Consider the following 57671-nt stretch of genomic DNA (forward strand, 5'->3'; position numbering starts at 1 on the left):
CAATAAACTAGCAATGGACTTTGGGATTTTTGTCATTTTATATTAGATTTGATATAGTTAATAGTATCAAGCTAAGGAGGGATCTCTTTGAGTATTGATCTAAGGAAGCAAGCGGAAGACCATTTAATTGATTTGAAGAAGAAAGCTACGATTTCATTAACTAAGCGGGGGCTTGATGGGCAGGTTGCCCGGGTAGCAGCCGTGTTCGATATTTCCGGCTCAATGACGAATTTGTACAGAAGCGGCATTATTCAAAAAACAGCGGAGCGCGCGCTTGCGCTGGCGATGAATTTTGATGATAACGGAGCGGCGGATGTATTCGCATTCGGACTGAGCAACCATGAAATTGGGGAAATCTATCAAGCGAATTTTTATCAATTTGTAGAGCGGGAAATTACGAGCAAGCACAAGCTTGAGATGGGCACGCAATATGCGGGCGTCATGAGGCAGATCGCGGACTTTTATTATCCAGGGGCGCTGAAGCTTACCCGCAAGGGTGGTTTTCTAGGCTTGGGCAGCCGTACGGAATATGAAATAGATGCATCCAAAGTTAAAAATGATCCTCCCGTGTATGTCCTTTTTTTCACAGACGGGGACAATTCTGACAAAGAGGAGACGCGCGAGCTGATTCGCGGCTTGTCACGCCTAGGCATATTCTTCCAATTTGTCGGCATTGGCAATGAGCGCTTCTATTTTCTGGACGAGCTGGACAATTTGGATGGCCGTTATATCGACAATGCGAATTTCCTCAAGGTGAAAAACCTCGATAAAATTTCCGACGACGATTTGTATGACAGCCTGCTCGTCGAATTCCCGACATGGCTTAAGGAAGCAAAAGCTAAACAGTTATTTTGAATAAATGACAGATTAATCCAGAACGTTCTTTCCTTCATAAAATCTTTATACGATTCTCTAAAATTCTCTGAAACTTGTTGGGCGCTGCATTCGTAGAAAAGGTAGAATGAAAACGAACACCACGGATGACGAAGCTGCTTCGTCTGATGTGGGAAGGAGGTGACCTCGAACATGAGTATTAATCTGGTTAAGGGACAGAAGATCGATTTGACCAAAGGAGCCTCCGGTCTTACCAAGCTTATGGTTGGTCTTGGCTGGGACCCTGCGGTAGAAGAGAAAAAAAGCTTTTTCGGATTAGGCAGGAAGCAGGCGGCTAACATTGACTGTGACGCTTCAGCACTGATGCTGAATGCAAGCGGAAAGCTGGCAAGCCGTGAAAGCCTCATTTGCTTCTATAATAAGCAAAGTGTCTGCAACTCGGTTATTCACTCGGGTGATAATATTACGGGTGAAGGCGATGGTGATGACGAGCAAATCGGCATCGACTTGGCGAAAGTGCCAGCTGATGTGGAGAAAATTTTAGTCGTTGTCAACATTTATGAAGCAGAAGCAAGAAAGCAGGATTTCGGCATGATTCGCTCGGCTTATATCCGGGTCTTAAATGCAAATAATATGCAAGAGCTGGTAAAGTTTAATTTGACGGATAATTACTCCGGCATGACCGCTCTTATTGCAGGCGAGCTTTACCGTCACAATGGCGAATGGAAATTCAACGCTATCGGTGAAGGGGCACATGCGCCACATATTGATATTTTGGCGGCGCGATACAAATAATACCCATCCCATATAAATGAAAAGAGGTCTTTGACAATGGCAATTAACTTATCCAAAGGTCAAAAAGTAGACTTGACGAAATCAAATCCAGGACTTTCCAAAATTTTGGTAGGTCTGGGCTGGGACACTAATAAATATGACGGCGGCGGCCAGTTTGACCTCGACGTATCGGTATTCCTCTTGGCAGCTTCGGGTAAAGTAGAAGGCGAGAAAAACTTCGTATTCTACAACAATACATCCAACGAGAATGGTTCAGTCGTACATACAGGCGACAATCGTACCGGCGAAGGCGACGGAGACGATGAGCAAATCAAGGTAGAACTGGCTGCAATACCAGCAAACGTAGAGAAAATTGCTTTCGCAATTACAATCTACGATGCGGAAGCTCGCAACCAGAATTTTGGACAAGTTTCCAATGCATACATCCGCATTGTGAACGAAGCAAGCAGCGAAGAGCTGATTAAATTCGATCTTGGCGAAGATTTCTCGATCGAAACCGGTGTTGTTGTAGGCGAACTGTATCGTCACAGCGGCGAATGGAAGTTCAGCGCAATCGGAAGCGGCTATAAAGACGGCTTGGGCGGTCTGGCTCGCGACTACGGCTTGAACTAACATTTAAAATAAAAGCAGGGGCAGGCTCTCTTTTCCTAGCGCGATATGGCGGGGAAGGGGGCAAGCCCCTTTACAGCTTTTTTCTAACGTTCCAACCTCTATCACATTACTCTTCAAGAAAGCGGGGAAATCATATGTCTATTAACTTGTCAAAAGGCCAACGTATTGATCTCACAAAAACAAATCCAGGATTAACCAAAGTAGTTGTCGGTCTGGGCTGGGATACGAATAAATATGCAGGCGGCAGCGAGTTTGACCTTGACGCTTCTGCGTTTTTGCTCCATTCTGATGGAAAGGCAAAGGGAGCCGAGGATTTTATTTTCTACAACAATAGAGAAACATACGGCGGGGCTGTGCTGCATACAGGCGATAATCGTACGGGCGAAGGCGAAGGCGACGATGAGCAAATCATTATCGACTTCAGTAAAGTTCCGGCACATATTGGGCGTATCGGCATAACGGTAACGATTCATGATGCTCCTGTACGCCAACAAAACTTCGGTCAAGTGAGTAGCGCTTTCGTACGAGTAGTTAATGAGGCGAACAACAATGAAGTGCTTCGTTTTGACCTTGGCGAAGAGTTTTCGACAGAAACAGCTGTTGTATTCTGTGAATTTTACCGCCATGAGAACGATTGGAAATTCCAAGCAATTGGCAGCGGCTTTGCTGGCGGTTTAGCTGATCTTTGCCGTAATTACGGCCTAGAGGTATGACGGTAGCGCTCGTAAAGGGGCAGAAAGCTGATGTAACCAAGTCTAATCCGGGTTTAACCCGGATTACGGTTGCCCTGGGATGGTCAGCCCCTTCCTCCTTTGAAATTGATACTTCCGCGTTTTTGCTAGCTGCAGGCGGGAAGGTGCGAAGCGACAATGATTTGCTTTTTTACGGCAATCCATCGAATGCTTTTTTATCATATGTCGAATCGCCGGGCGGCAACGATCGCAAGCAGTTCAAGATTGATCTTTCCCGTACAGACACTGCGATTGAGAAAATCGCAATAACGCTTACGATTTACGATGGCGACAAACGGAATCAGCAGTTTAGCGGAGTAGCCGGCCTATACATACGTTTCCTGAATGAAAGCACGGGTCAGGAGATTATTCGTTATGACCTGCGTGATCCGTTTACGGTGGAAAATGCAATTGTCATCGGTGAGCTATACAGGTACAATCAGGAGTGGAAATTTAATGCGATAGGGGCCGGTTATTCCGGCGGACTGAAAGACCTATGCGGAAGCTATGGCATTGAGGTAAAGGATGAGCCCAAAGCTCCTGCAGCGCCAACTCCTCCTCCTGCGCCGCCAGTACCGCCTGCATCGCAGACGTCTTCTGCACCGCGGAATCCACTGATCCCGCCAGCACCTCCTAAACCACAGGAGACGCAAGGCTCGCGCATCGTCATTCCACCAAGACCTGGCTCTACACCTACACCACCATCTGCACCTGTAAATTCGCAGCAGTCGACTTCAGAAGCGCCGAAGATCAATTTTTCCAAAATTGAGCTGAAAAAGAAAGGCGACGTCATTAATTTGACGAAGCAAAACGGCGGTTTGGGCGAAATTTTGGTTAACCTTAATTGGAACCAAAAAGCAGGCGGCGGATTGTTCAAACGTACGGGTATTGATCTTGACCTTGCTTGCCTTTATGAGTTGAAGGATGGCAGCAAAGGCGTAATTCAGGCGCTTGGCAACAGCTTCGGTTCCTTGAACAGGGCGCCGTACGTCATGCTTGATGGTGATGATCGGACAGGCTCCGTAACGACGGGCGAAAATATCCGGATAAACGGAGAGAAAATTAAAGAAATCAAGCGACTGCTCATTTTTACCTTTATTTACAAAGGGGTAACGCGCTGGTCTGAGGCTGACGGGGTCGTTACGCTAAGCCAGAAGGGCGGCCCGGATATTGTCGTAAAGCTGGATGAATACGATAATGGACAGGCCATGTGTGCAATTGCAATGATTACGAATGTGAACAATGAAACGTTCAGCATTGAACGAATTGTTCGGTACTTTGAAGGACATCGGAAGCTTGATAGCGCATTCGATTGGGGTCTCAGCTGGGTTGCAGGAAGCAAATAAAATGGAGGTTAGAATGAAGTGGACTGGCTAACGAATTTTTTCACAAGCATTGTGGAGAACTACGGGCATTTCTTTGATTGGAATGCAGTAGTAACTACTCTCTCCGACCCTGTCAGCTGGGGAATTATTGGAACACTGATTATATTGGAAGGACTTTTGTCCGCCGATAATGCGCTTGTGCTCGCGGTTATGGTTAAGCATTTACCGAAGGAGCAGCAGAAGAGAGCTTTGTTTTATGGTATTTTGGGCGCTTATATTTTCAGGTTTCTGGCGATTGGTTTTGGTACCTATTTGGTTACGTTCACAGCCGTCAAATTCCTAGGTGCAGCTTATCTCTTGTACATCGCTTATAAAGGCTTGTTCAAGGGCGGCGGCGAAGACAGTGTTGAAAACAAAGGGCAATCTTTCTGGAGAACGGTTATCGCTGTAGAATTAATGGATATTGCATTCAGTATCGATAGCGTTATCGCGGCATTTGGCGTCAGCAAGGAAGTATGGGTATTGTTCCTTGGCGGTATTCTTGGCGTTCTGATGATGCGCGGCGTGGCCCAAGTATTCCTCAAGCTGATTGAGAAAATTCCTGAGCTGGAAAAAACGGCATTTTTCCTCATTGCGCTGATTGCAGTTAAAATGATTTTGGGGGCCTTCCATATCGAAATCCCTCACCTTTATTTCTTCGCTCTGATTGGTCTTCTATTCGGCGGTACAATCGTATTTAGCCTGATGAGACAAAAGAAGGGTACTTCAAACAGCAACTAGACCATGTTTATATAGCGGTTTATGCGGGTAATGATCCCTTAATCCCTCCTGGTTAAAGGGGGGATTATTTTTTTATGAATAGATCGCGTATTTGGCGATCGGGGCCGAGTAATTGGAACAGTGTCGATTACTGGAATGAATCAGGAGGAAACCGGAATGCGATACTTTGATTATTTTACCTGGGAGGAAGAAGAAGCGGTTTTCTTCTCGGCACCTACCCCATTTGATCATACGACGGAGCGGGAGCTACTCGCTTATGCCGTCGGAGCTGCTTTATATTGTCCGGCTACCCGCCAAACGATTTCCGAAGACATTTTAAACCGCAAGCATGAAGGTTTGACGACGATGGTCATTGATCTGGAGGATGCGGTTGGCGACCAATTGGTGGAAATGGCGGAGGACTCTTTGCTGCAGCAAATTTTCCGGTTATCCTCTTTTTTGAAAATTGGATCGTTATCACGTGAGCATCTTCCTCTCCTATTCATTCGCATTCGCAGCGCGCAGCAGCTCGCCCGCATGATCGAACGGCTGGAAGAAAAGATAAGCCTCATTACCGGCTTTATTTTTCCTAAATTTACAGCAGCAAATGGCGAGGCTTATTTTAGCCAGATTGCGGCTTTTAACTGTCAGCAGAGCGAGGGGTCACCCGTGCTTTATGGGCTTCCTATATTAGAGACTCCTGCTATTATTTATCGCGAGTCTCGCATGGAGGAATTGCTGGCGATTAAGCAGCTTCTGGATCGTTATAAGCGTTATGTACTCAACGTCCGTATTGGAGCGACAGACTTCTCCAGCTTGTTTGGGCTGCGTCGCAGCAAAACGATGACGATATACGATATTTTGCCTGTTCGCGATTGTATGGCGGATATTATAAATGTATTTGGCCGAGTAGACTCCTCTTATGTCATCTCGGGACCGGTATGGGAATATTTTTCAAGCAGCAAGCAGGCTCCTGTTCCCTCGTTGTTTCCTTTGCAGCCGGAGCAGTCGTCAGGTAGAGGCGAGCGCTGGCCACTCCGGCAGTCAGCGGCACCCGAAACGGATGGTTTACTGCGTGAGGTCATGATGGACAAGGAAAACGGCATTATTGGCAAAACCATTATTCACCCGTCGCATATTCGTCCGGTGCAATCCCTCTATGCCGTTACTTATGAGGAATACATGGATGCTCAAAGCATTATAGCTAGCCAAAATGGCTATATTGGTGTACTTAAGAGCGATTATGCCAATAAGATGAATGAAGTAAAACCCCATATGAATTGGGCTAATCGAGTTATTGCAAGATCAAAAATATACGGGGTGCTGCATGAAGAACAACATTTTATCGCCTTACTCGCAAGCCAAGAGCAAGCATACGTATAACATTTTAGATAATCTTAAGGTTACGGTTACGGTGACAGCAAACCCATTCGGGTTATCGCCGGATACGCTGTTTGCTATGGCAGCGCGGATGAACAAGAAGCGGGCCTTTCTGTTTGTCAGCAAAGTGCTGGGCAAGCATCTGCCTGTTAATCCTTATACTTCGCTGCTAAGCGGTTCGGCTTTGTCTCTGCTGCTTTATAAACGGTACGCTCAGGACGAGCAGCAGCATAGGCTGGCTAATGAACTGCTTGCTGCTGCCATCGAAGGCTTGACTAAACCGGAGCGTTCTGAGCAGGTTTATCATCAAGTGATTGACGCAAAGCTTAAGCTGCCTGAACAGGCGTTGTTCATCGGTTTTGCTGAAACAGCAACTGCGCTTGGTCACAGCATGTTTCGCGTGTTCAGTGCGAATTGCACGTATCTTCACACGACCAGAGAGCAGATTCCGGCGATGGAATCGCTCATTAGCTTTGAAGAGGAGCATTCCCACGCAGTGGCCCATCGCTGCTACGCCTTGGATGCTGCTTTTTTTAACGGTAAAGAGCCAATCGTTCTCGTCGATGATGAGCTCACGACTGGTAAAACAGCCTTGAATATAATACGGGATATCCAAAGGCAATTTCCCCGTCAACAATATATAGTAGCTTCGCTGCTCGATTGGAGAACAGAAGCGGATGAGCAGCGTTTTGTAGAAGCCGCGCTGGAGCTTGGCGTATCCATTGAGGTTTTGTCGCTAATGAAGGGTGCTATCGAAGCGAAAGGAAGCTCGCCGGAGCAGGTAGCGGCCAGTGCACAGACGAGGGCTGAGGCGTCAGCAAGCGGTCGCCTGAATAAAATGTATTTGGACGAGCTGTTCGAGCTTGCATCCTACAGCTCGGTTGATTCAGCGGGAGTGGTGAATGCTTCGCCTTATGTGGCAGGAACGGGACGCTTCGGCGTTCATTCCAGCGATAATGGAACGCTTGATGCAAGCATTGCAGCGACTGGAGCTCAGCTGAGAAGTATGCGGGTGGGAGAACGCACATTATGTCTGGGCACGGGCGAGTTTATGTATATTCCGATGCGAATAGCAGCGGAGCTGGGGCAAGGTGTATTTTACCATTCAACGACGAGAAGCCCTGTGCATCCGATTAACAAGCCAGATTATGCGATTAAGTCGGGACAAGCGTTTCCATCACCGGAAGATGAGCAGGTGCGCAACTTTTTTTATAATGTCGGTGTCTCGCAATACGACGATTGTTTTATTTTTGCAGAGCGCGATTGGCCAGAGGAACGTTTTGCCCCCTTGCTGTCGGCGCTGCAAACATGTGGATTTAAGCAGATTAACGTCATTATTTGCGGTCCATCAAAGGGCAGTCATAAGGAGGAAATGGCATGAGCAGAAGCTTGCTTGAACAACGGTTGCAAAAACCAATCGGAGCTCCGAAGCCGCTTGGCAGTTATAAGCCTTCCGACGTCGTTTTTCTATTGAAGGATTTGAGCGATGTGCAGTTGGAGCGGGGGACGGAGGATCGCGAGGAAGCGATTCAATCCGGCGTGCATTATTCAGAAATGCTGCCTGTCGAATATCAGCCAACACCAGAATACATTAAGTTGTTTCACCAGACCTTGACGGAGTCTGCGCAGCGGGTTGCACTTGCTGCGGGCATCGTAGCCGAGCAGGTAATCAAACGCAGCGGCAAGCATACGGTACTTGTTTCTTTAGCGCGAGCGGGCACGCCTATTGGCATTCTTATGAAGCGCTACATAGAAGAGACGTTTGGGCTCGATGTGCCCCATTACAGCATCTCTATTATCCGCGGCAAGGGCATTGATGAAAATGCGCTGCTCTACATTTTGCAGCAGCATGGCCCCGAAGCGAAGCTTCAATTCGTCGATGGTTGGACGGGCAAAGGGGCGATTACCCAGGTTCTGCTTGAAGCCTGTCGAACCTTTAAGCAGAAGTATGGAATCGAGCTGGATGCGGAGCTGGCGGTACTGGCCGATCCTGCATGCAGTACAAGTATATTCGGTACACGCGAGGATTTCCTCATTCCGAGTGCCTGCCTTAATTCTACCGTGTCCGGTCTGATGAGCCGCACGGTGTTGAGGGCCGATATTATTGGCCCGGATGATTTTCACGGAGCGAAGTTTTATAAGGAATGGGTGAAGGAAGACCTATCGAATCATTTTATTGATACGATATCCGCTTATTTTAGCAAAATAGCGCAGCAGGCGAAGCAGGAAGCTGTAAAGCTGATGGATGAGAAGGCATTAGCCACTTGGCAGGGACTGAAGGATATTAAGGCCATTCAGAAGCTTTACGGCATCGAGGATATTAACTTAGTGAAGCCGGGCGTAGGGGAGACGACACGGGTGCTGCTGCGGCGCGTGCCTTGGAAAATTCTCGTTGACCGTCTGGATAATCCGGGGCTCCAGCATATTTTACTTCTCGCAAGCGATCGCGGCGTTCCGGTGGAAGTGTTTCCCGAGCTGACTTATTCCTGCTGCGGCATTATTAAACCGAAAAATAAGAAGGCGGAGAGTGCAGCTTCCGCCGAGGAGGAAGCTGTATGATTTTCGCCAGTGATCTTGATCAGACGCTCATTTATTCCACGAGATCAATGGGGCTGGTAAATGCGGAGGGCTCGGGTGTTGTAATGCCTGCAGAAACGAAGGATGGTCAAGTGCTGTCGTATTTTTTGACGGATATGCTTCCGCTGCTGCAAGCTATTGCGCAGGAGGTTCATTTTATACCGGTGACGACCCGGACGATAGAGCAGTACAAGCGAATTGAGCTGTTTCGAGACCATATAGCGCCAACGTATGCGATCACTAGCAATGGCGGCAATATTTTAGTAAATGGGGTGCAGGACGAAGCATGGAGCTTGCATATTCAGAAGCTCATTGCGGCTAGCGCAGCTCCGGCGGCGGAAATAAAAGCGATTTTTGATGAGGTGGCCACCAGCGATTGGATTCATGGGGCGCGTTATTGCGACGAGCTTTTTTACGCCTACGTTATTGATCGTGAGCGGATGCCGACAGAGCAGGTGAGTCGTGCTGTGGAACGAATTACAGCGCTGGGCTGGAAAGTGTCCGTTCAAGGACGCAAAATTTATCTCGTGCCGAACGAGGTGAGCAAAAGCGCGGCGCTCTTGCATTTGAAGCAGCAGCTTGGAGCGACGGTCGTTGCGGCCTCCGGCGATTCCTTGCTCGACCAGTGTCTGCTTGATGCGGCAAGTCATGCCATTGCGCCAAGACATGGCGAGCTATATCGTCAGGAGCAGCGTGAGCCAGGAAATAGGGCTTACACCTTTACAACGAATTCGGGCATTATGGCTTCGCAGCAAATTTTGGACTTTGTATCGACCGTCATGGCTGAGCTTAAGACAGCAGCGGCATTCGAAAGGAAGGCAAACGTATGAGCAACGTAACAAAAGTATGGTTCAACCGCTGGTTTTCGGTCGCTTATCATTATATGAATGCGATTCGCAACAATAGCGATGGTGCAGCCTTTGAGCTGTATGGCACACATGCCGATCCGAAGCATATGTCGCTGCAAGCTTGCGATGTGGCGGAGATTGAGCCGTCTGTCCAAGGCGAGGCTTACGTTGATTTTTGCATTGAATTCTGTTTGAGGCACAAAATAGATGTGTTCGTCCCAAGGCTGAATATGCTGGATATTGTGAAGAGCATCAAGCGTTTTGATGAAATAGGCGTGAAAGTCGTCGTTTGTCAAGATGAGGAGCTGCTTGGCAAGCTGATGGTCAAGGATCTGTTTTATGAATCGGTGAGCGAAAGCGGCATTATGGTCATTCCCGATTATCATGTCGTTTCAACGGCAGAGCTGTTTAAGGCTGCCTATGACGAATTGGCTTCAAAAGGGCATCGCGTTTGCTTTAAGCCAACGGATGGCGAAGGCGGACAAGGCTTTCGCATCATTGACAATGAGCGCGACAAGCTGGCGGATTTGTTCGGCTCGGTTTCACGCGCGCTGTCGTTTGAAGAGGTGTACCGTACTTTGTCGACTGTCCCGCAGTTTGGCGATTTAATGGTCATGGAGCTGCTTGACGGGTTTGAATATAGCATTGATTGTTTGGCTGCGCCTAACGGAGAACTGCTTGCCGCAGTTCCGCGCCGCAAAGCCGGAGGTCGTCTGCGCCTATTGGACAATGTGCCGGAATTGCTGGAAATTGCCCAGAGGGTTTCAGAAACGTACAAAATCCCTTACAATTATAATATACAAATGAAATACAAAAATGGAGTGCCCAAGCTTCTGGAGATTAATCCGCGGATGTCTGGCGGTCTCCATGTCTCCTGTCTGAGCGGCATCAACTTTCCTTATCTGGCAGTCAAGCTAGCGCTAGGTGGAACGGTAGGCAAGCTGACGCCTGAATATGGCGTGCTTGCCAGTCATGTTGAGCAGCCCATGCGAATGAGAGCATTCGAATAGAAGCGAGCGGCACGGCAGGTTGGAGGGTGAGAGAGTGATTCAGAAACGCTCGATTATCGGAGCGGCAATCGGACTTGTCATTGCCGCTGCAACAAGCTGGCTGCTGCCAGAATTTATAACGGTGCTTATCCCTGTTGCTGCTACGCTTGCGGGTGTAGTGCTGGATGAGAAGAGGCTGCTGCGCAAGACGAATATTATCGACGCGATTCCATCACCAGCCCGTGCTCCTTCAGAGCCCAGGCAGCTGCCAGAAGCTGAGCAGGCCTCTTCATCTGATGGGGGCGGCGGGGCATTTGCACCAGCACAAGCGATTAGTCCTATCTTTGAGCCGGTGCTTGAGTATTTAGAGGTGCTGGAGGATATGGTCATTTCCGAAGGGCAGAAAAATACGCTGGACAATGAAATTGTCGAGAAGGCCTGCTCGCTTTTTCTCCGTCTGCATCGTGTATTGCCGCTACTGTCTGAGCTAAACAATGATGAAATTAATCATACGGTCAGACGGCTTGTGCTCAAGGAGCTTAACAGCGTCATTAATCCCTTCTTGAGACTTAGTGGCGACTCCAAGACGAAAAACCGCCGAATTTTGCTTAATGGTTTGCGGGATATTAATACAAAAATTTCGGAAATTGTTGCAACGATTGAACATAAGGATTTGATGGAGCTGCAAACCAAGGCGGAGGTTATTCACAAACGCTATAACTACTCGGAGTTTTAAAGGCATGTCAGCTTGAAAATCCGTGGGGGAGGGTACAAAAGTGTCCATACAAACGATTCAATTGAAAAAAGAAGACGAGCAGAAGGCCGTCCAGGAAGCGGCCGTTATTATTCAGAAGGTAGCTCAGGCCGATACGCTGTCGCTCGATGGCTTGATGGACGAGATGGGCAAGCTAGGGGCTAAGACGCAGGAGCGCGCAGGAGCGACGCTGAAGCAGCTGGAGCGTCCGGTTGCTGCCCTGATGTCGGGTGGGTCAAGCCAAGTATCAAATCTGATTTTGTCGCTGCGTAATGAATGTGAATCTTTGCAGCAAAGTAAAAATGTCGGCTTCATTGGCAAGCTGATCCGCAAGTCGCCTGTGAAAAATTACGTTTATAAATATCAGTCGGTAAGGACGAATATTGATGCCATTGTGCAAGGGCTGCGCGACGGCAAGGATGGCCTTGAAGAGAGCATCGTGAATATGCGTACGCTCAAGCGCAGCTCGCTTGAGGAAATTTATTCGCTGCAAGAGAAGATTGCGATGGGCAACAAGCTCAAGGAGCTATTTGAAACGGAAATTGCCAAGCCGGAAAATGAGCAGCGCAAAACGTATCTGGAGCGTGGGCTGCGTAAGGTCGTTACCCGCATTCAGTCGATGACTGAGGATATATTGCTGTTTAATCAGGCAGTTGCCGCGACGGACATTGTTAATGACAACAGCGACAAGCTGATTGATGCAGTCAACAACAGCATTTATAAAGCGTCGAATCTAATTACGGTGTCGGCGATGATTACGCTTGCTATCGAGGATCAGTTAAAAATCGCCAATGCAGTAGAAAGTGTAAACAGCACGATTGAAGACCAGTTCAAGCGCAATGCTGAGCTGCTCAAAACGTCAACAGAAAAGTCAGCGGAGCTGCTCAAAAAGCCAGCGATGTCGCTTGAGGCTGTCAATACGGCGATTGCCGATCTGATTACAGCGCTCGATACATCGGAGAAATCAAACCGTGACATTATCGCGACCTGCAAAACGCATACGGAGAAGCTGGCGCAAATTAATCAGAATATGTCGAAGCGTCTAGGTCTTGCGACTGGTGGACAACCGCAAGCGTCTATCTCAAGCGGAGCTGCTGGCGGTAATGAAATGGACAGGCTGCTCAGCTAAATAGCGCATAAATTAAAGAAGGCTCGTTCTATTTTAGCAACAAGACACATAGATGGCCCCGCTCATTCATAGGCTTAACAAAAGCGATGTAATGAGAGGATGGTTGTCTTTGATTGCAGTAGGCACGCTCGGCTTATTGATTATAACGTTGATGATCGTTGCCAGCAGCGAACGGGTGGAGGCTATTGTAGAGCGGCATAATCAATTATAAGCGTGGGCAGGGCCGTATTTTCTGTAATTTAAGAAGATGCGGCCATTGTTCTATATTTCTCGGAATGAAACACAACGCGCCCGCCAATGGACGGCTGCCGTCATTTAGCCTTGAAATATAAGAATGTATAAGCTGCGAGAATAGCGTCGAAATTTATATAATATTAGCGTAATGGCGGATCATTTGGTAAAATTGACTTATCGGAAGATTTTGGGCCTGCTGCTCGTAAGGAGGGAACGATAATGTTGGATTTTTCATTTGAGATGCTGGATGAATACACAATAAACGTAGAATACGTTTTTGGCAGCGAGAAATTTATATTTAATTTATTTTATTCAAATGATAATTGGACCATTCATCCCTTTGATGGCATCCTATTAAAAAATCGTGATTTATGTCGCAGCGTCATGAGTGATTTGTTTCAAAACAAATCGTTCCAAATTATGCTGGCGAAAGAAAATATTATTTTATCAGCGATTCGATCCTCGGTAAATTTGAATCCTTATGAGGATGAGGAGCCTATGCCGGAGCCAGAGAGGCTGCGGGGCGAGCGTTATGGCGGTGATGGAGGCGGCCGCGCCGAGCGGAGCGAGCTGGATGATTTCATCAATAGCCACACATTGGATGAAATTTTGGAGCTGGAGCGCAGCTTGATTGAGGAGCGGACAACCCTTTTTAAATCGGTGCTGCAGAAAATGTTTATGGATGGCCTTGGGCCAGGCGACAGTGAATTTAATCAAATTCAGGAGCTTGTGAAGGCGTATAAGAGGGCGAGCGAGGACATCGCCAAAATTCGGTAATGCCAATGTTAAAGTCTATTATCCTATTTAAGTTTGGAGAGAAACTATGGATGCTTCCCAGTTAGCGGTTCGGATCAAAGAGAAGGACCCGTTGGTTTTCGCGGAAATTACAAAGGTCTACTATGATAGGCTGTTTTCAACTGCTTATAGGATGCTTGGCAGCCGTCAGGAAAGCGAGGATGTCCTGCAAGAGACGTTTATTCGCCTGCTGACGAATATCGATAAGTTTGACCCTTCCAAAAACTTCACGACCTGGATTTTTCAAATTACAATTAACCTATGCATTGATACGCTTAGAAAACGCAAAACGCGCCGCAGCGTTTCTTTGGATGCGGAGCCGGATTATTTTATGTCGCAATGGCCGCTTAAGGAAACGCTGCCGAGCTTAGATAAAGGGCCGGAGCATGTGTATTTGGAGCAGGAGCTGTCCAAGGAGCTGTCCGAGGTGATGAAGGGCTTGTCCGATAAGGACCGCGAGCTGGTCGTGAAGCGGTATTTCTACGATATGTCGCTGGACGAAATTAGCCAGGAAACACAGGTTCCTGTCGGCACCATAAAATCACGATTGTTTCGCGTGCGTCAGCTATTGAAGAAAAAATGGAGCATACTAAATTTGCGTGGTGCTTCCTGGAATTTTCTTAGCAGCATGATGATGGGCGGGCCGCTTTTCTAAAAGCGCGGTGACAGCAAAATGGCATACGCCTGGAGGCAATACGAATGATTGGAGGAGTAAATTGAAATGAGACATGAAATTTTATACCGCGGCGCTTTTCCATTATTGAAGGTGCAGTTGGAACGCGGTGAGACGATTAAAGCAGAGTCGGGTGCAATGGTATCTATGTCGCCAAACCTTGAGCTGAAGGGTACGCTGGATGGCGGCATTATGCGCGGACTTGGCCGAATGCTGAGCGGCGAGAAATTTTTCTTTCAAGAGCTGTCTGCAACACGCGGTCCAGGTGAAGCGCTGCTAGCTTCCGCTGCGATTGGCGATATTGAGTCGATTGAGCTTGATGGATCGTACAAGCTGTATGTGCAGAAGGACGGTTTTTTGGCTGGAACGCCGGGCATTGAGGTTAACACGAAGATGCAAAATCTGGCGAAAGGCTTCTTGTCGGGCGAAGGCTTCTTTATTGTTGAAATTAGCGGCAAAGGGACGGTGTTTCTTTCCTCCTACGGAACGATTCATGCCGTGCAGCTTGCTGCGGGCGAGGAAGTTATTATTGATAACGGACATCTGGTTGCATGGCCAGACTATATGGATTATCGGATCGAGAAGGCTGCAAATGGCTGGTTGTCCAGCATTACAAGCGGCGAAGGCGTTGTGTGCCGCTTCCGCGGCGAAGGCGTCGTCTTGATTCAAACGAGAAATCCGAAAAGCTTCGGCGGCTGGATTAATCAGTTTATTCCAAAGTGACAAAAGTAATAAAACGAAGGTACATAGGCGGATTGAGGCCTGATGGCCTACAAAGGTTGAGAAAAAGCAAGGCGTTTAGCTCGGGTGGACGAGCTAAGCACCTTGCTTTTTATTTTTTAAAGCAGTGCTTGAATAGCTGCTTCAAGCTCCATTGGTTGCACAGTCGGTTCAAAACGAGCTGACACTTGACCGCCGCGATCAATGAGAAACTTGGAAAAATTCCACTTGATTCCGTCTCCAGCATGGAGCTCAGGGTGTTTTTCACGTAAAAACTGATCCAGCCACTTGCCGTTTGGGGTTAGCATATCGAAACCGCGAAAGGGAGCTTCCCTCACTAAGTAGTGAAACAAAGGATGAGCCGTTTTGCCTCGAACATCCACCTTGCTGAGCAGAGGAAAAGTGACGCCAAAGCTTTGCTCGCAATAGGCTTTTACTTCAGCATCACTGCCCGGCTCTTTGTCGTTAAATTGATTGCAAGGGAAAGCTAAAATCTCAAATCCCTGCTCTCGATGCTTTTCGTAGAGCTGCTGCAATCCGGCAAATTGGCTGGTATAACCGCATTGACTCGCCGTATTAACCATTAGCACAATTTTCCCGTGATAGGCTGACCAATCGAGCCATTCACCAGTCATCGTTTTTACTTGAAAGTCATAGATGGACAAGTTGATCGCTCCCTTCGGCGCTATACAACCTATCATAGGATATATTCAGTTATAGGTCTAATATATAATAGGGATAAAGCTTATAGTTTTAGCCTATGTCATTCAACCATGCTGGGCGAGTCTTGATTTGCGATAGTCGGCGGGAGTGACGCCGAAGCTCTTCTTGAACATGCGATGGAAATAGGAACTGCTCGTATAGCCGCTTTTGTCTGCAATATCGACGACGGACCAATCGGTATTTTCCAAATAATCCTTGGCATGCTCAAGCCGCACCTGATTAATGACGTCGACGACAGCGGTCAGCGTCTGCTGCTTGTAAACACGGCTAATGTAGATGGAGGACATATCCAGCTCCTCGGCGATCCAATTCAAGCATAGATTGGAGTTCGCGAAGTCGCGCTCAATCAGCTCATTGATTTTACGAATGAGATCGCTTTGCTTGACCGTGCGCTTCTCCATCAGCCTTGCTTGAATATCATCAAACAAAGTGAAAAATAAGGCGTTCATTTCCTCCACCGTCTCGAATTTATCGAGGGAGGGCGTATTCGTATTCAGCCCGGTTTCGACTTCGAGGCTGTTATTTTTATGAATCGTGTACAAAATCGTATTGACTGTCATCGTTAAATGCGAGATGGCGAGCTGAACGACGTGAATCGGATATTCAGCCGTTTCCTCTACAATGGAGGCGAAAATTTGTTTCGCATCGACATTTTTGGAAGCCATCAATGCATCGGTCAGCTTCTTCTCCTTATCGACAGGGAATTTATATTCCTTCGCTTTGAGCTCCATAATATTTTGCGAATAGATTAAGCAGCCATGCCCATAAAATAAGCGGTGCAGCGAGGCCTCCTTCACCTGTTTATAAAGAGAGGCGAGCTGCTGAGGCTGCTGTGCCTCCGGGCTATACGTCAAAGAAATGCCAATTCGCAAATATTCCAGGCTGGATTGCTGAATTTGCAGCAGCATTGTCCGCAGCAGCTCGTCATCCGGCTGCTCCGTCGAATCAAGGCGGCCCAGCATCAGCACAACGCTGTCTTCGTTCATATCCACCGTTTCGACTCGGTAATGCTTGAGCCCAATTTCCCAGCTAATGTTCATAATCGCGAATTTATAAGCGAGTAAATCATTGCCTCGCGTTTCCCTGAGTGTTTCCAAATCATCAATTTTAATTAATACAACGCGGTAGTTGTTCGTAAAGTCGAACGTAATGCCGCTTTGCTCCAGCTTGTCGAGCTGGGTCTTAGTCTGCAATTGCTGGGTGCCTTCCAGCAGGTTGCGTAAAATATTTTGTCTAACTGTATAGGAGCTGTTGCGCCGTTCGGTCTCAAGCATATTCATTTTGTCCATAATATGATGAATCGGACGATAGAGCAAACGTGACAGCAGCCAGGAAATAAGCAGGCCGATGGCGAGAATGGCGGCCGCAATGGCAAGCGTCGTATTGCGAATGGCACTTACTTTTCCGGTGATTTCGCCATAAGGCGTGACACGAACGTATTGCCATTCGAGCGCATCCGACGATGTATAGGAAATGAGCGATTTTTGACCGTCAAATCGCGCCACGACATAGCCCGGCTGCTGCTGTCCGTAAATTTGCGATGAAAGCATGTCATTATCCTGCTTGCTCAGCGTTTTAGGGGCAAGCGTATCACGCGAAAGCATGCGCTGGCGATCATCAATAATAAAGGATTTACCGAGTGAATCGCTTGCCACGGTGCCAATATCTTTATTAATCCACGACGATGAAATATTGACGATGACGGCTGAGTTTATCGTTTGGCTTTTGCCGACCGCATCATAGCCTAAATAAGTATATACATGATGCATGGGAGAAGACTGGCCAGGCAATAATGGGCTGTCCGTAGCCTCCGCCATATAGGAGCGCGGAATCGGAGTAAACGGCTTATATGTCTGGTAATCGTCTAACGTCTGCAAAATGCCTTTATCGGAAATTTCCTCCTTGGTAAAAATCCCGCTTTGCCCAGAACGATTGGCAATGTAAAATTGATTGTTGGCTGAATTGTATACATAAATCGACTCAATAAACGGCATGGAGCTCAAGTAGTTGGTCAAGTCGTTCATAGCTGCCGTTACGTCATAAATATTCGGCTTCGTATAAAAAAGCAGCTTGGAAATTGTAAACGTCCTATACAGCTGGAAGGTAAGCGATTGGGCGCTTTCGGTCATGCTGTTTACTTCCTGGCTCGTCCTTGTCAGGCTGCTGACATCGGATAAATAGGCTTGCTTCAGATCCAGCCGTGTATAAGCAAGATAATAGAAGAAGGACGAAATGAGCAGCGTTAATACGATACATAATGTAATGCTGAGCAGAAGCCTGCTGTAGAGCTTCCCGTTATTTTTCCATGCGGTGGCTTTCATAGCTGTCCCCCTCTTTTTAGTAAGCGCTTACGTTTATTTAGTTTCTAAAATGATTTTGCAAACGGTAACTTGCACATGCGTATATGTCGGTTTGTTCACCTTAGCTCTGGCAAATCTTATGCTCATATTATAAACTTCACTTCGCCAACCTTACAATGTATTCTATGCATAAAATTGAACGCTCTTGCTTTGAACGTTGTGAACATACTGCACAGGAGTGAACTTTTTGGCAAAACCAATACGTTCAGATGACAAACCTATTGCTTTCCTTTAGACTTTTCCTCGAATTCGCAGTGCAATATGGATAAGTCGAAGGGAAAGTGACAAAATGATTCATTCCAAGCTTCCAAAAATATGGTATGGCGGTGACTATAATCCTGATCAATGGCCGGAGGAGATTTGGCAGGAGGATATGCGTTTATTTAAGGCTGCGGGCATTAATGTCGTAACGCTTCCGGTGTTTAGCTGGGCGAAGCTACAGCCTTCAGAGGATGTCTATCACTTTGAATGGCTGGATAAGCTGCTGGATCTCATTGCTGAAAATGGGATTTACGCCTGCCTTGCCACCTCTACGGCTGCTCAGCCTGCTTGGATGTCGCGCAAGTATGAGGATATTTTGCCTGTTGATGTAGATGGACGGAAGCGGACGCATGGCTCCCGCACTAATTTTTGTCCAAACAGCAAAACGTACCGCCGATTCTCCCGTGCTCTTGCAGCGAAGCTGGCTGAGCGCTACAAAGAGCATCCCGCGCTTCTCATTTGGCATATTAACAATGAGTATGGCACACATTGCTATTGCGAGCATTGCGCGGAGGCTTTCCGTGTCTGGCTGCAGGCGAAGTTCGGGACAATTGAACGCTTGAACGCAGAGTGGAACATGAGCTTCTGGGGCCATACGGTGTATGATTGGGAGGATATTGTGCCGCCGAACAATCTGAACGGCGACAATCGCCATTTTCAGCCGATGGCGCTCGATTATAAGCGTTTTATGTCCGATTCGATACTTGACTGCTACAAAGGGGAGTATGAAGAACTGAGGAGAATTACCCCGGATTTGCCGATTACGACGAATATTTGGGGACTGTTTAACGGCCTTGACTTGCAAAAATGGGGCGATGCGATGGATGTCGTATCCTGGGACAGCTATCCGCAAATGAATGAGCCGATGGGCAATGTGGCGATGCGCCATGATTATATGCGGGGCCTGAAGCAGGGCAAGCCGTTCATGCTGATGGAGCAAACGCCAAGCCAGCAAAACTGGCAGCCCTACAACAGCCTCAAGCGCCCGGGAGTTATGCGGCTGTGGAGCTATCAGGCGGTGGCGCATGGCGCCGACACGGTGATGTTTTTCCAGCTGCGCCGCTCGATTGGCGCTTGCGAGAAATATCATGGCGCGCTCATTGAGCACGTCGGGCATGAGCATACACGCGTATTCCGCGAATGTGCGCAGCTTGGGCAGGAGCTTGCGGCGCTGGGCGACAAGCTGCTGGATGCCACGGTACATGCGGAAGCCGCGCTGCTGTTTGATATCGACAACTGGAATGCGGTTGAGATCACGAGCGGTCCAAGCGTTGACTTGAACTATTTGGATCAGGCGCAGCGCTATTATAAGGCTTTCTATGACCAAAACATTCAAATGGACGTCATCAGCCCGCTCAGCGACTTCTCCAAGTACAAGATCGTAGTTGCTCCCGTCATGTATATGCTGAAGCCAGGCGTAGCTGAGCGCATTGAAGCGTTCGTGCAGGCTGGCGGCACGTTTATAACGACCTTTTTCAGCGGTATCGTCAATGAAAATGATTTGGTCACGCTAGGCGGCTATCCGGGCGCTTTAAGAAAGCTGCTTGGCGTCTGGGTTGAGGAAATCGACAGCTTGACGCCAGAAATGCGCAATACCGTCGAAGTGGGTGAGCATTTTGGCCATATAACAGGGGGCTCCTATGAGTGTGAGCTGTTATGTGATTTGCTTCATTTAGAAGGTGCTAAGGCGATAGGCAGCTATGGCTCTGATTTTTATGCAGGCATGCCAGCGCTAACCGTCAATCGCTATGGGAAAGGCGAAGCCTATTACGTGGCGACGGTTCCGGAGCAGAGGCTGCTTAATGGTCTGGTGAAGACGCTTTGCGAGAAGCAAGGCATTCATGCACCACTTGTTGCAGAGGCCGGAGTGGAGATTGCACAGCGTCATAAAGGGGCAGAAGCGTACACCTTCGTACTAAATCATAATTCTTTTGCATCCAAGCTTGAGCTAGGAGAAGGAGCATACACCGATTTGCTGACCAGTGAGCGCTTAACTGGAGCCGTAACGATTGAGCCTTTTGGCGTCATGATTTTTCAAATCTCGACATAGGCAAGGTTTTTATAAAAGAGCCGTTTTCCTGTTCACACTGGGAAAAGCGGCTTTTTCTCTATGTTTTTCTCACTTTCCAGCGTTAGTGGACGGCCTATGAAAAGCTGAAAAATGCATAGAGGTGCAATTCGTTCACCCCGGTATTCGCAGTATTTTTCACTAATTGCCTGATGTTGCTCTAGCTGAGCGGTTCGAGCCTGCTATACACTTAGGGCACAACGAACGACGCAGCTATCTGCTGTTGCCAAAAAGCTAAGCAAGTGAGCATGAGGGCAATTGCAGCTAGCGTCGTACTAAATGAAAACAAGAAAAAGCAAAGCTGAAGGGGGAGACATAGCCTGCATGAATACCAGAAGAGGTTTTTTTCACGAGCTGATCACCAACCGCATTTTATTTCTCATGCTGCTGCCGACGATTTTATTTTTCATCATCAATTCATACTTACCGATGGTCGGCATCTATTACGCTTTCACGAGGTTCGATTATAATACGAGCTTATTCAATAGTGAATTCGTTGGGCTGGAAAACTTCAAGTTTTTATGGCAATCCGGCATTTTGACTAAACTGACCTTAAATACGATTGGCTACAATATAGCCTTCATCGGTCTTGGCAATGTGCTCGCCATCGCGCTGGCTATTCTGCTGAGCGAGCTAAAAACAAAATGGTTCAAGAAGCTAACCCAATCCGTTATGTTTTTGCCTTATTTCGTATCGTTCGTTATCCTGAGCGTTATCGTGTACAACTTGTTCAACTATGAAAGCGGATTCTTGAACACGCTGCTCAAGCAGCTCAGCATCGAGCCAGTTGACGTATACAATACCCCTTGGGTGTGGGTGCCGCTCATTATTTTGTTCTATCTATGGAAAAACCTCGGTTACAGCATGGTTATCTATCTGGCTGCTATTACAGGCATCAGCGATGAATATTATGAAGCGGCTAAAATTGACGGCGCGAACATTTTTCAGCGCATTTGGTACATTACGGTTCCCATGCTGAAAACGACATTCGTCGTCCTGCTGCTGTTCGCTCTCGGCAGCATAATGAAAGGACAGTTTGACTTGTTCTATCAATTAATTGGCAACAACGGCGTGCTCTATGATGCGACGGACATTCTCGATACGTATGTGTACCGTTCGCTGAAAGTTACGTTTGATATTGGGATGTCGACTGCTGCGGGTCTTTACCAATCGTTGTTCGGTTTCATTCTGATTATGACGGTCAACTATATTATTCGCAAAATAAACGACGAATACGCATTGTTTTAGGAGCGCGATGAAAAAGAGGCTGCGTTGCATGAAAAGCTTGGCTTCCGATCGCCATTACCCTTGAATTTCTTTAATTCTCCCCATAAGGGGGAAATTCAAGGGTAAAAGCGAACGCTCACGCTTCTCCAGCTCAACCTTTCCATTCCACTGCGCCTTTTTCATCTCCCTCCTAGGAGGGAGGAAAAAGCAGCTTAGTTGCTTACACACTCGCGCTGTACCTCTTAGTTCAAGAGCCAAGAGCTAAGAGCCAAGAGCTAAGAGCCAGGAGCTAAGAATCAAAACCAAGAGCCAAAACCAAGAAGCAACTCATTAGCGCAGTCGAACTTGCGCCGCACCTTAAGAGCCAAGAGCAAGCCCAGTAACAAATGCTTTGTCGCATTTGCATTTGCGTTATACCTTTGAGAGGCAGTGCCCTTGCCTTCGTGTACAGGCTCGTGATTAAGCAAGTACTTAAGCATATGGGCGAAGAAGCCCTAAACACAGAGATGTAAGCAGTTATAAGCGTCAAATCAATTGTTTTCTGCTGTATGAATTCGATCTTTGTGGTTCGTGTTTTAGAAGAAGGGTGTTGGTGAAGAGGGCAGAGCGGAGTAAAAGGTTTGAGCTGGAGAAGCGAACGCGTTCGCTTTTGCCCGTGGAAATTAACCGCTGGCGGTAGAGTTGAAAATTTCCACGGGCAATGGCGATCGTAAGCCAAACCTTTTACGCAGCGACGATCCTACCCTCACCAAGCGCGCACTTATTCTAATCACCGACACAAAGTGAACATGGAGGTTACTTTATGAAAATCAAAGACGACAGCTATATGCTGCTGTTCCGCATTATAGCTTTCACAGTTATTTTGCTCGCATCAATCGCTTGCTTGTTTCCGTTTCTGCTCATTGTCTCAGCTTCGTTCACTCAGAACGAATCAATTCTGCGCGACGGGTATCATTTGATCCCGCAGGTATTTTCACTCGAAGGCTACAAAACGGTACTGCGATTCCCGCAGCAGGTCATCAATGCCTACACCGTAACGATTATAACGACAGTTGTCGGTACCTTTCTCGGTCTGTTTTTCATTACGATGGCCGGTTACGTCCTGCAGCGCAAAGATTTTAAATATCGGAATTTTTTCTCCTTCTTCATTTATTTCACGACGCTGTTTGGTGGCGGCCTTGTACCGTGGTACATTATGCTGACGAAATATTTGCAGCTCACCGATACGTACGCAGTGCTCATTCTACCAGGTCTTATGACGCCGTTTCTCATTATATTGATGAAAAATTTCATCCGTTCCGCCGTTCCCGATGAGGTGACGGAATCCGCTAAAATTGACGGCGCGAATGATTTTACAATCTACGCTCGTATCGTGCTGCAATTATCGATGCCAGGCATCGCTACCGTCGGTCTATTCCTGGCGCTGGCTTACTGGAATGACTGGTTCACATCCTCGCTGTTCATTAATGACACGACGATGTACCAGCTTCAATATTATCTCTACAACATCATCAATGCGATGAGCTTCCTGTCACAGATGGGAGCAGGCACAGGCGTTTCACTCGGTGGCGACATGCCGATGGAATCGACCAAGATGGCGATGGCGATTATTGTAACGGGCCCGATTTTGTTCCTCTACCCATTCGTTCAGCGTTATTTTGTAAAAGGCTTGACGATTGGGGCTGTCAAAGGTTAGAACTGTACCAGAGTGTATAGCGGCAAGCTTGCAACTGGGGTACAGCTAACATAAATAGGTTCAACTTATAAAAGGGAGGATTCACATGATGAAGAAAAAGAGCAAAGGTTTAGTCATGCTTCTCACCGTAATGCTGCTTATGAGCATGCTCGCAGCTTGCAGCAGCGGCAATGGTGGCGGAAATACGGCAGCATCCAGCAGTCCAGCAGATGGTGGAGCAGCTACAGCATCACCAGACAATGCGCAAGCAGGCGAGAAAACGGGTATTGATACTTCCAAAAAAGTAGAATTGCAATTTTATATGCTAGGCGATGCACCGAAGGATTTGGCTATCATTCAAGACAAAATTAACGAAATGGCGCTTCAGGATTTGAATGCAACCGTCAAATTCAACTACACATCATGGACCGATTGGGAGCAAAAATATAAATTGCTGCTCGGCTCCGGTCAACAGGTTGACCTGATCTTTACAGCAGAATGGACGCAATACCAGTCCTATGCGAAAAAAGGCGCTTTCCAGCCGCTTGACAAGCTGCTTCCTGTAGCTGCGCCGAAGCTGAATGAATTTGTGCCAAAGGATATGTGGGATGCGGTTAAAATCGACAATCAAATCTTTACCGTTCCGGCAACGTACAAAGAGTATGTAACGAATGGCTTCGTATGGCGGGAGGACCTTCGTAAAAAATACAACCTTCCTGAGCCTAAAGACTTGAAAACGTATGAAGAGTATTTGGCTGGCATTAAAGCCAATGAACCGAGCATGCGTCCTATCGCACTTGGCGCAGACGTTCGCGGCAGCCTCGTGAACCAAATTCGCGATATCGAGCACAAAGCAATTGGCGCGCTGCCTTATGGTCTTGGCGTGAACTACTTTGAGCCAGGCAACATCTACACGTACTGGGGCTCGGATGAGCAAAAAGCGGATTTGGAGCTGATCCAGCGCTGGCAGAAAAACGGCTACATCCCGAAAAACGTGCTCAACATCAACGACGTTATTCAGGAGCAGCTGACAAGCGGCAAAGCAGCAACGATTTTCGGGGACAACCCGACTCGCTTCAATGATTCGGTTATTAAAGTGCAAGCGGCTCACCCGGATTGGGAGCTGAAATACTACCCATTCCCGCTTACAACAGGCATTGCAACACCAGTACATGCTATCCACAACGGCTATGCGATTCCAACAAGCAGCAAAAACGCAGAGCGTGCACTGGCATTCTATGAAAAAATGGTTACCGACAAACGCTACAACCTGTTGACTCAATATGGTGTTGAAGGCAAAAACTATGAAGTGAAAGATGGCTACTACCAAATGATCGGCGATGCAAGCTCCAACGGCTTTGCTCGTGAAGGAATGAATGGCTGGGCATGGAGAAATCCAGAGTTCATGCTGTTTGACAAAAACTATGACGGCGTAAAAGCGATCTTCGACGAGTTGGATAAAATCCAGGTTCCAGATAAATTTAACGGCTTTGCTGAAGATTACAGCACTTACCAAGCTGAGAGAGCAGCACTTGAGCAAGTGGAGAAGCAATATTTGTTCCCGCTGCAAGCTGGTCTCGTAGACAATATCGAGGAAGGCTTGAAAACATTCATGGACAAAGCGAAGCAAGCTGGACTTGAGAAAATTCAAGCCGAGTACACGAAACAATGGCAAGCTTATGTAACAGAAAAAAATATTAAGTAAGCGGCAAATCCGTGCCTGAGGCAGCTCTCGGTATAGGTGAAAAAGCGGCGGTGTGTCCCTGAGGGACATAACTGCCGCTTTTCTTATGCAATAAGAGAGGGGATTTAGATGCAGACGCTAGTCGATAGCGTAAGGTATTTGAATTCGGTTGTACAATGACAGTTAAATGATGAACAGATATTCGACCTTTTTAATCAAGCGCTTACATAACAATCTATGCTACAATGTATCTATAGTGATCCTTCTTATAACAGGTATAGAGAGGATGTTAATCATTGGAAAAAGTCAGAATTGGCATAATTGGCCTTGGAAATATGGGAACGGGACACGCCCGTTATTTGATTGAAGGAAGAGTAGAGGGCGCCGTGCTTGCGGCGGTTACAGATGTACGGCCCGAACGTTTAGAGCAGGCAGCTCAGGAGTGGGGCGCAGAACTAAAGCTGTATTCGACGGCAGAGGAGCTATTCAGCTCAGGCGAGGTGGATGCGGTGTTCATCTGCACACCGCATTATGATCATCCGCAGCAGGCAGCCGCAGCGCTGAAGGCTGGGCTGCATGTATTAATTGAAAAGCCTGCTGGCGTTTATACAAAGCAGGTTCGCGAGATGAATGAAGCGGCAGCGCGCAGCAATAAAGTATTCGGCATTATGTACAATCAACGCACGAATCCGCTGTATGCGAAGCTTCGTGATTTGATTACATCCGGGGAGCTTGGGGAAGTTCGCCGCACGAACTGGATTATTACGAACTGGTACCGCTCGCAGAGCTATTATGATTCCGGCGGCTGGCGTGCAACGTGGGCTGGAGAAGGTGGCGGCGTACTGCTGAACCAGGACCCGCATCAGCTTGATTTGTGGCAGTGGACGACAGGAATGATGCCGAAGCGCGTACGTGCTTTTTGCTCCTTTGGAAAACATCGCGACATAGAAGTGGAGAACGATGTGACGGCTTATGTGGAATATGAAAATGGAGCAACGGGTGTATTTGTCACCTCGACCTTTGAATCACCGGGTACAAATCGTTTTGAGATTTCCGGTGAACGAGGCAAAATCGTTATTGAAAATGACAAAATGACGTTCTGGCGGCTGCGCGTGTCTGAAACCGAATTTAATGCTAACTTTAAAGGCGGCTTTGGCCAGCCGGAATGCTGGAAATTTGAAATTCCGGTCAGCGATGGCGGCAATCACATGAGCATTACTCAGGATTGGGTAAATGCGATTTTGCACGGCACGCCACTGCTTGCTCCTGGCGAAGAGGGCATTAAGGGACTGGAGCTGTCCAATGCCATGCTGCTTTCCACTTGGACCGATGGATGGGTCGATCTTCCGATTAACGAGGATTTATTTTATGAAAAGCTTCAGGAGCGAATACGCAATTCGGATAAGAATAAAGATATGAACAGTTATGAGACGCTGGATGTTAAAGGCACCCACTAACAACTAACTTATAAGCAAGCGAGAGGGAGGCAATATTTTATGTCAACAGCAAATGGAATGAATTATGCCCCGAAAGGCAAGGCAAAGCCAGTAGTTAATGAGGGAGAATTTGTATTCGCGGCCTTGTCGCTGGATCATGGACATATTTATGGCATGTGCAATGGTCTTCGGGAGGCGGGGGGCACACTCAAGTGGGTTTATGATCCAGACCCGAAGAAGGTAGAAGCATTTGTGCGCACCTATCCTGAGGTCCGCCCGGCGGAATCGAAGCAGCAAATTTTGCAGGATGCGGAAGTGGTGCTCGTTGCAGCAGCGGCGGTTACGAATTTACGCGGCCCGCTTGGCGTCGAGGTTATGCAGCATGGCAAGCATTATTTTACCGACAAAGCACCGTTTACGACGCTTGAGCAGTTGGCTGAGGCGCGTAAAGTAACGGCGGCTACAGGCAAAATTTACGCCGTTTATTACAGCGAGCGCCTTCATGTGGAATCCGCAGAATTCGCCGGGCAGCTCGTGAAGGACGGGGCTATTGGCCGTGTGCTGAATGTATTAGGCCTCGGACCGCATCGTTTGAATGCAGCAGCTCGGCCTGATTGGTTCTTCAATAAGGAGCAGTACGGCGGCATTATTTGTGATCTTGCCAGCCATCAAATTGAACAGTTTCTATATTTCGCAGGCTGCAAGGATGCGACGGTGCAATCCAGCAAAATAGCGAATTACAATAATAAGCAATACCCAGAGCTTGAGGACTTTGGTGACGTTACGATGATTGGGGACAATGGGGCTACGCATTATTCTCGCGTGGACTGGTTTACACCGGATGGCTTGTCTACTTGGGGAGATGGGCGGACGATTATTCTCGGCACAGAAGGCTATATCGAGCTGCGCAAATATGTCGATTTGACGAGAGGCGGCAGCGATCATTTGTTCCTCGTGAATGGAGAAGGCGAGCAAAAAATTGATGTGAAGGACAAGGTAGGCTTCCCATATTTTGGAGCGCTTATTCTTGATTGCTTGAATGGCACGGAGCTAGCGATGACGCAGGCGCATACGTTTAAAGCGGCAGAGCTTAGCTTGCAGGCGCAATTGCAGGCTGTCCGGGTCGAGTAGGGAAAGAGCGGAGGGAGTAAACGCACAATACGGTTCGAGGAAGGGAGAAGCGTGAATCGATGATGAAATTGTCTGTATTTACGGTAGCAACACCCGAGCTGGGCCCCGAGGAGCTGGCGGCAGCGGCGCATGAGGCAGGAATTCATGCTGTAGAATGGCGTTACAAGGAAGCGCCCGATGCGACTGTGGCGAGTCAAGAGCCTTCTTTCTGGGGTAACAACCTCTGTACGATTTTCCCCTCGGGCGGAGATGAAATGCTGGATCGCTTCGGAAAGGCGGCGGCTGATCATGGACTGATCTCGCTTAGCCTGACGCCATATCTTACCGCTGGCGATTTGGAGACTACCGAGCAGGTGCTGAAAGCGGCGAAGCGGGTCGGTGCTTCCTTTATCCGGGTAGGTGTTCCGTTTTATGACCGCACGAGGCCGTTCGGCGAGCTGTTCACGCTGGCACGGACGTATTTGAAGCAAACGGAGGAGCTGTGCCGTAAGTATGGCGTTAAAGGCTTAGTCGAGACCCATCATCAGACGATTGCGGCAAGCGCCTCCGCGGCTTATCGGCTATGCGAAGGGCTGGACCCGGACTGTATTGGCGTACTCTACGATCCCGGCAACATGGTTTACGAAGGCTTTGAAAACTATCGGATGGGACTAGAGCTGCTAGGTCCATATTTGGCACATGTGCATGTGAAAAATGCGAGCTGGCAGGCTGGCCCAGAGGAAACAGATGGCAGCATTAACTGGAAGGCGGACTGGACGGGACTAGCTAAAGGGATCGTGCCATGGAAGCAAATCATTGAGGATTTGCAGGCTGTCGGCTACGACGGCTATCTCGGCATCGAAGATTTCAGCAAGGAATTTGCGGAGTCGCCAGACATGCTGCGTCATTTTGTCCGATATATTAACGGACTACAGTCCAGCAGCTAAAATGATTGATTTCAGCTATCAAATCCAAACACCGCTGGAGCCTATTTTTCATTCGCATACCTATTATGAGGTTTATTATTTTCATGAAGGAAAATGCAACTATTTGATAGGCGATCAAATTTATCATATGCAGCCGGGCGATTTGATGATATTGTTTGGCATGACGCTGCATTGCGCCAAAATCGACCCATCGGTTCCTTATGTGCGTTCGATTGTTCATTTCGAGCCTTCGCTGCTGCGTCCGCTGCTGGAGCTGCCGCAGGCACTTAATGTGATGGAGCCGTTTGAGGAGCTGCGAAATCATCGCCTGCGGCTCAGAGGCGAGCATAAGGAAGAGGCTGAGCGGCTTCTGGCTCTAATGCAGGTGCATCAGCAGCGGGGAGATGCGATAGGCAGCAATCGTCTGTTGCTTGCCTTCGTTGATTTATTGTATTTTATTTTTGGTTTATGCGAGCAGCCGCTGAGGGAACGGCAAGAGTTTTCTACGGAAAAGGAACAGACGGTGCAGCGCATCATCTCCTTGCTGGAGCACAGCTATACGGACGATTTGCATATGGATCAGCTAGAGGAAAGGCTTCATCTAAGCAAGTCGTATATCGCCAGGCTGTTTAAGGATGTGACGGGTGTAACGGTGTTTCACTACGTATATCGAAGACGGATTAATGAGGCGAAAATCATCTTTTTGATGGAGCCGTCCGTCACGGTAACAGAAGCTTGCTATCGTCTTGGTTTTAAGCATCTGGCCCATTTCAGCAGAATGTTCAAACAATTCGTCGGTGTATCGCCAGAGCAGTTCAAGCGGCGCGAGACGCAAGGCTAATCGTGAATATAAGGGGAATGATTAGGATGAAGCTGGAACGTGGTCAGAAGCTGTTGTTTATTGGGGACTCGATTACGGATTGCGACCGAAACAAGCAGGATGGCGAGGGACTGTTCGGCGCCCTTGGCAAAGGTTACGTTGCTCAGGTGGATGCGCTGCTGCAAGCGGTATACCCGGAGCTTGGCATTCGTGTAGTGAACATGGGAACAAGCGGGCATACGGTTCGTGATTTAAAAGCGAGATGGCAGGAGGATGTAACGGATAAGAAGCCGGACGTGCTTTCGATCATGATCGGCATAAATGACGTATGGCGCCAATATGATACGCCGTTCATTAAGGAATGGCATATCTATTTGGAGGAGTACGAGCAGACGCTGCGCGAGCTGGTTGCGAGGGCGAAGCCAATTGCCGAAAGCGGCATCGTGCTGATGACACCATTCTTTCTGGAGAGCAATGAGCAGGATGCGATGCGCCGCACAATGGACGAATATGGCGCTGTTGTACGCCGTATTGCAGATGAAACGGGCTGTCTGTTCATTGATACACAGGCGGCATTTAATAAGGTGCTGGCCCATCTCTATTCCGCTACTTTAGCGTGGGATCGCGTGCATCCGACGGCAGCAGGCCATATGGTGCTGGCGAGAGCTTTTTTGCAGGCAATGGATTTCGATTGGACGAAATAAAACAGGCTGAAGCCTGGAAGCTTATCCGCTGCGGATAAGCTTCTTTTGATTTTAATGCTGCATAAGTTGTCTGAAATAATAAACATGTTGCAAAAACTAATGTCATTAGCTATTATAAAACTAATTACATTAGTTTTTGTGCAACCCGTGCAAAATAACGAGGAGTGATGCATCGTGAGAATGACTAGACACCAGCATATTTATCAGTTAACCTACTTGCCTTATGTATTTCCTGTAAATTGCTATTTGATCGAAGAAGAGGACGGCTTGACGCTGATTGATGCAGCACTGCCGAATAATGCTGAAGCGATTATGCAGGCAGCACGCAAGCTCGGCAAGCCGATTGTGCGTATCGTACTGACTCATGCGCATGATGATCATATCGGCGCGTTAGATAAACTCAAAGCACAGCTGCCGAATGCAGTCGTAGCGATATCGGCGAGGGACGCGCGATTGCTGCGAGGAGACCGCTCCTTGGAGCCGAGTGAGCCGACGACCCCGATTAGAGGCGGCGTACCGAAAAATGTAGCCACGAAGCCGAATTTGCTGCTTCAGGATGGTGATCGTATCGGCTCACTGCTGGCGGTTGCAGCACCGGGACATACGCCGGGTTCCATGGCCTTTCTCGATACTAGGGGTGGAGAGCTAATTGCTGGCGATGCCTTTCAACGGCGTGGCGGCCTTGCGGTCAGTGGACAAATGCGTCCGTTGTTTCCATTTCCGGCATGGGCTACCTGGAATAAGCAGCAGTCGCTGCTTAGTGCCCAGCGCTTGCTAGCGCTGAAACCGTCCTTGCTGGCAGTCGGACATGGCAATCTGCTTGCCAGCCCTGTGGCTGCAATGGAGCAGGCAGTCAAAGTGGCTGAACGCAAGCTCGCTGTTTCTATGGTACATTAGAGGAAATATCACACTGATATTATAAATGCCGATTAAATAACACTGATCTCACAACAGCAAGGAGAAGATGATATGTCGCCAAGAATAGGCTTGGATGTACCGACGATTGTTCGGACGGCCGCAGAAATTGCTAATACGCAAGGGCTCGAAGCGGTAACGATGGCATCGCTTTCGCAGAAGCTGGGCATTCGCTCGCCCTCCTTATACAATCATATAGACGGATTAGGTGGAGTGAGGATGGCTCTCGCGATTTATGGCTTGCGCGAAATGAACGAGCAGATGAATAAGGCGGTAGAAGGTCTGACAGGAGAAGACGCCGTTTATGCGGCGAGCAAAGCCTATATTTCTTTTGCCCGCTCGAATCCGGGTGTTTATGAGGCGACAGTTCCGTCTCAATCACAGGATAATGCTGAATTTAAATCAGTTAGCGAGCAACTGATCGGGCTCATTATTAATTTGCTGGATAGCTACAAATTAAAGCATGAGACGGCAATTCATATCGTTCGCGGCTGGCGCAGCCTGCTGCATGGATTTAGCTCAATTGAGCAGAAGGGCGGCTTCGGTATGCCCTACCAATTGGATGAATCCTTGCAGCTTGTGCTGCAAACGTATTTGTCTGGGATTCGACAAATATGTATTGAAGAGTAACATCTTCATTCTATTCGCAGAATGTCTACCTAATCTCGTTTCTGAATAAATATTTTCTTCCTTATACAATATAACAATAAGCATACGAAAAAGACAGTCAAGTGCAGGGACATTGTCCATAACTATTTGGAGCAGTTCGCTATCATTTAGACCTATTTCGAATAGAGGTTGAACATGCTTCATTGGAAACCATTTTTGTTAACCACGAGAATAAAGAATAAAAAAATAAAAATCCTTTTGCATAAAATGGTTTTCCTGATTGTAAGTATGAGGGAGGAACCTATTTTTCCAGAAGGGAGAGGGCTGTCCATTACGAAGCAACAGCTGCCGCGAAGCTCGCTATTGTCTATTGGAGGAATGCTGCTTCCTCTTGTCATTCACGGCATTCATTTGCTGCTGCCCCTGCTGTTGACTGGAAGTATAGCAATGGAAAGCAGCATGCATAGGCATCACGATGAGGCGGCCAGCTCGGGAGCAGATTGGGTGGGCTTGCTGCTAAGCGGGATTACGGCTATTTCTGTCATTGTCACAATCATTTATTTGTACCGCATTTGGACTAGCAAAACCTGCAGCAAAACGAACGCATGGCTGTACACGGGCATTTCCGTTGCGTGCTTCGCGCTCATCGCCGCAACCTTATAAGGCAAGTGGGAAGGCTCGAAGCCAAATAGCGGCTGGAGCTTTCTCTTTTTTTTGCAAAAATCTTCTGTTGCGCTTCCTGTTGAATTTTGCTCTAATGAAAGTAACGTAAATGAATGAACGCTCTTCGGGAAAATGGAGTGATTCGAAAGGAAGCAGCAGAAGATGGAAACGAAAGCCCGGTTGCATAAATTTGGCATGCAAATGACTCCTCGTGTATGGTATAACGCCAAAATTGATGTGGGCGCCTCCCTATTATTCAGCTTGTTTAATGTCGTGCTTAACCAGTTTTACATGCCGTTTGCAATACAGCAGGGAGCGACGAACTTTCAAGTAGGGCTATTGTCCGCTGCTCCGGCGATCGGTCTTATATTCTCGCCGCTGTGGGCGAACTGGATCGAGAAGAGCAACAATCCGAAGCCATTTGTGATTATTCCTAATTTAATTGGCAGGCTGCTTTTACTGCTCCCGGCGTTGTTTGCTTATCCTTCAGTGTTCGTGGCAACAGCGCTTATTTTTCAAATTTTAATGGGTATTCAGGCCCCGGCATATGCAGCATTAGTATCCCGCATGTATCCGCCAGATGTAAGAGGCAGGCTGATGGGCTATGTGAGAGTGGCCATGGGAGCCATTATGATCCCGCTTGCTTATTTGGTCGGAAAATGGGCAGATGCGTCCGGTACGTCGTGGCCACTCGTCTGTGCAGCAGCGGCAGGAACATTGTCTGTATTGCTGTTTCAAACGCTGCGTCTGCCGAAAATCCCTTTGAAAAAGGTGGTCGCTCCGGGAGCAGCCGTAACGCGCTTCTCGCTGCGGGATCAGTGGAAGCTCGTGTTGGGCAATAAGAAGCTGGCTGTACTGCTGGCGGCAACATCACTTACGGGCTTCGGCAACATGCTGTCCATTCCGCTTTATCAAATTATTCAGGTGCAGGTGCTTGAACTAAGCAATGTGCAGATTGGATATGCGCGAGTCGCCTATTTTATCGGATTGCTGGTCACCTATTTTATTGCGGGCTGGATGATTGACCGCTTTGATATCCGCTATACGATATTGGGCGGCATTGCTGCCTATGCCATCGTTCCGATGCTCTATGGATTTATAGGTACCTATCCTGCTGTTATCCTCGGCAATGGCATTCAGGGAATTGGCGAAGCGATCTGGGATATCGGCATTTTGGCTTATATTTTTAGGCTCGCTCCCGGCCGGGAGGCGGTCGTATTCGGTATCCATCTGATGCTGTTTGGCATCAGAGGCACGCTTGGGCCATTGCTGAGCGCAGGTTTGTCAGATAGTGTGCCTCTCAGTACGCTGCTGATCGGGGCTGCTATTTTTGGCTGTGTCGGGACACTGATTTTCATAATCGGCAACCGCAAGCGGACGGGAACGCCGCTAGCAAACGGTATTACGCCAGGAGAGTAAAAAAACAGGCGGCAGGACGGTTGTCCTGCGTGAATATTAGAGAACGCTTACAATCAGGGTGGGATACGGCTGAAAATCATGTATAGGAGGAAAACAACAATGACAGATGGTTTTCGATTTGATTTCGGTATTGGAGCCGCGAGGGATGGACATGTGAAGGTAACGGACTCTACGTTGTACGAGCCAGGCAGAGGCTATGGCTTCAGCTCGGTGACGAAGGTGACGGCGAAGCGCCGGGAGGAAGCAGAGGGCATGGGCAGCGATTTCTGCATTCCTTTGGAAACTTCTTTTTTGCTAGATGTCGAAAATGGTGTCTACACCGTGAATCTATTAATTGGCGATGCCATAACCGTTACAGAGACGACGATTAAAGCGGGCTGTGGTCGGCTCGTTGCCCAGCGCTTAAGGACGATAGCGGGCGAGTTTATTCGCTACAGCTTCGCGTTGTCGGTAAGAGACGGTCAAATCCGCTTGGCCTTTACGGGATTGGCGCCGCGCATTAATGCACTCGAGGTGCTCTGCTCCAACCATACGCCGACTATTTTTCTTGCCGGGGATTCAACGGTTACGGATCAGCCGGAGGATGGTTATCCTTATGCAGGCTGGGGCCAAATGCTGCCCAAATGGTTTAAGCAGGACGCAGCCATTGAGAACAGGGCGGTATCTGGTCGCAGCTCAAAAAGCTTCATTGGAGAAGGGCGACTCGATGAGATTTTTCAATGGATGAAGCCGCGCGACGTGCTGTTGATCCAGTTTGGCCATAATGACCAGAAGCCGGATGAGGAGCGACGCACGGAGCCTTTTACCACTTATAAGGAATATTTAAAGCGATACATAGACGGGGCTCGGCAGCGCGAGGCGCTTCCTGTGCTGGTGACTTCCGTACAGCGGCGATTTTATGAAGCAGATGGTAGTCTTGTCGATACGCATGGCGAATATTTGATTGCTATGAGGGAGCTTGCCGAGGAGGAAAACGTACCGTTAATCGACTTGGCGGAGGAAAGCCGCAGGCTGTTTGAGGGACTTGGTCCAGAAGCAACGAAATCTTTATTTATGTGGGCGGCCCCAGGCGAGTTTATCAATTTCCCCAATGGCGTAGAGGACAATACGCATTTTCAGGAGCGCGGTGCGCTGCAAATTGCCGGCCTAGTGGTCGAGCAACTGAAGCAATTGAGGCTGGGAGCTATACAGGTCTCGTTTCGCTAAGCGTTGTTAGCGCGAAGTGAGCTTTGCACATTCAGCGGACGTTCAGTGGGCATTCATACGGTGTTCATAATGGTTTGATAAGCTGAGCTTGTACAATCAAGCAAGGCTTATTGAAAGGAAGCGAACCTTTATGAAAAATTGGAAAACAATACTAAGTACGATTCTCATAACAGCCACCTTGGCTGCATGCAGCGCCAATCAGACAGCGACAAATGCGACTGTTGCCGCGGGCACGGAAGCGGCCGCTTCGCAGAGTGGCACACAAGCGGATGCCGGTGCTAACCAAGCGCAGGGCGGTTCGGGTCGAGGCGACATGATGATGGGAGGCACAATGGGCAAGATCAAATCTATTGATGGGCAGACTATTACGCTCTTCAAATCGTCCTTTACGCCAGGTGACCGCCAAGGAGGCGGCACACCTCCAGCGCAAGGAGATGCACAGCAAGGTGAAGCAGGAGCGGCACCAGATGGAACTCAGCCGGAGCCGCCAGCACAGGATGGTGGACAAGCTGCTCAAGGACAGGGCGGTGGCCGGATGAATATGGAGAACATGTTCAGCGAGGAGACAGTGGAAGTGACGGTGACCGATGCGACAACGATAACGGCCATTTCCTTCGAAAACAATCAGCGCGTTGAAACGGCAAAGACGCTTTCCGACTTGAAAGCCGATGACATTGTCACCTACACGGTAACCGATGGCACACAGAATGCGGCGACGATTCAAATCGGCGGCATGATGGGTGGAGGAATGGGTGGAGGCCGTCCAGGCGGCCAAGGCGCAGGTGGTGGTACAGGTACAGCGGGCCAAGGCTCTGATGCTGCGGCGGAAGCAGCTCCTACAGCAACTTCATAAGGTCATTGTAACCAAACAAAGGAAAGAGCGGCCATAATGGCTGTTCTTTCCTTTGTTTGCGTAAGAATAATAGCCAAACTAACGGAATAGATTTTGTTATATTGAGTCAAGACGCTAACATCTTTGCTCACAAAGGGTGGAATCTGATATGTATTCAAAAAAATCATATATGAATTCCGTTGACTCTCTTACGATAGCGACGTTCCGGGCGCTTGTGGAAGCGATTGTGCCCAATACTCCTGCGCTTGCCATGTACGGAGCAGAGCAAGCGGCCGGCGCGGTAGATTTGCACATACATGAGTATATGATTTGGGAATTGGATCATAGTCTTTCCCTGTTTTTAGGCACACATCTTACTATCATTACGCTAGCTGCTCCAACAGCTCAATTGCTTAATTCAGGTGCTGTCGAGCTTGTCACTTCCGGACGGGCGCAGCATGCTCCAAACCACGCGATTTGGGGAAGTAGTCCTTATGCCGCGCTTTCTCCTATCGACAGAATTCGGGTTCTGGCAATGCTTGAACAGCTTGATGTTGATCTTGGAGTTTTGCAGCCTCCGTATCAGTATAACGGTGGAAATGTCCGATTTATAGTCGATTTTCTAACTAGGCAAACGATGTTTGGCAATTACTCGGAGTGGTCCGCCTACGGTAAGACGCGGCTCGTCACGCCCACCGAGCGAAGATTGGAATATTTTCCGATTAGTTGGAAGCAGGTCGGCTATCCAGGCGTCGTCCCGGGTTATCGGGCGCTGCTAGGTTATAAGCTGACCATCGTTCGAGAGGGAGGGAAATCCACCATTGTATGATGCCGATGTCATCGTAATTGGATCAGGCGGCGGCGGAGCTGTCGTCGCCAAGGAGCTCGCGGAGGCTGGGCTGCAAGTATTGGTGCTTGAAGCTGGCCCGTGGTATGGCAATAAAAACTGGGAAAAACCGAACAGCGAACGTGGTGGGGAATGGAGCTCCAGCTACAATGATTTGGATGTGGGCCTCTATAAAAAGCTTTACAATGGGTACGAGAACAATATGAATGATGTAGTGTCCGGCGTGTTCCGCTTCGGTCCGGCAGACCGGAGGCGCACACCTTGGCACCGAGTTATGCGCCAGAAGGGAGATATCTGGCAGCTATCCGGAGTTGGCGGAACGACCCAGCATTATTGGACGCAGTCGCCAAGGGCTTTTCCTATCGCGGTTGATGGGATTTGGCCAATCAGCTATCAAGAGCTGATCCCTTATTACGAGAAAGCCGAAGCTACTTTACCTGTCCAGTTTGCACCGACAACTCCGAAAGAAGAGCTTTTTTACTATGGAGCTAAAAAAGCAGGCTGGCATCTCATACCAACACTCAATGTGACAACACCGGGTTATCGCCCGAACCCCAACGCGATTCTTCCAACAAATGAACATCTAATGGACCCTAATTATTCATTGGACCAATTATCGCACATGGAAGGATGCACCTTGAAGGGGAACTGTGTCAACGGGTGCTCGGTCGGGCCTTCAGTAGATAAAATCGCCAAGAGAAGCACTCTCGTCAGCTATATTCCTCTTGCCCTCAAAACCGGCAACGTTGCCATTCGTCCTAATTCCTTCGCGATAAAAATTTTAACAGAGCAGGATCCCAAAGAAGGGCTCCGTGCAACAGGCGTACAATTTCGAGACACATGGACAAGGGAAATCGGAGAGTTGAATGCCAAAACCGTCGTCATGGCCGCAGGCTGCATCGAATCTCCGCGTCTGTGGCTAAATTCTGGACTGCCCCATAATGCTTGGGTAGGAAGAGGCTTGACGAATCATTGCTTCGACTGGGTTTCAGGCGTTTTTGATGAAAAGGAACTAATGAGCATACTGGGCATGCCTTCCGTCTATCCCTATATGGGACACACTTCGGGAGCCAGAGTTGATATTCCGGGAACGGGGATTTTTCAGGTATCCTGCCTGAGCCCGGGTTTAATGTCTTATTTGACTTATGGCTTCAGCGAGGCAGGTTTTAATGGCCTAAACCTTCCCGAACCTGGAGCGCCATGGGATATTCACGGCCGGATTGTTGGTCCTCAATTGAAAGAGCTCATGAGAAATTATACTCGAACGATGACGATGCTGCTCCTCACGGATGATGAAACGCTTTACCACAACAGGGTAGAGGTGGACCCACTTCTGAAGGACGAGAATGGACCGATTCCAGTTGTTCATTATGTTCCAAGCATAAAAACGCTGCAAAGGCGTGATAAGTTGGCCAGATATGCTGCCGAGACGCTGAAGCAGGCAGGAGCCAAAACGATCATTCGCTCGGATACGCCATTTAGTTTTATGCTTCATATTGAGAGTACCATGCGAATGGGATACGTTACGGATACGAACTGCGAGGCGATGCAAGTCAAGCGATTATTCATTGCTGATAACAGCGTGCACTTCAACGGCATCGGCGGACCGAATCCGACTCTTACTACACAAGCGCTGGCCACACGAACGGCCGAAAAGATTTTTAATAATTATTTTGTATAACGCTCAAATCTGCGTACACAACCTAGAATTGGCAGAAAGCGCTGCTTTAAATGCAAGAGACCCTGGGGAGCTAGCTCCCCAGGGTCTCTTGCATTTAGAAATATCTATCAGCCAATGAATTGCGCGGCCTGTTGCTCCGCTTGCTGCTCTGCCAAGAGCAACTGCTCCCGCACTTTGACAACCTCGCCGATAATAATTAACGCGGGGTTGCTGAGCTGTATGGAAGCGGCCAGATGATGAATATGCTCAAGCGTGCCAGTAAAGGTGCGCTGCCTTGAGGTGGTGCCTCGTTCAATAAGCGCAACAGGTGTCGTAGCTGCTTTCCCGTGCTTCAGCAGTTCCTCGCGAATGGCGCCAAGCTGGCTGACGCCCATATATATAGCTAAAGTATCTACGCTGTGTGCGAGGAGATCCCAGCGTACAGGAGCCTTATCCCCATGACAGCGCGTACCTGTGACGCAGGCGAAGGATGACGCATGCTCTCGGTGTGTAAGCGGAATATTCGCGGTTGCCGCTGCTCCAATGGCGGACGTAATACCAGGAATTACCTCATAAGGAATGCCATGCTTGGAAAGCTCCAGCGTTTCCTCGCCGCCGCGTCCGAAGATGAAGGGGTCGCCGCCCTTTAGCCGAACGACATTTTTTCCTTGGTTGGCATATTGTACAAGCAGTTTATTTATTTGCTCCTGCGGTATAGCATGGGCGTTCGGTGCTTTGCCGCAATAGATGAGCTCGACGTTTTTGCTGGCATAATCGAGCAGCTCAGTTGTAGCAAGCCTGTCATACAAAATAATATCAGCCGACTGGATGCGCCGCATGGCTTTTACAGTAATGAGCTCGGGATCGCCTGGACCTGCTCCGACAATATAAACCGTACCTGGTGCTTGCTTCATCATAGACCACTTCCTTTGGCGACAATTGCTTCAACTGCTGCTGGCTCGGATTTTAACTGTGCTTTAACGTCTGCAGCTTGGTTTTTCGGCGAAGAATGGGACAAATACAGCATCATCCCTGTGAACACTGCACCGCCTATAAAGTTGCCGACGAGTACGGGGATTTGATTCCATACCCACCAATCAGAAAGGCTGACATGCGCGCCAAACAGCATGCCTGCGGGAATGACGAACATATTAACGACGGCATGTTCAAAGCCTTGGGCGAAGAAGATGACGATTGGCAGCCACATCGCAATGATTTTGGCGCCCGTCGATTTGGAGGTCATGGCCATTACAATGCCAAGGGTTACCATCCAGTTGCACAAAATGGCTTTAATAACAACGAGCATCATGCCCTCATACCCCATATGCTTGTAGCCAATGGTTTTCGTTTCGCTAAGCTGTATAATCATTTGAATGAGCGGGTTGCTCATATCGGTGAACATTTTCGTAATGACTAAACCATACAACAGCGCATAGGCTGCGCAGCCTATGAGGTGTCCAGCGATCACCCAAATAAAATGGGACAGCATTCGGGATACGCTCGTTCTGCGGGCATGAACAGCTAGCGGAAGGAGTGCAAAGCTGCCAGTAACAAGCTCCAATCCAAGGAGAACAATGATAACGAACCCGGCTGGAAATACGAGAGCGCCTGCAAGACCAAGTGAGGTTTGGCTCGTTGCTGTAAACGCAAGCGTTGTGGCAAAAGCCAAAATCGCTCCCCCGAGAAACCCGCGAACGAGCATTTGCAGCGTGCCGGCATTTGCTTTTGCCGCCCCGGTATCAATCATAGCGTCTAATACTTCTGCGGGTTTAATGTAGGACATAATGGTTTCTCCTTAAGATTAACAATGGCATAACTTGCTCAACTTGCTCTCTATTATAAAAGTAAAACGATGATATTAGGAAATCAGTAATATTTATAAATGGTATTAATTTAAATTAAAGCGTTATATAGATAGCGCCGTCCTCTGGATCAATTTCGGTGTCAAAAGTCATTACACAGCCATCATCCGGCTCCTTGACCAATCCGCTTTGGAGGTCAACCTTCCAGTCATGCAGTGGACAATGGACAACTGTACCGCAGACCATGCCTTCGGATAATAGTCCGCCCTTATGCGGACAACGATTTTCAATAGCCAGCACACTGCCGTCCTCAAGACGGAATAATGCAAGGTCCGTCTCCTTCACACGCACGGTGCGCGAGCCGCGAATATCAATATCAGATAATTTCCCAATCAGCAGCTTGCTCATATTTATTCCCTCCTGATGTTAAACCGGCAGCGGGCCGGAAATCGGTTCGAAGTTTTTACGCAATTCATCATTATCAACAATTTCTTTCCATGGGTCTGTCGTCACACTGAGTGCTTTCTGTACACGCTCCATTAGCGCGAGGCGGTCTTCCTGCTTCTCCAACGCTTTCTTCACTGTATCAAGACCGACACGGTCGATCCAGTGTGCGGTCCGCTCATTCCACTGTCCTGTTTCGCGGTAGTATTGCAAGTAAGCACTCGTCCATTCCATAACCTCTTCTTCTGTTTTTACCGTAGTCAGCAGGTCACAGGCTCTTACCTTTACGCCAGCATTACCGCCCACATGAATTTCCCATGCTCCATCAATAGCTACGACGCCCAAATCTTTAATCGTTGCTTCCGCACAGTTGCGGGGGCATCCTGATACCGCCAGCTTGAACTTCGCTGGAGCGTTCAGTCGCTCAAAAGCTTTTTCCAGCTTAATGCCCATAGCCATCGCATCCTGTGTGCCGAAGCGACAGAACGTATTGCCGACGCATGTTTTGACGGTGCGGAGCGTCTTTCCGTAGGCGTGGCCCGATGCCATCTCCAGCTCCTCCCACATTTTTGGCAAATCTTCTTTCTTTACACCGAATAAGTCAAGGCGCTGACCGCCTGTAAATTTCACCAGCGGCACATTGAATTTCTCTGCTACCGAAGCGATTTTAATCAAGTCTGCTGGAGTCGTCACGCCGCCATAAATACGTGGGACAACGGAATAAGTGCCATCCTTCTGAATGTTGGCATGATAACGTTCATTCGTGAAGCGGGACTCCTTCTCATCGACATATTCCTCTGGGAACAGCATACCTAGATAGTAGTTGAGGGAAGGGCGGCACTTGGAGCAGCCTTCTTTGTTATTCCAATCGAGCACATGCATCACTTCTTTGACCGTCATCAGACGCATGCTTTGGATTTGTTCGACGATTTCATCACGGCCAAGCGATGTACAGCCGCAAATTCCTTCCTTCGCCGATTCACCGACCTTATCACCTGCGTAGAAATGCAGCAGTCCTTCGACGTCAGCCTTGCAGCCGCCGCAGGATGCGGACGCCTTCGTGCAGGCTTTTAGCTCCCCAAATGTATGGCAGCCTTTATTAAGGACCGCATCGCCAATGGCACCTTTAGTGACGCCATTGCAGCCGCAGACGATTTCATCATCGGGCATATTTTCCAGACGGCTTGCACCGCCACCTGACTTGCCAAGCAGATCGCTCGAAATGCCGAGCAGCAGTTCTTTCTCGCGGCCTTCAATCGAATCTCCGCTTTTAATGGAAGCAAACAACGAAGCGCCATCTGCTGTGTCTCCGAATAATACTGCACCAACCAGCTTGCCGTTCCGTATAACGAGCTTTTTATAAGTGCCTGCCACATCATCTTGAATCCGCATGGCGCGTGAGCCTTCGGTCTCAACAAAGCGCCCCGCTGAAAAAACATCGACGCCGGAAACCTTTAGCTTGGTGGAAGTTACCGATCCGGCATAACCAGCCGTTTCCACGCCAGCAAGACGTTTCGCAAGCACTGCGCCTTGCTCATACAATGGAGCCACAAGGCCGTAAGCAACGCCTCTATGCTCGACACATTCTCCGAGTGCGGATACATGAGGGATGTTCGTATTCATAAAATCATCGACGAGTATGCCGTTGTTATAGTCAATACCGGAGCTTTTAGCCAAATCGACATTCGGACGAATACCGACCGCCATCACGATTAGGTCAGTAGCCAAGTGGCTTCCATCGGTAAATTGCAGCTCCTTGACTCTGCCGCGGCCTGTGATAGAAGCAGAGTGCTTGCTTAATAAAAATTTCATGCCTTGCGCTTCAAGCTCCTTTCTCAGCATGAGCGAGGCCGCTTCATCAAGCTGTCGTTCCATAATATAAGGATGCTTATGAATGACCGTGACTTCCATACCGAGGTTGAGCAAGCCGCGGGCAGCCTCCAAGCCGAGCAGGCCAGCGCCGATAACGGCTGCTTTTTTGTACGTTTTTGCAGCACTGAACATTTTCTCGCAATCTTGAATGTCACGGAAGGCAATGACGCCTTCTTTGTCTGCGCCGGGAATAGGGAGCATAAAGGCTTTGGAGCCTGTTGCGATAATCACTTCATCATAAGAGACTTCCATACCGCTGTCGGAAATAACAACCTTGCGCTGCGTATCGATCTTCTTGATCGTCTGATTCGTGTGAAGCGTAATGCTGTTCTCCTTGTACCAATTCCAATCATTAATAATGATATCTTTAAGCTCGGTACTGCCCGCGAGTACGGTGGACAACATAATACGATTATAGTTAGGGTGCGGCTCCGCACCGAAAATCGTGATTTCGTAAGCGTCTGGGGCGAGCTTGAGCAAATGCTCGATTGCACGGACACCTGCCATGCCGTTGCCGATAAGGACTAATTTTTTAGAGTCTGTCATAATGGTTCTCTCCTCTCAAATAGGGCAGCTCTGTCTAGGGAAATATAAAAAGCCTGATTTCGCTGCCAAGGACACAATTGTGCTTCCCTTGGTAGAACGAAACCAGGCTCCATTGCCGGTTCAATCGAATACGCCATTGTACTCGTGAAAAACGTTATAGTTGATAGTGCTACTATACACTGGATTTTTATATTGTGTCAATATAGCTTACGCGAATTGTTGTATAATTTGAGGTGTCGACAAATTAAAGGTCTTTGTGTTATAAATATTCACAACAGTTAACTAGGAGGGGGCGCTCCTGAATGCGTTCTTTATTACTAATTGAACATAAAGCAGTCGAGCGGGAGCCTAAACAACAGAAAAACCAGGCAGACCGTGATATAAGCAGCCTTTTTCCAGAAGCTATATTGGAATCCAGCGGTTACTTTGTTTTGTATGGCAGCAGCGAGGAGCTTGCGCGCAAGCATATGACTCAAGCGGATGCGGTAGTATTAAATCTCCCATTAAACGACGTAAAGTATTGGGGCACTAAGCTGCTAGGTTGGAAAAAGATTCCGATGCTTTGGTGGTGCAGTGCCGAAACCGCAACGCTTTCGAATGCTTTTTGCGAGGATGATCTTCCGGTGGATGGCATCATTACGCCGCTTATGAGCGAGCAGGAGCTGCATTGGGCATTCCATTTTGGCGCCAAGCAATGCAGCGAGCGTCAGCAATGGCATATGGAGCGCCAGCAGCTGGAGGGCCGTCTGGAAGAACGGAAATGGATCGATATGGCCAAGGGTATTTTATGCGACATCAAAAAAGTTTCCGAAGCGGAGGCTTATGACTTGCTGCGCAAGCAGGCGATGAATGAACGCAAACGACTCGTGGATGTAGCAACATCCATTGTGAAGGTATATCAGCTGCTGCAGGAGCAAAAATAAGGGGGAGTACCAATGATCACCAATCTACTGAAGGAAGTCGGGCGCGGCAAAAGGGGAGCGCGTGATTTGACCTATGCTGAAGCGGTGCAAGCAGCCGAATGGATTGTGAATCTGGAGGCGACTCAGGCTCAGATTGGCGCTTTTTTTATGGCGGAGCGGATTAAAATGGAAAGCGTTGAGGAGCTTGAAGCGTTCGTTAACGTGTGCCGGAGCCAGGCCCGCCGCGAGCATGTGCAGGAGGGGATAGACTGTGCAGGACCATATGACGGCAGGAAAAAATCATTTTACGCCACATTCGCGACCTCCTTCGTCTTAGCGGCGGCTGGATTACCGGTTACGCTGCACGGCACTGCTTCGCTTCCTCCCAAATGGGGCATTACGCTGCAGGATCTGCTGTTTGAGCTGGGTATAGATCCGAAGCAGCTTTCACAGGAGGCATCACTTGCAGCTGCTAGGGAGACGGGCATTTTGTTCGTTCCAGCAGAAGAGTGGTGTCCGCCGCTTAAGCGGCTGCATGGACTGCGTGAGGAGATGGGCATGAGAACGGTGCTGAACACAGCTGAGAAGCTTGTCGATTATGGGCATTCGCCTTATATCATATTTGGCGTTTATCACAATACGGTGTTTGACCGCACGTCAAAGCTAATGATGAATTTGAACTATAAGAAGGCGCTCATTGTTCAAGGGATGGAGGGCTCGGAGGATTTGTTCATCGAGCGGCCGACGAGGACGTACCAGGTGGAGAACGGCGAAGCCAGCCTGCAAATGATTGATCCGGATGCGTATGGTCTGGAGCTGACGCCTCCTGAGGTCGACTGGACGCCTGCTGAGCAAATTGCCGAGACGGAGGCTGTGCTTAACGGAGGCGGCCATCTTGCTTTTATGAATCAGGTGCTGCTTAATGCAGCGGTTCGGCTTCATTTGGCAGAGCGCGTCGATTCCATCGAAGAAGGCTTGTATACGTGCAAGGATTTGATTGACAATGGAACGGCATGGGAGCTCTATGTGAAGTGGAAGGTTAGCTTGCTTGTTTCGCAGCAGCAGCACCCGCTTCATAAGGCGACGGTTACAACGCTTTAATCGTAACCATGTATAGTTATCCTATTCATTTACATGAAAAAAGCAGTCTTCAAGCTCGCGTCGGGGGCGATGTGAAGGCTGCTTTTTTATAAATTTTGGATGTGACTTAATAGTCTTCGACCACCTGTTTATATTGATTAGAAAACAATGGCTGTTTATGCTTCAGACGCTCAATTTCCAGCTTAATAATGGACTGTTCTTTCACAATGTATTCGACATCTTGTTTGAGGCTGGTTACCCCCTGACTAACATGTGAAACCTTGTCATGTGTATGGCGAACAATACTAATAATATCTTCGTTCTGCGCGACTTCGATGCGATCAAGCTGAATTTGCATTTGATCGAGTCGAGTATCGACCTGATCAAAACGCTTGTCCATCTGATCCAAACGAGTATCGACCTGATCAAAACGCTTGTCCATCTGATCCAAACGAGTATCGACCTGATCAAAACGCTTATCCATCTGATCCAAACGAATATCGACCTGATCAAGACGCTTGTCCATCTGATCCAAACGAGTATCGACCTGATCAAGACGCTTGTCCATCTGATCCAAACGAGTATCGACCTGATCAAGACGCTTATCAACCTGATCAAGACGCTTGTCGACTTGATCAAGCTTTTCATTCGTTTGCTGTGCAAATTGGATTAATAACTGCTCAATACGATTCATTTGTTCGCTCATTTAACAGCCCCCAAAAGTAGTAAAATTAGTATACCACTTAAATCGTTTAAAGTAAGGATCTTTTTGCGCAAATAAGCGAAAAAACATAAAGCAGGCGGTAGCATTCCGCCTGCTGGAGAGAACTATATTTTACAGCTAGAGCTTGTCCATTTATCGAAAAAGGCATTGTCGCAAGCATGCTTTTCTCTAAATACAAGCATGTATACGTCTCATTCTCCTTAGTATAGGGAAATGGTTAACGTATCCTTCTCATGATACGAATGCAGCGTAGCTTCGCTGCCGACAATTTCGACGCTGATCAGCGACTTGATACAGAGCTTAAGTGCATTTTTTCCCGTGTTCAGCTTGCGGTTCAGTACATCGGTCAATTTCTCGACAGCTTTTTTATTCGTATCCGTTATATAGACGGGAATCGTTTTATTTTGAAACAACAGCATTGTTTTCATAAAGGATTTCCTCCGCTCATTGGCTAATTTTAATTTTACTTTACTTGATGAATCTTAAGCGAATCTTAAAAAAAAGTTATGAAAAGGTTACAAAATCGTAATTTTTTCTATTTTGGACTGGATTCCGCTTTTGCTTACGAAATTCGGACGGGGTGCAGTTCAACGTCTTGCGAAATACTTTAACAAAATAGCTGATATGGTCGAAGCCGACCTCCAGCGCGATGTCTGAAATTTTGCGTTCCGTATGCAGCAGCAGCTCGGCCGCCTGATTCACCCGATAGGCGTTCAAATATTCAACCGGCGTCTGCCTCGTCATTGATTTGAAAAAACGGAAAAACTGTCCTTCGCTCATCGGAATTTGCTCCGCCAGCTCGCCAATGCGTATGGGTCTGCGATAATGCAGCTGGATATAGAGGATGCTTTTCTTAAGTCGCTCTATTCGAGTTCTGTCATCCGATCTTGCCTCGCTGCGATTGCACGCTCGGTTCTCGATGGCGATCTCATGCAGCATTAAGTAAAAATACCCTTTCACCGCCGCTTCAAAACCAGCATAAGGAGCTCGGCAGCAGTTGATCATTGATCGGAGCAGGAATAGCAGCTGCCGCTTCCAACCGTTGTCCGGTGATATGTGCCTCGGGAACGTCTTTTTCTTCTCTTGGAACGGACGAACGCAAGTTTCTTGTACAGCATCGTAGCTTGTGCTATCCAGCCAGCGAACGTCAAAAACGATGGCGCAATAGGTGCAGGAGGAGCCATTTAAAGAGTGCCCCGCATGGATATCTCCGCTGTCGATGAAGACGGCTTCGCCTGCGCGAACGGGAAAATACTCCGTGTCAATCTGGAAGAGCATTTCGCCCTCTAATACAACTAGAAACTCAGCCTCGTCATGCCAGTGGCAATCTACATTTACCTCACCGGGGGCATATTCCATCCAGTAAGCAGCAAGAGGAAAGGTAACATCGCCGTGCATGCGGTCTTCCCTGAGCGAATGACGCAGCGTCAAATCCATTGCAGTCAACCTCCGGTGATGAAAAGTCAGAATGGTGTTATAAATGGGCATAATTCTGTTAGTTTGTTGCTTTGCTTATCAGTATAATGCAAAATAGAACGATTTAAAAGTCAAACACCTATTATATAAGCAGAAAGGTCGGTTCTATTATGAAATTTACTGACGGCAACTGGATGCTGCGTGAGCAGTACAACCTTCTTGGCGCGGTACAAGCCCATGATTTTGAGCAAAAGGATGGCGTGCTTACCGCTTATGCGTCTCCGCGTCCTATTTTGTCACGTTCCAATATGTTAGATACGATGCTGCTTACGGTTCGGTTTCATTCTCCGATGCCAGGTGTTGTAGGCGTCAAGCTGATTCATCACATGGGCGTGCGTGAGCGTGGTCCTGTATTCGAGCTGACGAAGGAAACCGGCAATTTTGTTACTATAGAAGAAACAGAAGAAGCGGCGATCCTGACAAGCGGCAGCCTTAGTGTTCATATTCGCAAAGGCCCGGAGTGGTCAGTGGATTTTTACCGCGGCTCAGAGCGCATTACCGGAAGTCAGCAGAAGTCGATGGCGTATATTACGGAAGGCAAGGAGAAAGCCTATATGCGCGAGGAGCTTGATCTTGGTGTGGGCGAATGGGTTTATGGGCTCGGCGAGCGTTTTACTCCTTTCGTGCGCAACGGCCAGGTCGTTGATATTTGGAATCAGGATGGCGGCACAAGCTCCGAGCAAGCGTATAAAAATATTCCCTTCTATGTAACGAATAAAGGCTACGGCGTATTCGTCAACCAACCGGATCTCGTTTCCTTTGAGATTGCGTCGGAGAAAGTGAAAAAGGTTCAATTTCATGTGTCCGGCGAATCCCTTGAATATTTCGTTATAGATGGCCCGTCGATTAAAGAGGTGCTTGGCAAATATACCGAGCTGACCGGCAAGCCTTCTTTGCCGCCGGCATGGACGTTCGGACTATGGCTGTCGACCTCTTTTACAACCAATTATGATGAAGCAACGGTGAACTCCTTCGTCGATGGCATGGAAGAGCGCGGCTTGCCGCTGCATGTATTCCACTTCGACTGTTTCTGGATGCGCGATTTCCACTGGACGGATTTCAAATGGGACGAGCGGATATTCCCGGACCCTGTCGGCATGCTGAAACGCCTGAAGAACAAGGGGCTAAAAATCTGCGTATGGATAAATCCTTACATTGCACAGCGCTCCCGTCTGTTCGAAGAGGCCAGGGAAAAGGGCTACTTGATCAAAAAACCAAATGGCGACGTATGGCAATGGGATATGTGGCAGCCTGGCATGGGCATTGTGGACTTCTCGAATCCTGCGGCCTGCGAATGGTACAAAGGCTATCTGCGTGAGCTTGTAGATATGGGCGTCGACAGCTTTAAAACCGACTTCGGCGAGCGAATTCCGACCAATGTGGTGTACCACGACGGCTCTGACCCTGAAAAAATGCATAATTTCTACACCTACCAATACAATAAGGTTGTATTTGAGGTATTGGAAGAGAAGCTGGGCAAAAATGAAGCTGCGCTGTTCGCGCGTTCCGCTACCGTTGGCGGTCAAAAGTTCCCGGTTCACTGGGGCGGAGATTGCTACGCGGATTATGAGTCCATGGCTGAATCGCTGCGCGGCGGCCTGTCGCTAGGCTTGTCCGGCTTTGGCTTCTGGAGCCATGATATCGGCGGCTTTGAGAGTACTGCTCCAGCCCATGTCTTCAAGCGCTGGCTTGCGTTTGGCTTGCTTTCCAGCCACAGCCGGCTGCATGGCAGCAGATCGTACCGGGTGCCTTGGGCGTATGACACGGAGGCGGTTGATGTTACCCGCTTCTTCACGAAGCTCAAATGTAGCCTGATGCCTTACCTGTTTAATACAGCTGCGCAAGCGGTGGAGCATGGCTTGCCGTCGATGCGTGCTATGGTGCTGGAATTCCCGGAGGACCCAACCTCCGAATTCCTTGATCGCCAGTACATGCTGGGTGATTCCATTATGGTTGCTCCTGTATTCGACGAAAACGGCTTTGTGCAATATTATTTGCCGGAAGGAAGCTGGACGCATCTGCTGACTGGAGAGATTGTAGAAGGTGGAAAATGGTTTAAGGAAACGCATGATTTCCTCTCGCTTCCATTATTCGTTCGTCCAAATTCGATCATTGCAATCGGTGCGAATGACACGAAACCGGATTATGACTATGCGGATGGCGTAAAGCTGACGGCTTACAGCCTTGCTGATGGAGCATCGGCATCGACCACGGTTCGCGACTTGAAAGGAGCTGCCGAGCTGCTCGTTACCATGAAACGCGAAGGCAATGAAGTCTCCGTGAAAGTACAGGGCAGCGGCAAAGCGCTCAGTCTGACCCTTCATGGCATTGGCGAAGTGGCAAAAGTCGATGGCGCGGCTTCGCTTGTGGACGGCGTTGTATCCATTGCTGCTGGCGCGAAAGAAACGGCGCTGACGATTACGTTGAAGTAAATGAAATAATGAATGAAATAAACAAACGGCATCATGCACGATGTTTATTTATAACAGACCAGCGCCTTGTGACGACCGGATCAACAGTCGTTGCAGGGCGTTTTTTTCCTGGCGTGCAAGACTTCATGCAGCAAAATAACATATAAAAAGACTAACATGACAGCTGTTTTTTGCAGCGCTCCTTCTATATAATTTTAAATGTAAGTTACAAGACTGGAGACATTAAATTCACAATATAAAGGAGTGCGGCCAAAGTGGGACAAATCGGAATTGGTTTGCAATTGTATACGCTCCGTGACGCGACAGCGGAAGACTTCGAGGGGACGCTTCGCAAGGTTGCGGCAATGGGCTATGAAGGCGTGGAATTTGCGGGTTATGGCGGTATTGAAGCGGAGAAAATGCGTGATTTGCTTCAGGAGCTTGGACTGAAGGCAATCGGAAGCCATATCGGCCTGCATTTGCTGGAAAGCCAGCTGGATGAAGAAATCGCTTACTTGAAAACAATTGGCGCAAAATATGCGATTTGTCCTTATTTGCTGGATGATCAGCGCAGCGCTGAAGCTTGGGCGAAGCATTTTGTAGCTTTTGAGGAGTATGGCAAGCGTTTCCGCGAGGCGGGAATTGATTTTGCTTATCATAACCATGATTTTGAATTTAAAGTGGAAATCGACGGCAAAGAAGTATTTGATGCGCTTTATGAGCGAATCAGCCCTGAGCTGCTAAAAGTAGAAATGGATATCGGATGGGTGCAATTTTCCGGCAAAGACCCGCTCGCATACATTGCGAAATATGCAGGACGCCTGCCTTTGCTTCATTTGAAGGACTACCGCGACAACAATGGCCAGCTGCCAATTGATACGGTAGAACTGGGCCGCGGCGACCTTCCGCTGCTTCCTATCATTAATAGCGCAGTTGAAGCGGGTGTAGAATGGCTGATCGTTGAGCAGGATACTTGTGCGAATCCGCCGATTGAAGCAGTAGCAGAAAGCATGGACTGGCTGAAAAAGAACTTTTTGAGCGCTTAATATACAAATTTTGCTTGACCCTATACATTAATTATTGAGAAGGCAGGGATACATTTCATGAGCAAAATCAGAGTAGCAGTAGTAGGTTGCGGTTCCATCTCCAAATATCGTCACATTCCCGAATATGCAGACAATGCAAATGTAGAATTAGTTGCATTCGTTGATCCGGTTATTGAGCGTGCAGAAGGCTATGCGGAGAAGCATGGCGGCAAAGCTTTTGCAGATTATGAGACGATGCTGGCTGAAATCAAGCCGGATGCGGTTAGTGTATGTACACCGAATGCGCTTCACGCTCCAGTAGCCATTGCAGCAGCAAACGCTGGCGCACATGTATTGGTTGAGAAGCCGATGGCAGCTACGGATGAAGAAGCGGCAGCAATGATTGAAGCGGCAGCGAAAAATGGCGTTAAGCTGATGGTTGGACATAACCAACGCTTTATGCCTCCGCATGTAAAGGCGAAGGAATTGCTGAAAACGGGCATTATCGGCAAAGTTTTGACCTTCCGTACGTCGTTTGGTCACCCAGGCCCGGATGCATGGAGCATTGACGGCGCAGAAAGCTGGTTTTTCCGCAAGCCGGAAGCGATTATGGGCGCAATGGGCGATCTTGGCGTGCACAAATCCGACCTGATCCGCTGGCTGCTGGACGATGAAGTGGCGCAAATTGCTGGCTTCGTGGGCACAGTAGACAAAGACAGCGATGTTGACGACAACGCGAACTGCATACTTCGCATGAAGAGCGGCGCGATGGGTTCGCTTGTAGCTAGCTGGACTTATTATAAAGGCGAGGACAATAGCACGATTTTGTGGGGCTCCAAAGGCGTTATGAAAATCGGTACGCACCCGGATGATCAAGTAATTATTGAACTGCGCGATGGTACAGTAGAGCGCTACAAAACAGGTGAAATCTCCACAAATGAGAAGCAGCTGTCGAGTTTCGTAATTGATAAATTCATTGATTCCATCGTTAATGACACAACACCTGCTGTAACGGGCGAAGAGGGCCGCAAATCGCTTAAAGTTATTTTGAGCGCCTTCGAATCCCAAGCGACAGGCAAATTCATCGACATCAACTAATGATGATTCATTGATATATGGTAAGGATAACAAGCTAAGCGGGTTATCCCTACAAAAAACTGCCTTCGCCGACTTATAGGGTGAAGGCTTTTAAATTTGGTGGTGAAACGGTAAGCAAGTGGAGAGAAAGGTTTGAGCTGGAGAAGCGATAGCGTTCGTTTTTGCCTTTGCATTTCGACCGCTTGGCGATGTAATTCATGAAATGCAAGGGCAATGACGATCGGAAGCCAAACCTTTCGCGCAGCAGTGCGACAACTCGTTTCACTAGCATATTTAACGTCTCTCCGTCTCAAGGAGGAGAGACGCTCGGGCGCTGGTATTATTTTTTGCTTAGTATATAGTATTATAGAATAGCATATGGTAAATTAAGTTTAACAGCGAATACGTATCGTTCGCTATTCGACATTATCGAATAGTGACTGCAATAGCATATCAAGGAAAGCAAGGAGCGTCGATTATGAATGTGCAGTTTAAGAAAGGTGTACTGGAGCTATGTGTTCTCGTCTTGACGTCGGAGGGAGACCGTTACGGCTATGAGCTGGCGGTGAAAATATCTTCCAAGTTCGAGGTAGCCGTAGGAAGTGTATACCCGCTCCTCAACCGTCTAACGCAGGAAGGCTACTTCTCGACTTATCTCAAGGAATCGAATGAAGGGCCGCCACGCAAATATTATCAGCTGACAGAGGCAGGCTGGCTGCATATGAGAGCGCTCATTGTGGAATGGTCGAGCTTCTCGACAGCTGTAAACGAAATTATTGAGGAAGGGATTCGACCATGACCATGATGATGACGAAACAAAAATATATGAGCGAGCTGGAGAGACTGCTAGCCAATGTGCCGGAGCAGCAGCGGCGCGAGTGGCTGTTCGATTATTATAGTCATTTTCAACAGGCGGAGGAGCATGGGCAGAGCGAGCATGAGGCGGCCTTGGAGCTGGGTGATCCGAAGCAGATTGCGAGCGAGCTGCTGCTTGGTTATAAAGTAGAGCGGGCCGAAGTGGACAAAGGCTTCGGTAATACGACTAAGGCGGTGCTTGCAACGGTGAGCTTGGGATTTTTCAATATCGTATTTGTACTAGGGCCTTATGTGGCTGCTGTTGGCGTGCTTATTGCCCTATGGGCGACTAGCTTTGCGATTGGATTGGCAGGCGTCACAACGGTGCTGGAGAGCACGTGGAGCGGCATGTTTACACTCGCCCAGGCAGCCTCTATCGGGCTTGTCCTCATTGGATTGAGTATTTTGCTCGGTGTAGGCGTTAATGCTCTGACAAAAGGGTTTTTCGCTGCAACGGTTAAATATTTGAAGTTTAATACGAGAATCATCAGGGGGAAAAAATAATGAGAAAGCTAGTGGCTGTTGCACTTATTTTAGTCGGGATCGGCTTAGCTGGTATGATATACACCTTTAGCTGGGATGAGCTGCTGTCCTTCGGAACGAAGCCTGTGAGCCAGCAGAAGAGCGTTGATGCTGCTGGCGTAAGCAGCTTGACGGTAGAGTCAGGCTCGATGGACATTGAAGTAGTGCGTGGCAGCTCAGATCAAATTGTTGCACGAATGGAAGGACGCGTAAGCTCGAAATATTTGAACAAGGCAAAGCTCGAAGCCGAGCAGGTCGGTGATCAATTAGTTATCAAAAGCTCATATAATACGGGTTTTACTATAGGCATCAACTTTTCTTTCCTTAAGCTTATTGTTGAGCTGCCGGAGCGCAACTGGGATGAAGTGATGTTGAAAGCAAGCAGCGGCAACATCGGCGCGTCCGATATGAGCAGTCGCACTTTGGTGATGCTAACCTCTTCAGGACGCTTGAAGGGTGAGAACTTGTCTGCAAATGAGATGGAATATGAAACGACTAGTGGAGAAATTGAGCTGCTTGGTGTGACTGGGGAAAGCATGAAGCTGGATGTCAGCTCTGGCAACATAAAGGTCAAGAACTATAAGGCAGAAACGGTCAAGTTCAATGCGACAAGCGGTGAAGCAAGCTTTATTAATGGCACGGGAGAGCTGGATGGCAAAGCGAGCAGCGGTAACATAAAAGTTGAAGTGAAAGAAATTACTCACAGCATAAAGCTCGATGTTACCTCGGGCAATATCGTCGTTGAAGCGGAGCAGCCGCCAAAGTCTGCTGAGCTTAAGCTGAAAACTTCATCTGGCAGCCAGAAGGTGGAATGGAACGAGGTTCAAGTGGAAAAAGAGGATGACCGTTCCTTTGCTGGAACAATTGGGGCTGGCTCGGCGATCTCCATAGATTTGAAAACCAGCTCGGGCAATATTGCGGTTAAATAGCATATGTATAACAAGCAGTAAGCTGAAAGTCCCGCAAAGCCAAGCGCAGCGGGGCTTTTTTCTGTTTTTTAAACGGTTTTCACTTGGGAAATGAGAGGTTTATGAGCGGATTCTAATATGGCGGAGCGTTTATTTCAAATACAGGGAGGCATAGAGCGGGAAAATTCAGTCGCGGCTGTTCTTTCAGCCGCCTTAGCAAAGTGAGCAGTTTCTCATAAACGCCTGAAAACGGTTTAAAACACGAGGAAATCGCTTGTTTTACCATTTTTTGAGCCGTGTAACCGTCCAAATGCCATGTTACGATAGTTTGCGTCGGGATGACCGGCACACACAAATTACACACAACTTCGAGGAGGAGATTTCATAATGAAGAAGCAACCATTTAAAGTAGGTGTCGCTGCCGTTGCCGCAGCCGCATTAATCGGTGCAGGCGTAGCAGCACCATCGACGGTGGGAGCAGCACCAGTAGTGAAGGCGAACTCCAAGATTACTGCTTATAGCATAGACCAAGACTTGTTGAAGCAAATTGCGGAGCAATACGGAATTGATTTGAGCAAGATTAACTTTAACGGTATTACAATCAACTTCCCTAACACAGCAACAACAAATACAGGAGCAACGCAGCCGAGCACAGGAACGACGAAGCCAAGCACAGGCTCAGGTTCCACTGGCAGCACGAAACCAAGCACAGGCTCTGGTACAACAGGAACAACGAAGCCAACGACTGGAACAGGCTCTGGTTCTTCGAATACGGGAAGCGGTACAACGGTTGATCAAAGCGCTTATCAAAGCGAAGTAGTCAAAATTGTAAACCAAGAGCGTGCAAGCGCGGGTCTTCCAGCTTTGACGGTTGATGCGTTGCTTACAAAAGTTGCTGTTGCCAAAGCGAAGGATATGGCCGACAACAAATATTTCAGCCATACCTCCCCAACCTACGGGTCGCCGTTTGATATGATGAAGAGCTTCGGTGTTAGCTACTCTTACGCTGGTGAGAACATTGCTGCCGGACAACGCAACCCGTCCGAGGTTATGACTGCATGGATGAACAGCGCGGGCCACAAAGCAAATATTTTGAGCAAAAACTTCGGCAAAATCGGTGTTGGTTATTACAATGGCCAATGGGTACAAGAATTTACGAACTAGAAATGAATTAAAGCGGGCAATTATAAGCTAACTCTTTCTTTCACGCCGCGCAGCTATCTAGCCCGCGCGGCTAAGTAAACAATGGACTTAATTGATTTTGGAGGATATTTGTGATGAAAAAGCTTAGTATTTCGGCTGCTGCTCTCGTGCTTTCCTGCGCGCTTGCAGCAGCCCCCGCTAACGCGGCGGTTCAAACACATAAAGCGGCAGATGGCGATACATTTTGGAAGCTGTCCCAGCAGTATAAGGTTGATTTAGACAAACTGCTAGCGGCTAATCCAAAAATTAATCCGCTGAACATAATGGTAGGCATGAAATTGAATGTTCCGGTTGCGGCGGCTAATTCTAATTCAGATCGTGCGGCGAAAGTCAGCGCTCAGGCACTGCCAAAAGCGGCAGCGACGATTAAAGCGGAAAGCTTGTCTGCAAAAAGCATTATGGCAAGCGATGGCAATAGCTATACGTTCAGCAAGCAGCTGAATGTCAAAGCGACTGCTTACACAGCGGCAGCCTCGGAAAATGGAAAATGGGGCGCTGTCGATTATTTTGGAAATCCGCTTAAAGTAGGAACAGTGGCTGTAGATTCCTCGGTTATTCCGCTTGGAACGAAGCTTTATGTGACAGGCTACGATTATGATGGTTTGCCGGGTGGCGGCATGATTGCTGTAGCCAATGATATGGGTGGCGCGATTAAAGGCAATCGCATTGATATTTTTGTACCAGGAAGTACAGCTACTGCAAAAAGCTTTGGCATTCAGGATGTCAAAGTATATATAGTCAATTAGAGCATTACGTCAAAATAGGTTTGCAGCGCGATCAAATTTCACTCCGTTTCCAATAACCCTATGTCCAAGTCCAGCGTTCCTCGCCACCGAGGAGCGCTGGGTCTTTTTGTATATCAGAGTGCGGCTAACGGATGCGTCTTTCCGCACTTTTGCCGAGCAGCTCTGGCAGGGTGACTATGCGATAGCCCTTCTGCTGGAGGGAGGCGATGAGCTGCGGCAGCGCCTCGATTGTGCCGGAGAGGCTTTGCGCAGCGCCGCCACCGGCATGCTGTAGAATGATAGAGCCTGGGCGAAGTGTCCTATGCATATTGCTTAAAATAACCTTACTCGATGGGTTGTTTTTCCAATCTGCTGAATCAACATCCCAATTTACAACGATATAGCCGTTGTTTTGCGCCCAAGCGACCTGTTTAGGCAGCATTTCGCCATAGGGTGGCCGAAAAAAGTGCGGATGATACGGAATCATTCGACTAAGGATCGCATCGGTTTGCCACACCTGACGATGAAACGCATTCGGTGACAGCCTCGACATCACCTCATGATTGTAGGAATGATTGCCAATGATGTGGCCTTCGCGATGAATTCTTTTTACGATTTCGGGATGCTTACTCGCTCTCGTGCCAACAAGAAAAAAAGTTGCCTGTACATGATGCTTCGCCAATATATCCAGAATGGCAGGCGTAAAGCGAGGGTCGGGAGCATCATCGAAGGTTAGCGCAGCCTCTTTTTTTAGGCGTGATCCATTAAGAAAATAGGCGCCGGGATAGCGCTGCTGCAGCTTAACCCATGACATGCTGTCGGTGCGGCGTTTTTTGCCTTTTTTGCCTGACTTGGCTTTATCCGCCTGACTTAGACTGCCGCTGCTGTCTGCTATGGCCGCGAGCTGGGTGCTTGCATTAGAGCTTGCACTAGAGCTTGCACTCAGCGCTTCCGCGGATGTTAGAAAGGTGGAGATAATGAGCAGCAAAATCATCAATTTATTCAGGCGCTGGCGCATTTCTTGAGGTCCTCCATTCGGTCAGGCATATAGCCTTAATAAACGCTATTTTCCCCTAAATAACGCCTTTCATCCGCTTTACAAGGGAAGGGCACAGGCTTAAAATGAATGGGATTAAAACATAAGATGGAGGTTTGAAGCATTATGAATATCTTCGATCCAGGTAGAGCAAATGAATGAATATATGTATCGACTGTTAAAGGAGCGGTTTAATCTGATTACAGATGAACCTGCGGAGGTGGTCTACACAAGTGCTGCTGCGGCCTTGCTTGAACAGTCTGTGATGGAGGAGCTACTTGAATTATATCAGCCGCTTGTGAATGGAATGGAGCAAATTGTTGCTGAGGTTTATGCGGCCTTCTGGTTTCGCAGGCCGCTGCTGGCGCTCGTTTATTTGCTGGCAAAATATCGCATGGCCCCAAATTTGTCGTTGGATAATTTGACGCTATACATTTGCAAAGCAGATGGATATTATCATGTGTATTTCAAGCTGAACAACGCTGAGCTGCTGGAGTCTCCATCTCTGGAGGAGAAGGAGGCTGGCGAATGGGTGCGTGCGCGGCTTGAAGTTTTTTTTCACGACACCCTTGCTCCATTCTTTCATAGTATAGAGCGGGCTGGAACGGCGAAAGCTAGCCTGCTGTGGGGGCAGCTGCCCACTTCGCTTGCGTATGAGTATGGCGTCATAATGGATTCCTCGGAAAGCGAAGCGGTGAAGGAATCCGTTGATAGGCTGTATAAGATGATGAAGACGCTTGATCCTGCGATTTTTAATCGCAAA

General features: G+C 48.3%; 54 protein-coding genes (1 of these 54 running past the window's edge). 44 read left to right on the forward strand and 10 right to left on the reverse strand.

What is annotated here, in order from left to right; all coding sequences use genetic code 11:
* Positions 1 to 87: 87 nt before the first annotated feature.
* The 16 genes from V5J77_RS06275 (at position 88) to V5J77_RS06350 (ending at position 15158) form a co-directional block, all read left to right on the forward strand.
* Positions 88 to 855: a VWA domain-containing protein gene (locus tag V5J77_RS06275; protein ID WP_338554919.1), complete on the forward strand. Its 768-nt coding sequence runs from the start codon at positions 88 to 90 to the stop codon at positions 853 to 855.
* A gap of 171 nt (positions 856 to 1026) precedes the next feature.
* Entirely contained in the window at positions 1027 to 1629 is a 603-nt protein-coding gene (locus V5J77_RS06280; protein WP_338554920.1) for a TerD family protein, read from the forward strand.
* Between the two features lie 36 nt (positions 1630 to 1665).
* Complete coding sequence (locus V5J77_RS06285) at positions 1666 to 2241, forward strand: TerD family protein (protein WP_338554921.1); 576 nt, start codon at positions 1666 to 1668, stop codon at positions 2239 to 2241.
* 134 nt (positions 2242 to 2375) lie between these two features.
* Positions 2376 to 2954 carry a TerD family protein gene (locus tag V5J77_RS06290; protein ID WP_338554922.1) on the forward strand — a complete coding sequence of 193 codons (579 nt, stop codon included), beginning with the start codon at positions 2376 to 2378 and terminating at the stop codon, positions 2952 to 2954.
* A complete protein-coding gene (locus V5J77_RS06295) occupies positions 2951 to 4318 on the forward strand; it encodes a TerD family protein (RefSeq protein WP_338554923.1) in 1368 nt (455 codons plus the stop codon). The genes V5J77_RS06290 and V5J77_RS06295 overlap by 4 nt, the downstream gene beginning before the upstream one ends.
* Positions 4319 to 4336: 18 nt before the next feature.
* On the forward strand, positions 4337 to 5077 hold the full coding sequence (locus V5J77_RS06300) for a TerC family protein (RefSeq protein ID WP_338554924.1): 741 nt from the start codon (positions 4337 to 4339) through the stop codon (positions 5075 to 5077).
* 156 nt (positions 5078 to 5233) lie between these two features.
* On the forward strand, positions 5234 to 6439 hold the full coding sequence (locus tag V5J77_RS06305) for an HpcH/HpaI aldolase/citrate lyase family protein (RefSeq protein WP_338554925.1): 1206 nt from the start codon (positions 5234 to 5236) through the stop codon (positions 6437 to 6439).
* Entirely contained in the window at positions 6384 to 7817 is a 1434-nt protein-coding gene (locus V5J77_RS06310) for a phosphoribosyltransferase family protein (protein ID WP_338554926.1), read from the forward strand. Before V5J77_RS06305 ends, V5J77_RS06310 begins: the two co-directional genes overlap by 56 nt.
* The gene (locus tag V5J77_RS06315; protein WP_338554927.1) at positions 7814 to 8995 is read left to right on the forward strand and encodes a cysteine protease StiP family protein; all 1182 of its coding nucleotides are present in this window, start codon (positions 7814 to 7816) and stop codon (positions 8993 to 8995) included. Before V5J77_RS06310 ends, V5J77_RS06315 begins: the two co-directional genes overlap by 4 nt.
* The gene (locus V5J77_RS06320; RefSeq protein ID WP_338554928.1) at positions 8992 to 9843 is read left to right on the forward strand and encodes an HAD family hydrolase; all 852 of its coding nucleotides are present in this window, start codon (positions 8992 to 8994) and stop codon (positions 9841 to 9843) included. Before V5J77_RS06315 ends, V5J77_RS06320 begins: the two co-directional genes overlap by 4 nt.
* Complete coding sequence (locus tag V5J77_RS06325) at positions 9840 to 10871, forward strand: ATP-grasp domain-containing protein (protein ID WP_338554929.1); 1032 nt, start codon at positions 9840 to 9842, stop codon at positions 10869 to 10871. Before V5J77_RS06320 ends, V5J77_RS06325 begins: the two co-directional genes overlap by 4 nt.
* A 34-nt stretch (positions 10872 to 10905) precedes the next feature.
* Positions 10906 to 11586 carry a hypothetical protein gene (locus V5J77_RS06330; protein WP_338554930.1) on the forward strand — a complete coding sequence of 227 codons (681 nt, stop codon included), beginning with the start codon at positions 10906 to 10908 and terminating at the stop codon, positions 11584 to 11586.
* A gap of 40 nt (positions 11587 to 11626) precedes the next feature.
* On the forward strand, positions 11627 to 12733 hold the full coding sequence (locus tag V5J77_RS06335) for a toxic anion resistance protein (RefSeq protein WP_338554931.1): 1107 nt from the start codon (positions 11627 to 11629) through the stop codon (positions 12731 to 12733).
* Positions 12734 to 13186: 453 nt separating this feature from the next.
* Complete coding sequence (locus V5J77_RS06340) at positions 13187 to 13744, forward strand: hypothetical protein (RefSeq protein WP_338554932.1); 558 nt, start codon at positions 13187 to 13189, stop codon at positions 13742 to 13744.
* 46 nt (positions 13745 to 13790) lie between these two features.
* The gene (locus tag V5J77_RS06345; RefSeq protein WP_338554933.1) at positions 13791 to 14417 is read left to right on the forward strand and encodes a sigma-70 family RNA polymerase sigma factor; all 627 of its coding nucleotides are present in this window, start codon (positions 13791 to 13793) and stop codon (positions 14415 to 14417) included.
* A gap of 66 nt (positions 14418 to 14483) precedes the next feature.
* Positions 14484 to 15158, forward strand: a complete 675-nt coding sequence (locus tag V5J77_RS06350) for a TIGR00266 family protein (protein ID WP_099516712.1) — start codon at positions 14484 to 14486, stop codon at positions 15156 to 15158.
* Between the two features lie 116 nt (positions 15159 to 15274).
* On the opposite strand, the gene V5J77_RS06355 is transcribed toward V5J77_RS06350, so the two are convergent.
* Positions 15275 to 15820, reverse strand: coding sequence for a glutathione peroxidase (locus V5J77_RS06355; protein ID WP_338554934.1), 546 nt, complete (start codon positions 15818 to 15820; stop codon positions 15275 to 15277).
* Positions 15821 to 15922: 102 nt separating this feature from the next.
* Complete coding sequence (locus tag V5J77_RS06360) at positions 15923 to 18199, reverse strand: helix-turn-helix domain-containing protein (protein ID WP_338554935.1); 2277 nt, start codon at positions 18197 to 18199, stop codon at positions 15923 to 15925.
* A 328-nt stretch (positions 18200 to 18527) separates the two neighbouring features.
* Between V5J77_RS06360 and V5J77_RS06365 the strand changes: the two genes are divergently transcribed.
* From V5J77_RS06365 to V5J77_RS06445, 17 genes are all read left to right on the forward strand, one after another.
* Positions 18528 to 20549, forward strand: coding sequence for a beta-galactosidase (locus V5J77_RS06365; RefSeq protein WP_338554936.1), 2022 nt, complete (start codon positions 18528 to 18530; stop codon positions 20547 to 20549).
* A gap of 342 nt (positions 20550 to 20891) precedes the next feature.
* Positions 20892 to 21815: an ABC transporter permease subunit gene (locus V5J77_RS06370; RefSeq protein ID WP_338554937.1), complete on the forward strand. Its 924-nt coding sequence runs from the start codon at positions 20892 to 20894 to the stop codon at positions 21813 to 21815.
* Positions 21816 to 22596: 781 nt separating this feature from the next.
* Positions 22597 to 23490: a carbohydrate ABC transporter permease gene (locus tag V5J77_RS06375; RefSeq protein ID WP_338554938.1), complete on the forward strand. Its 894-nt coding sequence runs from the start codon at positions 22597 to 22599 to the stop codon at positions 23488 to 23490.
* 85 nt (positions 23491 to 23575) lie between these two features.
* The gene (locus V5J77_RS06380; RefSeq protein WP_338554939.1) at positions 23576 to 25174 is read left to right on the forward strand and encodes an extracellular solute-binding protein; all 1599 of its coding nucleotides are present in this window, start codon (positions 23576 to 23578) and stop codon (positions 25172 to 25174) included.
* Between the two features lie 275 nt (positions 25175 to 25449).
* Positions 25450 to 26610 carry a Gfo/Idh/MocA family oxidoreductase gene (locus V5J77_RS06385; protein ID WP_338554940.1) on the forward strand — a complete coding sequence of 387 codons (1161 nt, stop codon included), beginning with the start codon at positions 25450 to 25452 and terminating at the stop codon, positions 26608 to 26610.
* Between the two features lie 39 nt (positions 26611 to 26649).
* Complete coding sequence (locus V5J77_RS06390) at positions 26650 to 27720, forward strand: Gfo/Idh/MocA family oxidoreductase (protein WP_338554941.1); 1071 nt, start codon at positions 26650 to 26652, stop codon at positions 27718 to 27720.
* Positions 27721 to 27782: 62 nt separating this feature from the next.
* The gene (locus tag V5J77_RS06395) at positions 27783 to 28646 is read left to right on the forward strand and encodes a sugar phosphate isomerase/epimerase family protein (RefSeq protein ID WP_338556597.1); all 864 of its coding nucleotides are present in this window, start codon (positions 27783 to 27785) and stop codon (positions 28644 to 28646) included.
* Positions 28609 to 29466 (forward strand): AraC family transcriptional regulator, encoded by an 858-nt coding sequence (locus tag V5J77_RS06400; RefSeq protein WP_338554943.1) that lies wholly within the window; start codon positions 28609 to 28611, stop codon positions 29464 to 29466. Before V5J77_RS06395 ends, V5J77_RS06400 begins: the two co-directional genes overlap by 38 nt.
* A gap of 26 nt (positions 29467 to 29492) precedes the next feature.
* Positions 29493 to 30149: an SGNH/GDSL hydrolase family protein gene (locus V5J77_RS06405; RefSeq protein ID WP_338554944.1), complete on the forward strand. Its 657-nt coding sequence runs from the start codon at positions 29493 to 29495 to the stop codon at positions 30147 to 30149.
* Positions 30150 to 30323: 174 nt separating this feature from the next.
* Positions 30324 to 31046 (forward strand): MBL fold metallo-hydrolase, encoded by a 723-nt coding sequence (locus tag V5J77_RS06410; RefSeq protein WP_338554945.1) that lies wholly within the window; start codon positions 30324 to 30326, stop codon positions 31044 to 31046.
* Between the two features lie 72 nt (positions 31047 to 31118).
* On the forward strand, positions 31119 to 31694 hold the full coding sequence (locus V5J77_RS06415) for a WHG domain-containing protein (RefSeq protein WP_338554946.1): 576 nt from the start codon (positions 31119 to 31121) through the stop codon (positions 31692 to 31694).
* A 267-nt stretch (positions 31695 to 31961) separates the two neighbouring features.
* Positions 31962 to 32336 (forward strand): hypothetical protein, encoded by a 375-nt coding sequence (locus tag V5J77_RS06420; RefSeq protein ID WP_338554947.1) that lies wholly within the window; start codon positions 31962 to 31964, stop codon positions 32334 to 32336.
* Positions 32337 to 32498: 162 nt separating this feature from the next.
* Complete coding sequence (locus tag V5J77_RS06425) at positions 32499 to 33755, forward strand: MFS transporter (protein ID WP_338554948.1); 1257 nt, start codon at positions 32499 to 32501, stop codon at positions 33753 to 33755.
* 99 nt (positions 33756 to 33854) lie between these two features.
* Entirely contained in the window at positions 33855 to 34961 is a 1107-nt protein-coding gene (locus V5J77_RS06430) for a rhamnogalacturonan acetylesterase (protein WP_338554949.1), read from the forward strand.
* Positions 34962 to 35091: 130 nt separating this feature from the next.
* The gene (locus V5J77_RS06435; RefSeq protein ID WP_338554950.1) at positions 35092 to 35814 is read left to right on the forward strand and encodes a hypothetical protein; all 723 of its coding nucleotides are present in this window, start codon (positions 35092 to 35094) and stop codon (positions 35812 to 35814) included.
* A 148-nt stretch (positions 35815 to 35962) separates the two neighbouring features.
* Positions 35963 to 36622: a hypothetical protein gene (locus V5J77_RS06440; protein ID WP_338554951.1), complete on the forward strand. Its 660-nt coding sequence runs from the start codon at positions 35963 to 35965 to the stop codon at positions 36620 to 36622.
* Positions 36615 to 38321, forward strand: a complete 1707-nt coding sequence (locus V5J77_RS06445) for a GMC family oxidoreductase (RefSeq protein WP_338554952.1) — start codon at positions 36615 to 36617, stop codon at positions 38319 to 38321. Before V5J77_RS06440 ends, V5J77_RS06445 begins: the two co-directional genes overlap by 8 nt.
* Before the next feature lie 107 nt (positions 38322 to 38428).
* Here the strand turns inward: V5J77_RS06445 and cobA are convergent, their stop codons facing one another.
* The 4 genes from cobA to nirB form a co-directional block, all read right to left on the reverse strand.
* Positions 38429 to 39214 (reverse strand): uroporphyrinogen-III C-methyltransferase, encoded by a 786-nt coding sequence (cobA, locus tag V5J77_RS06450; RefSeq protein ID WP_338556599.1) that lies wholly within the window; start codon positions 39212 to 39214, stop codon positions 38429 to 38431.
* Positions 39214 to 40083: a formate/nitrite transporter family protein gene (locus V5J77_RS06455; RefSeq protein WP_338554953.1), complete on the reverse strand. Its 870-nt coding sequence runs from the start codon at positions 40081 to 40083 to the stop codon at positions 39214 to 39216. Before V5J77_RS06455 ends, cobA begins: the two co-directional genes overlap by 1 nt.
* Positions 40084 to 40198: 115 nt before the next feature.
* The gene (gene nirD / locus V5J77_RS06460; protein WP_338554954.1) at positions 40199 to 40510 is read right to left on the reverse strand and encodes a nitrite reductase small subunit NirD; all 312 of its coding nucleotides are present in this window, start codon (positions 40508 to 40510) and stop codon (positions 40199 to 40201) included.
* Between the two features lie 18 nt (positions 40511 to 40528).
* A complete protein-coding gene (gene nirB, locus V5J77_RS06465) occupies positions 40529 to 42964 on the reverse strand; it encodes a nitrite reductase large subunit NirB (protein WP_338554955.1) in 2436 nt (811 codons plus the stop codon).
* 302 nt (positions 42965 to 43266) lie between these two features.
* Between nirB and V5J77_RS06470 the strand changes: the two genes are divergently transcribed.
* Positions 43267 to 43887 (forward strand): ANTAR domain-containing protein, encoded by a 621-nt coding sequence (locus V5J77_RS06470; RefSeq protein WP_338554956.1) that lies wholly within the window; start codon positions 43267 to 43269, stop codon positions 43885 to 43887.
* 12 nt (positions 43888 to 43899) lie between these two features.
* Positions 43900 to 44967 (forward strand): anthranilate phosphoribosyltransferase, encoded by a 1068-nt coding sequence (locus V5J77_RS06475; protein WP_338554957.1) that lies wholly within the window; start codon positions 43900 to 43902, stop codon positions 44965 to 44967.
* Positions 44968 to 45073: 106 nt separating this feature from the next.
* Here the strand turns inward: V5J77_RS06475 and V5J77_RS06480 are convergent, their stop codons facing one another.
* From V5J77_RS06480 to V5J77_RS06490, 3 genes are all read right to left on the reverse strand, one after another.
* The gene (locus V5J77_RS06480; RefSeq protein WP_338554958.1) at positions 45074 to 45652 is read right to left on the reverse strand and encodes a hypothetical protein; all 579 of its coding nucleotides are present in this window, start codon (positions 45650 to 45652) and stop codon (positions 45074 to 45076) included.
* 218 nt (positions 45653 to 45870) lie between these two features.
* Positions 45871 to 46098 (reverse strand): hypothetical protein, encoded by a 228-nt coding sequence (locus V5J77_RS06485; protein WP_046228538.1) that lies wholly within the window; start codon positions 46096 to 46098, stop codon positions 45871 to 45873.
* A gap of 76 nt (positions 46099 to 46174) precedes the next feature.
* Complete coding sequence (locus tag V5J77_RS06490; RefSeq protein WP_338554960.1) at positions 46175 to 47107, reverse strand: AraC family transcriptional regulator; 933 nt, start codon at positions 47105 to 47107, stop codon at positions 46175 to 46177.
* Between the two features lie 149 nt (positions 47108 to 47256).
* Here V5J77_RS06490 and yicI point away from each other — a divergent pair, with 149 nt between their 5' ends.
* The 8 genes from yicI to V5J77_RS06530 all read left to right on the forward strand — a co-directional run bounded on the left by yicI (position 47257) and on the right by V5J77_RS06530 (position 55893).
* Positions 47257 to 49578 (forward strand): alpha-xylosidase, encoded by a 2322-nt coding sequence (gene yicI, locus V5J77_RS06495; protein ID WP_338554961.1) that lies wholly within the window; start codon positions 47257 to 47259, stop codon positions 49576 to 49578.
* 254 nt (positions 49579 to 49832) lie between these two features.
* Entirely contained in the window at positions 49833 to 50603 is a 771-nt protein-coding gene (locus V5J77_RS06500) for a sugar phosphate isomerase/epimerase (RefSeq protein WP_338554962.1), read from the forward strand.
* Positions 50604 to 50660: 57 nt separating this feature from the next.
* The gene (locus tag V5J77_RS06505) at positions 50661 to 51680 is read left to right on the forward strand and encodes a Gfo/Idh/MocA family oxidoreductase (protein ID WP_338554963.1); all 1020 of its coding nucleotides are present in this window, start codon (positions 50661 to 50663) and stop codon (positions 51678 to 51680) included.
* Positions 51681 to 52137: 457 nt separating this feature from the next.
* Positions 52138 to 52458, forward strand: a complete 321-nt coding sequence (locus V5J77_RS06510; protein ID WP_338554964.1) for a PadR family transcriptional regulator — start codon at positions 52138 to 52140, stop codon at positions 52456 to 52458.
* On the forward strand, positions 52455 to 53018 hold the full coding sequence (locus V5J77_RS06515; protein WP_338554965.1) for a DUF1700 domain-containing protein: 564 nt from the start codon (positions 52455 to 52457) through the stop codon (positions 53016 to 53018). Before V5J77_RS06510 ends, V5J77_RS06515 begins: the two co-directional genes overlap by 4 nt.
* Positions 53018 to 53965, forward strand: coding sequence for a DUF4097 family beta strand repeat-containing protein (locus tag V5J77_RS06520; protein WP_338554966.1), 948 nt, complete (start codon positions 53018 to 53020; stop codon positions 53963 to 53965). The genes V5J77_RS06515 and V5J77_RS06520 overlap by 1 nt, the downstream gene beginning before the upstream one ends.
* A 366-nt stretch (positions 53966 to 54331) precedes the next feature.
* Entirely contained in the window at positions 54332 to 55108 is a 777-nt protein-coding gene (locus V5J77_RS06525; RefSeq protein ID WP_338554967.1) for a CAP domain-containing protein, read from the forward strand.
* A gap of 113 nt (positions 55109 to 55221) precedes the next feature.
* Positions 55222 to 55893, forward strand: a complete 672-nt coding sequence (locus V5J77_RS06530) for a 3D domain-containing protein (RefSeq protein ID WP_338554968.1) — start codon at positions 55222 to 55224, stop codon at positions 55891 to 55893.
* Positions 55894 to 56017: 124 nt separating this feature from the next.
* Here the strand turns inward: V5J77_RS06530 and V5J77_RS06535 are convergent, their stop codons facing one another.
* Positions 56018 to 56890 carry a polysaccharide deacetylase family protein gene (locus V5J77_RS06535; protein ID WP_338554969.1) on the reverse strand — a complete coding sequence of 291 codons (873 nt, stop codon included), beginning with the start codon at positions 56888 to 56890 and terminating at the stop codon, positions 56018 to 56020.
* Between the two features lie 172 nt (positions 56891 to 57062).
* On the opposite strand from V5J77_RS06535, the gene V5J77_RS06540 reads away from it, so the two are divergent.
* On the forward strand, positions 57063 to 57671 hold the 5' portion of the coding sequence (locus tag V5J77_RS06540) for a (2Fe-2S)-binding protein (protein WP_338554970.1). It continues 189 nt past the right edge of the window; only the first 609 of its 798 coding nucleotides appear in the window; the start codon lies at positions 57063 to 57065; its stop codon lies off the right edge, out of view.

The sequence above is a fragment of the Paenibacillus sp. KS-LC4 genome, assembly GCF_036894955.1.
Classification (GTDB): Bacteria; Bacillota; Bacilli; order Paenibacillales; family Paenibacillaceae; genus Pristimantibacillus.

What these genes read in the sequence shown, in the direction of transcription:
- V5J77_RS06350 (WP_099516712.1), top strand. Translation starts at nt 14,484, where the DNA reads ATGAGACATGAAATTTTATACCGCGGCGCTTTTCCATTATTGAAGGTG.
- V5J77_RS06340 (WP_338554932.1), top strand. Translation starts at nt 13,187, where the DNA reads ATGTTGGATTTTTCATTTGAGATGCTGGATGAATACACAATAAACGTA.
- V5J77_RS06285 (WP_338554921.1), top strand. Translation starts at nt 1,666, where the DNA reads ATGGCAATTAACTTATCCAAAGGTCAAAAAGTAGACTTGACGAAATCA.
- V5J77_RS06310 (WP_338554926.1), top strand. Translation starts at nt 6,384, where the DNA reads ATGAAGAACAACATTTTATCGCCTTACTCGCAAGCCAAGAGCAAGCAT.
- V5J77_RS06375 (WP_338554938.1), top strand. Translation starts at nt 22,597, where the DNA reads ATGAAAATCAAAGACGACAGCTATATGCTGCTGTTCCGCATTATAGCT.
- V5J77_RS06390 (WP_338554941.1), top strand. Translation starts at nt 26,650, where the DNA reads ATGTCAACAGCAAATGGAATGAATTATGCCCCGAAAGGCAAGGCAAAG.
- V5J77_RS06290 (WP_338554922.1), top strand. Translation starts at nt 2,376, where the DNA reads ATGTCTATTAACTTGTCAAAAGGCCAACGTATTGATCTCACAAAAACA.
- V5J77_RS06530 (WP_338554968.1), top strand. Translation starts at nt 55,222, where the DNA reads ATGAAAAAGCTTAGTATTTCGGCTGCTGCTCTCGTGCTTTCCTGCGCG.
- nirB (WP_338554955.1), bottom strand. Translation starts at nt 42,964, where the DNA reads ATGACAGACTCTAAAAAATTAGTCCTTATCGGCAACGGCATGGCAGGT.
- V5J77_RS06405 (WP_338554944.1), top strand. Translation starts at nt 29,493, where the DNA reads ATGAAGCTGGAACGTGGTCAGAAGCTGTTGTTTATTGGGGACTCGATT.
- V5J77_RS06380 (WP_338554939.1), top strand. Translation starts at nt 23,576, where the DNA reads ATGATGAAGAAAAAGAGCAAAGGTTTAGTCATGCTTCTCACCGTAATG.
- V5J77_RS06520 (WP_338554966.1), top strand. Translation starts at nt 53,018, where the DNA reads ATGAGAAAGCTAGTGGCTGTTGCACTTATTTTAGTCGGGATCGGCTTA.
- cobA (WP_338556599.1), bottom strand. Translation starts at nt 39,214, where the DNA reads ATGAAGCAAGCACCAGGTACGGTTTATATTGTCGGAGCAGGTCCAGGC.
- V5J77_RS06455 (WP_338554953.1), bottom strand. Translation starts at nt 40,083, where the DNA reads ATGTCCTACATTAAACCCGCAGAAGTATTAGACGCTATGATTGATACC.
- V5J77_RS06435 (WP_338554950.1), top strand. Translation starts at nt 35,092, where the DNA reads ATGAAAAATTGGAAAACAATACTAAGTACGATTCTCATAACAGCCACC.
- V5J77_RS06420 (WP_338554947.1), top strand. Translation starts at nt 31,962, where the DNA reads ATGAGGGAGGAACCTATTTTTCCAGAAGGGAGAGGGCTGTCCATTACG.
- V5J77_RS06365 (WP_338554936.1), top strand. Translation starts at nt 18,528, where the DNA reads ATGATTCATTCCAAGCTTCCAAAAATATGGTATGGCGGTGACTATAAT.
- V5J77_RS06295 (WP_338554923.1), top strand. Translation starts at nt 2,951, where the DNA reads ATGACGGTAGCGCTCGTAAAGGGGCAGAAAGCTGATGTAACCAAGTCT.
- V5J77_RS06395 (WP_338556597.1), top strand. Translation starts at nt 27,783, where the DNA reads ATGAAATTGTCTGTATTTACGGTAGCAACACCCGAGCTGGGCCCCGAG.
- V5J77_RS06415 (WP_338554946.1), top strand. Translation starts at nt 31,119, where the DNA reads ATGTCGCCAAGAATAGGCTTGGATGTACCGACGATTGTTCGGACGGCC.
- V5J77_RS06325 (WP_338554929.1), top strand. Translation starts at nt 9,840, where the DNA reads ATGAGCAACGTAACAAAAGTATGGTTCAACCGCTGGTTTTCGGTCGCT.
- V5J77_RS06440 (WP_338554951.1), top strand. Translation starts at nt 35,963, where the DNA reads ATGTATTCAAAAAAATCATATATGAATTCCGTTGACTCTCTTACGATA.
- V5J77_RS06470 (WP_338554956.1), top strand. Translation starts at nt 43,267, where the DNA reads ATGCGTTCTTTATTACTAATTGAACATAAAGCAGTCGAGCGGGAGCCT.
- V5J77_RS06475 (WP_338554957.1), top strand. Translation starts at nt 43,900, where the DNA reads ATGATCACCAATCTACTGAAGGAAGTCGGGCGCGGCAAAAGGGGAGCG.
- nirD (WP_338554954.1), bottom strand. Translation starts at nt 40,510, where the DNA reads ATGAGCAAGCTGCTGATTGGGAAATTATCTGATATTGATATTCGCGGC.
- V5J77_RS06305 (WP_338554925.1), top strand. Translation starts at nt 5,234, where the DNA reads ATGCGATACTTTGATTATTTTACCTGGGAGGAAGAAGAAGCGGTTTTC.
- V5J77_RS06370 (WP_338554937.1), top strand. Translation starts at nt 20,892, where the DNA reads ATGAATACCAGAAGAGGTTTTTTTCACGAGCTGATCACCAACCGCATT.
- V5J77_RS06535 (WP_338554969.1), bottom strand. Translation starts at nt 56,890, where the DNA reads ATGCGCCAGCGCCTGAATAAATTGATGATTTTGCTGCTCATTATCTCC.
- V5J77_RS06510 (WP_338554964.1), top strand. Translation starts at nt 52,138, where the DNA reads ATGAATGTGCAGTTTAAGAAAGGTGTACTGGAGCTATGTGTTCTCGTC.
- V5J77_RS06485 (WP_046228538.1), bottom strand. Translation starts at nt 46,098, where the DNA reads ATGAAAACAATGCTGTTGTTTCAAAATAAAACGATTCCCGTCTATATA.
- V5J77_RS06320 (WP_338554928.1), top strand. Translation starts at nt 8,992, where the DNA reads ATGATTTTCGCCAGTGATCTTGATCAGACGCTCATTTATTCCACGAGA.
- V5J77_RS06280 (WP_338554920.1), top strand. Translation starts at nt 1,027, where the DNA reads ATGAGTATTAATCTGGTTAAGGGACAGAAGATCGATTTGACCAAAGGA.
- V5J77_RS06345 (WP_338554933.1), top strand. Translation starts at nt 13,791, where the DNA reads ATGGATGCTTCCCAGTTAGCGGTTCGGATCAAAGAGAAGGACCCGTTG.
- V5J77_RS06525 (WP_338554967.1), top strand. Translation starts at nt 54,332, where the DNA reads ATGAAGAAGCAACCATTTAAAGTAGGTGTCGCTGCCGTTGCCGCAGCC.
- V5J77_RS06515 (WP_338554965.1), top strand. Translation starts at nt 52,455, where the DNA reads ATGACCATGATGATGACGAAACAAAAATATATGAGCGAGCTGGAGAGA.
- V5J77_RS06505 (WP_338554963.1), top strand. Translation starts at nt 50,661, where the DNA reads ATGAGCAAAATCAGAGTAGCAGTAGTAGGTTGCGGTTCCATCTCCAAA.
- V5J77_RS06425 (WP_338554948.1), top strand. Translation starts at nt 32,499, where the DNA reads ATGGAAACGAAAGCCCGGTTGCATAAATTTGGCATGCAAATGACTCCT.
- V5J77_RS06360 (WP_338554935.1), bottom strand. Translation starts at nt 18,199, where the DNA reads ATGAAAGCCACCGCATGGAAAAATAACGGGAAGCTCTACAGCAGGCTT.
- V5J77_RS06490 (WP_338554960.1), bottom strand. Translation starts at nt 47,107, where the DNA reads ATGGATTTGACGCTGCGTCATTCGCTCAGGGAAGACCGCATGCACGGC.
- V5J77_RS06430 (WP_338554949.1), top strand. Translation starts at nt 33,855, where the DNA reads ATGACAGATGGTTTTCGATTTGATTTCGGTATTGGAGCCGCGAGGGAT.
- V5J77_RS06480 (WP_338554958.1), bottom strand. Translation starts at nt 45,652, where the DNA reads ATGAGCGAACAAATGAATCGTATTGAGCAGTTATTAATCCAATTTGCA.
- V5J77_RS06315 (WP_338554927.1), top strand. Translation starts at nt 7,814, where the DNA reads ATGAGCAGAAGCTTGCTTGAACAACGGTTGCAAAAACCAATCGGAGCT.
- yicI (WP_338554961.1), top strand. Translation starts at nt 47,257, where the DNA reads ATGAAATTTACTGACGGCAACTGGATGCTGCGTGAGCAGTACAACCTT.